This is a genomic window from Oceanicella sp., assembly GCF_056449545.1.
On sequence record NZ_JBWOMN010000016.1, the window covers coordinates 57,672 to 113,535 of the forward strand.

Sequence of the window (55,864 nt, forward strand, 5' to 3'; positions counted from 1 at the left end):
GATCCCGATCCGCCATTGGCGGCGGCGATGACGGCGCGGCGCTGTTTTCCCGACCCGACCTGCAGGCTGGCCGGGGCGAACTGGGGGGCGATCGTGGCGGGGCGCCGGGAAAGGTCCCAAAAGGCGCCCCGCCGGTCGTCAGGTCAGGGCGATCATATGCCCAGCGAGGCCCGGTAGAGCTTCACCTGGGTTTCGCGCCCGATCTGGTCGGTGATCTTCTCCCACGCCGCGGCGATGCGGTCGGCGCCGTCCTGGGCCGAATACTGGCCGGCGTAGATCTTCGCCAGTTCGTCCTCGGCCACGGAATAGTACTGGAAGATGCCCGGGATGCGGGGCTCGATCGCCGCGTTGGGGTGGTTGTAGCTGTCCGCCTCCGACCCGAGGTAATCGGTGATGAAGGCCTCGTCATAGCCGGCCGCAACCCATTCCGCGATGTTGAAATGCGACTGGCGATAGGGCTGGAAGCCCGACGGATAGGCCGCGCACCACAGCGAGATGTCCTTGCCGCCCAGATGCGCCGCCGCGGACCACGCCGCCTTGTGCCGCTTCTCGTCCGCATCGACCCGCGCCATGACGTAGACGCCCCAGCCCAGATAGGCCATGTTCGGCGCGAAATTGGGGCCCGAGGGCAGGGTTTCCCATTTGCCGGCCTTGTGGTTCCACACGTCGTCGGACCCCGGCAGGATCGAGAACCCGATGCTGTCGCCCACCACGGAACTGTCGGACGTCTTGGCGTTCGACCCGATATCGCCCCACCAGCTGAGCATCGACCCGGTGCCGGCGAGGAACTGCTGGAACCCGGTGGTGCCCGGATCGGCGTTCAGCTGATCCGGCGGCTGCGCGTCGAGCACGTCGAGCACGTCCTGGATGGCGCGCACCCAGGCGGGGTTGTTGACCCGGGGCTTCATGTCCTCGGGATCGAACAGGAACGCCGGATCGTCGGGATGCTTGGCGTAGGCGGTGGCGCGGGATCCGAGGAAATAGAACCCGAATCCGCCCCAGCCCTTCAGCGGGTCGAGATAGCCGTTGGCGTCGAAGCCGTCGATCTTCTTGCCCTTGAGGAACTTCGTCACCTCCTGGACCTTCTGCCAGGTGGTCGGGACCTCCCATTCGCCGTCATGGCCCTCGGCCTTCCAGGCCGCGGCGAAATCGGCGTTGGTGAAATAGTCGGTGCGGTAGTTGAAGTTGTGGCAGTCGCCGTCGATGGAGATCCGGTAGGTCTTGCCCTCCCAGGTGCCGACCGGGGCCTGCAGGTAGCCGACATAGTCGTCCATCTCGATCTGGTCGCGCACCCAGTCGGGCATCTCCGAGGCCATGCCGCGCCCGCAGACGTCGCCCTCGAAGGGCGCGCCCATCTCGATCAGGTCGAAATCGACGGTGCCCGTGGCGATGCTTTGCTGGAGCCGCGCGTTGTAATCGGCCTGGGCGAGATCGATCCAGTTGATCTTGGCGCCGGTGTAGGCCTCCCACGGTTTCAGGAATCCGCGAAACAGCAGGTTGTGCAGATTCTGGTTGTTGAGCCCCATGAAGGTCAGCTCGACCCCGGCGAATTCGCCTTCCTTGACGTTGGCCCTGGTGGCGCCGAGCGTCAGCGCGCCGACCTTCTGCCAGTCGCCGTCGGTGGGCGAGCCCATGCCGACGCCGGGGATCTTCAGCATCTCGGCGCGCAGGTCCGAAGCCGCGCGGGACATGCCCGGAATGCCGGCAAGCGCCGTGGTCGCGCCAAGCGCGGCGGCGCCTTTCAGCACGTCGCGGCGGCTTGCCTGCGCGCGCATCACGTAATTGAAAATCTCTGTTCTCATGTTCTGTATCCTCCCTTTGGGCCGTCATGAATCGCGTCGGCCCGCGCCCCCGTCGTTGATTTGGATCGTCTTTTGACGACGGCGCCGCGCCTGCGTCGGCTGTTCCCCGCGCGGCGCGGCGCCGGTGGGCGGACCCCCCGGCGCCGAGGCCTGACGCGAAAACAGGTTTCACTATGGGCGCCCCTGATTTCATGTCAACGAATCCGGGCGGCGCGCATCGGCGTCCGCGAAAAATGGACACTTGGCGGAAGCTTCGCTACCACTGTGTTCATCAAAACGATCCGCGCCCCTGGCGCCGCCCTGGGGAGGGGATTGCATGGCCAAGGTCACCATCCGGGATTTGCGAAAATCCTATGGCGAGACCGAAATCATCCACGGCATGGACGTGGATATCGACGACGGCGAATTCGTGGTGCTGGTGGGGCCTTCGGGCTGCGGGAAATCAACCTTGCTGCGCATGATCGCGGGGTTGGAATCGGTCACCGCCGGGACCATCGCCATCGGCGATCGGGTGGTGAACAACGTGCCGCCCAAGGATCGCGACATCGCCATGGTGTTCCAGAATTACGCGCTGTATCCGCATATGAGCGTCGCGGACAACATGGGTTTCGCGCTGAGCCTGCGCAAGGCAGACAAGGCCGAAATCAAGCGCCGGGTGGACGAGGCGGCGGACATTCTCGGCCTGAAGGACTACCTGAAACGCTATCCGCGCCAGCTGTCGGGCGGCCAGCGCCAGCGCGTCGCCATGGGGCGCGCCATCGTGCGCAAACCGCAGGTGTTCCTGTTCGACGAACCGCTCAGCAATCTTGACGCCAAGCTGCGGGTGCGCATGCGCGCCGAGATCAAGGAACTGCACCAGCGGCTGAAAGCCACCATCGTGTTCGTCACCCATGATCAGGTCGAGGCGATGACCATGGCCGACAAGATCGTGGTGCTTCAGGACGGCCGGGTGGAGCAGGTCGGCGCGCCGCTGAAATTGTATGACGCCCCCGAAAACCTGTTCGTGGCAAGCTTCATCGGCTCGCCGGCGATGAACCTGATTTCCGGCGTCGCGCGGCTGCGCGACGCGAGGCTGATCGTCGAGGCCGGCGACATGCGCCTGCCGGTGACCCCGGCCACGGTCGCGACCGACGGGCAGGCGGTGGTGTACGGCGTGCGCCCCGAACATCTGCAGCCGGCCGACGACGATGACGGCGAGGGCTGCATCGAGGCGCGCATCGCGGTGATCGAGCCCACCGGTTCGGAAACCCTGCTGCTGCTGCGTCTGGGCGATCAGGAACTGACCGCGGTGATCCGCGAACGCCGCCCGTTTTCCCCCGGCGACATGGTGCGCCTGCGCCCCGACGCCGCGCAGGCGCATCTGTTCGACGCAAGGACCGGCGCGCGGCTGTAGGCGCGCCGCGCCGCGGCGTCAGGTCTCGATGAGCGGCTGCGCCGCGAATCGACCGCCCTGGCGGGTGGCCTCGACCGATAGCGGGTCCTCGGGGCGGATGCCGCCGACCTTGGCGCGGAAGGCCTCCGCATTGTCCTTCGGGCGCCAGCCAAGCCAGGCCACCGAGGAATTGTCCCACCAGCTCGCATCGTTGTCCGAGGCGCCGTAGATGATCGGGCAGCCCAGCCGCGGGGCCCGGAACACGCAGTCGATCAGCGCAATGAAATCATCGGGGCTGAGCCAGGTGGACAGCATCCGCAGATCCACCGGTTCGGGCAGGCATGACCCGATCCGCAGGATCGCGGTTTCCACGCCGAATTTGTCATGATACATAGAAGCCATTGATTCAGCGAAGCATTTTGACAGGCCATACAGCCCGTCCGGGCGCGTCGGCGCGCTGGCGTCAAGCCGCTTGTCCTGTCGGTGAAAGCCGATGGCGTGATTCGAGCTGGCCAGCAGGATGCGCGGCTTGCCGGTCTTGCGCGCGGCTTCGTAGAGGTTGCGCACGCCCTCGATATTGGCGCGCAGGATGGTGTCCCAGTCCGCCTCCACCGCCATGCCGCCCAGATGCAGCACCCCGTCGCAGCCATCGACCAGCGCATGCACCGCCGCCGCGTCGCCGAGATCGCAGATCACGGTTTCCTCGTCGGGCCCGGCGGGCGCCGGGGCGACGATGTCCGACAGGCGCAGCGTCTTTGCCACATGCGCGAGCCGGGGGCGAACCATGCGCCCGAGCCCGCCCGCGGCGCCGGTGATCAACAGTCGTTTCAGCATTTTGCGTTCCTGGTTGCGCGGGTCGGTCGCGGGCACCCTAGCGCAAGCCTCGCGACGAATGAAGCGGGGCCGCGCCGCCCCGCGTTCATCCCCGGTTTCTGGCGCGTCGCCGCGGTTTCATGTTTAATGCCTCCGCTGCCGCGAATTGCGCGCGCAGCGCCAAAACAACAAAACCATGGGAGGACTATCCGAGATGCACAAGCAAGCGATTGCCGCTGCGGCGGCGTTGATCATGGGATCGGCCCTGGGCGGCGCGGCCCTGGCGCAAAAGGCGGTCAACGACGCGCCGCTGACCGAAAACTGGGCCCCCGGCGAATGGGGCGCGGACGACATGGCCGGATCCGTCAACCGCACCACGCCGGCGATGGTGCTCGCCGCCGTCGGTCTGGTGAAGCAGGGCAAGACCGCGACGCTCGGCAAGATCTACCAGCAGGACGCCCCGGCCTTCGGGTCGCGCGGCTGGCGCATGACCATCCCCGGCCTGCCCACCGGCGGCCCCTTCGGCCCGGCGCAGCTGGTCTACAACGACGAATACCTGGCCACCGAGATCGGCCAGATCGGCACCCAGTTCGACGGGCCAGGCCATATCGGCGTCACCACCTCGAAAGGCGATTTCTTCTATAACGGGCGCTTTCTGGAAGATGCGGACGTGACCACCTACGGCATGGGGCCGCTGGGGGTCGAACATGTCGCGCAGAAAGGCTTCGTCTGCCGCGGCGTGCTGCTCGACGCGGTGGCGCTGCGCGGCGGGCAACTGCCGATCCCGGTCGAAAACGACAAGTCCGACCCGGGCATCATCACCCCCGCGGATATCGACGCGATGATCGAGGCGCAGGGCATCGCCCCCATCGGCGAGGGCGACTGCGTGTTCCTCTACACCGGGCATGGCGATATCTGGAGCCCCTCGGGCTGGGATGATTTCGACGCCGCCGAAAAGCAGCGCCGCATCGCGCTGTTCAATTCCGGCGAGCCGGGGTTCGGGCTGTCGGCCTGCGATTATCTGGCCGAGAAGAAGATCATCCTCTGGGGCGCCGACACCTGGGCTTCGGAGGCCGTGGGCAAGGGCTCGGGCGGCGAGAACGCGCAGCCCTTCGAGTGCCATATCATGATGATGACCAAGCGCGGAATCTGGAACCTCGAAAACCTCGACCTGTCGCAGCTGGTGGCGGACAAGGCCTATGAATTCCTGTTCGCCTGGTCGCCGCTGAAGATGAAGGGCGCGACGGGATCCCCGGGCAACCCGATCGCCGTCTACTGATCGCCGTCTACTGATCGCGCCTGCCGATCGCCATTCATGCGCATCGGGGCCCGCAGGCGCGGGCCCCGACATCAGGCATTCAGAATTCGACGCCGATCTGGGCCTTCACGCCGGCGCGGAACGGGTGCTTCACCAGTTCCATCTCGGTCACCAGATCCGCCGCCTCGATCAGCGACGGCTTGGCGTTGCGCCCGGTCAGCACCACATGGGTCATCGGCGGCTTTTCGGTTCGAAGGAATGCGACGACCTCGTCCGCATCCACGTAATCGTAGCGCAGCGCGATGTTGATTTCGTCAAGCAGCACCATGCGGTTCTTCGGGTCGCGGATCAGGTCCCTGGCCTTCGTCCACGCCGCCTGCGCCATCTCGATGTCGCGGGACTTGTCCTGGGTTTCCCAGGTGAACCCTTCGCCCATGGCGTGGAATTCGCACAGATCGGCGAATCTGTCGGCGATCAGGTCGCGTTCGCCCGTGGACATGCCGCCCTTGATGAACTGCACCACGGCTGAAGGCATCCCATGGGCGATGCAGCGGAAGATCATGCCGAACGCGGCGGTGGACTTGCCCTTGCCCTTGCCGGTGTGGACGATGATCAGGCCTTTTTCCTCGGTCTTGCCGGCCATGATCTTGTCGCGCGCGGCCTTCTTCTTGGCCATCTTCATGGCGTGGCGTGCGTGGTCCTCGACAGCGGGGGCGGCGGGCGGGGCGGCGGGCTCGTCGGTCATTCGGGTCTCCGGGTGTTGGGGCGGTTGGGCGGCGTCAGGCGAGCGGCTTGCGCATGACGATGATAGCAGGGCGTTGCGCGGTTGCGGAGACGATCTTGCCGTGACGCGCGAAGCCGAGCCGCGCGAAAACGGCGATGTTGTCGCCGAGCGCGGCGCCGGTCTCCAGCGTCAGCGCCCGAAACCCGCGGCGGCGGGCCTCGGCCTCCGCCGCCGCGACCAGCAGCCGCGCCAGCCCCCGGCCGCGATGCGATCCAGCGACCGCCAGCCGGCCCAGATACCAGGCGTCGGGCATGTCCCGCGAGCGGCGCGAAAACGCGCAGGCCACCGGCGCGCCGCGATCCTCGATCAAGAAGGCCGCGCCCGCCGCCGCGCTTGCGGCCAGCGCCGCGGCGTCAAGGCGGCGCACCGCCGAGGGGCGCCCGAGAAGCGCCTCCATATAGGCGAATTCGGTGTGCAGCAGCGCCAGCACGGCCTGCCAGTCCGCGTAATCCGGGGCGGCGCGAAACGGGGTCATGGATCCTCCGCGATCTGGGCGCCCGCGCGGGGGCGCGCCTCGGTCTCGCCCCTGCCTAACCCAGCGCGCCGCCGACGCCAAGCGCCACGCCAGGCGCCGCGCCCGCGTCAGGCGTCGCGGATGAAGGCGCCCGAGCGCAGGTCGCGCATGGCCTGCATCAGTTCGGCGCGAGTGTTCATCACGATGGGGCCGTGCCAGGCCACCGGTTCGCGGATCGGCTTGCCCGAGATCAGCAGGAACCGCATGCCATGCTCGCCCGCCTGCACGGAGATTTCGTCGCCCCGGTCGAACACCACCAGCGACCGGTCCCCGGCATTGTCGCGCATCAGCAGTTCACGGCCCTGATATTCCTTTTCGGTGAGCGCGCCGACAGGGCGCGAGGCGTCGCGGAATGTCCCCGACCCGGCGAAGACATAGGCGAAGGCGTGGCGTTCAAGCTCCACCTTCAGGGTCTTGCGCACCCCCGGCGGGATCGACACGTCAAGATAGCGCGGATCGGCGGCGATGCCGTCGACGGGGCCGCGTCGGCCGCGAAATTCGCCGCAGACCACGCGCACCACCGTGGCGTCATCGTCGACGGTCTCGGGGATCTCGGCGCTGGGCACGTCCTGATACTTGGGCGCGGTCATCTTCAGCGATGACGGCAGGTTGGCCCAAAGCTGGAACCCGTGCATGCGCCCCGCCGAATCGCCCTTGGGCATTTCCTGATGCATGATCCCCGACCCGGCGGTCATCCACTGCACGTCGCCGGCGCCGAGCGTGCCTTCGTTGCCGAGGCTGTCGCCATGATCCACCGATCCGGCGAGCACGTAGGTGATGGTCTCGATGCCGCGATGGGGATGCCAGGGAAACCCCTTGAGGAAATCCTCGGGGCGATCGTTGCGGAAATCGTCGAACAGCAGGAACGGGTCCAGTTCGGGGCTGTCGCCCAAGCCGAAGGCGCGGTGCAGTCTGACGCCCGCGCCTTCCAGCGTCGGGGCGGCGGGGGCGATGCGCGACACGGGGCGGATTGACATGGCGGGCTCCGGGAATTGCTGCGGCGTCTCCGGAAGATGGCGATGGCCCGGGTCGGGGAACAGAGCTTGTCACAGGATAAATTGTCGTCATTGCGGCGACAATGCCCGTGGCCGCCGGTCAGTCGGGCCAGGGGATGACGCGCAGCTCCGGCCAGTGGCGCAGCGCCCGCGCCGCCTTGCGTTCGTGGGTGGCGCGGTTGTCGAGCGCCGGATTGGGGATCAGTCGAAACGCGAATATGGGGTCGAGCCCGAACGGCGCATAAAGGTCGAGCGACCCGTCGGCCCGCAGCCGCAGGCCGACGCAATGGGTGGTGCTGGCGAAGCAGTCAATGGCCTGATCGGTGCTTTGCAACGGCGCGATGGGGCTGGTGAAATGCGCCTCGCGCCACAGGTGCACGCGGGCCTGATTGCGCAGCTCGACGGGCGGGTCGCAATCGCCAAACGCGCTTGCGGCGCGACGGATCTGCACATCCTCGGCCGCCCATGTCAGGTCGGCGGCGTCGAAATGGAAAACGTCGATATCCTTGATCCCGTGCCCCGAGGGGCGTTTGGTCAGATGGTTCCACACGCTGTTGCAAAGCGCGCCGGACACGATGCGCCAGTCGGGCAGGTCCAGGCCGCGCGCGACCGCCAGCGCCTGCGCGATCAGCGGATCGGCGCGCAGGATCGACAGGAAGGCGGCGCTCTGGGTCGCGGGGGCGGCGCCGGCGAAACGCAGATGGTCGCTCACGCCAGCCGCGCCAGCAGGTCGCGGGCGGAGTTGGATTTCGGGCGCCAGAGCCCGCGCTCCACCGCCTCGGCGAGCCGTTCGGCGATCTCGCGCAAGGCCGCGGGGTTGGCCTCGGCGATGAAGGCGCGGGTGTCCTCGTCCTCCAGAAACGCCGCGTGCACCAGATCGAAATGGTGGTTCTTCACCGCCCTGGTGGTGGCGGCGAAGGCGAACAGGTAATCGACGGTGGCGGCGATCTCGAAGGCGCCCTTGTAGCCGTGGCGCTTCATCCCGGCGATCCATTTTGGGTTGACCACGCGGGCGCGCACCACGCGGCCGATCTCCTCGTCGAGCGTGCGGATCACCGGGCGTTCGGGGCGGGAATGGTCATTGTGCCAGATGCGCGGCTCGCGCCCCGACAGATGCGCCACGGCGGCGGCGGCCCCGCCCTCGAACTGGTAATAATCGTCGCTGTCGAGCAGGTCGTGTTCGCGGTTGTCCTGATTCTGCACCACCGCTTCGGTGCGCGCCAGCCGGGTTTCCAGCAGGTCGCGGGCGCGGGTTCCCTCGGCCTGGGCGCCGTAGGCGTAGCCGCCCCATTCCAGGTAGCTGTCGGCGAGGTCCTTGCGATCCGACCACAGCCGTTCGTCGATCATCGCCTGCAATCCCGCGCCATAGGCGCCCGGCTTGGCGCCGAACACGCGAAAGCCGGCCCGAAGGGCGGCTTGAGCCGGGTCGTCGCCGCAGGCGAGGAAATCTTTCGTTTCGGCGCGAAAGCGCGCCGCGGCGGGGTTTGAATCCTCGGGCTCGTCAAGCGCCATCACCGCCCGCGCGGCGCTGTCGATGAGGTCGATCTGCGCCGGGAAGGCGTCGCGAAAGAACCCCGACACCCGCAGGGTCACGTCGACGCGCGGGCGGTCGAGCTGGCTCAGGGGCAGGATCTCGAATCCGGTCACCCGGCGGCTGGCCCGGTCCCAGGTCGGGCGCACGCCCATCAGCGCCAGCGCCTGGGCCAGATCGTCGCCGCCGGTGCGCATGTTGGAGGTGCCCCAGGCGGTGATCAGCATGGCGCGGGGCCAGTCGCCTTCCTCCTGCAGGTGGCGCTCGACCAGCGCGCAGGCCGAACGCCAGCCCAGCGTCCAGGCGGCGGGGGTGGGCACGGCGCGGCTGTCCACGGAATAGAAATTGCGCCCGGTGGGCAGCACGTCGGGGCGCCCGCGCGTCGGCGCGCCCGAGGGGCCGGGGGCGATGAATTTCCCGTCGAGCGCGGCGAGCAGCGCCGCGGTTTCGGCGGGGCCGGAGGCGCGCAATGCCGGGCGCATGTCGCTTTCCAGCCAGTCGAGGACGGCTTTCGTGCGGGGCATTTCGTTGGAGTCCGGGAGCGCCGCGCTTTTGCCTTCGGCAAAAGCTGCGGCGAGGGCCTCCAGCCTTTCCACCGTGTCGCCGTTGGAGCGCCACGGAGCGTCGAGCATGGCGGCGAGCGGCGCCGGGCGGGGGCCGGTCCAGCGCCCCGCCTGCTTGCAGTCGAGCGGGTCGAATGTTTCGGGATCCATGCCGAGATCCTGCGCGATGGCGCGGATCAGCGAGGCGCCCTGGCCGGCGTCGCCCATGGCGCGGGGCACGCGGGCCAGCGCCACCAGCAGGTCGCGCTCCTGCGCGCCTTCGGGCGAGGCGCCGAATATGTGCAGCCCGTCGCGGATCTGGGATTCCTTCAGGTCGCAGAGATACTCGTCGAGCCTTGTCAGCGCCGCATCCTCGTCCATGTCCGGCGCGACGCCCGCGTCCTCGTCGAGCCCCGAGGCGGCGGTGAGGGCGGTGATTTCGCGCTTCAGATGCGCCACGCGGCGGGGATCGACGCCTGCGGCTTCGTAATATTCGTCGACGAGGGCTTCGAGATCGCGCAGCGGGCCGTAGGTCTCGGCGCGGGTCATGGGCGGGGTGAGGTGATCGAGGATCACCGCGCTGGCGCGGCGCTTGGCCTGGGCGCCTTCGCCGGGGTCGTTGACGATGAAGGGGTAGAGATGGGGCGTCGGGCCGAGGATGGCCTCGGGGAAGCAGGTTTCGCTGAGCGCCAGCGCCTTGCCGGGCAGCCATTCCAGATTGCCGTGCTTGCCCATGTGGATGATGGCGTGGGCGCCGAATTCGAAGCGCAGCCAGAAGTGGAAGGCGAGGTAGTTGTGCGGCGGGACCAGGTCGGGGGAGTGGTAGGTTTCCTTGGGCGCGATATTGTAGCCGCGCGCCGGCTGCACGCCGACCACGACATTGCCGAATTCGAGGATCGAGAGGGTGAAGGCGCCTTCGGCGCCGGCGAGGGGGGCCTCGCTTCGCTCGGCTTCGCCTGCGGCGGGAAGGGGAGCCTCGCTTCGCTCGGCCTCGCCTGCGGCGGAGATGAAGAAGGGGTCGGATTCGGGGGCGCCCCAGCGGTCCTCGATGCGGCGGCGGGTGTCCCAGGGCAGGGCGTCATAGGCCTTGCGATAGGCCGAGAGCGGCAGGCGGACGCCGCCTTTGCGACGCACCCGGTCGGTGAGCCAGTTGGTGGGGCCGGCGAGGATGCGGGCCATGAGGTCGGCGCTGTCGGCGGGGGCGTCATCGACCCGGTATCCGGCGCCGGCCAGCGCGCCGAGCGCGGCGGTGGTGGAGGCGGGGGCGTCGAGCCCGACGCCGTTGGCAAGCCGCCCGTCGCGGTTGGGGTAGTTGGCCAGCACCAGCGCCACGCGCTTTTGCGCCGCCTCGACCCGCCCCAGCCGGGCCCAGTTGGCGGCGAGCTTCGCGGTGAAGGCCACCCTGTCGCCCTGCGCGCGATAGGCGGCGATGCGGCATTGCGCGGCCTCGTCGAAATAGGCCTCGCCCTTGAAGCTGACCGCGCGGGCGAGGATGCGCCCGTCGACCTCGGGCAGCGCCACGTTCATGGCGATGTCGCGCGCCGACAGCCCGTTGAGCCCCTCGGCCCAGGCCGATTCGGAGCCGCCCGAGAAAACCATCTGGAACACCGGGACGCCGGGGCGATCCAGGGGCGTGCCCCTGTGGGCGCCCGCTTGCGGGGAGGACACCGCGAAGCTGGTGGCGTTCAGCACCACCGCAGGCGGCGCTTCGTCAAACAGGGTCGCCAGCGTCGCCGCGCTCACTTCGTCCTTCAGCGAGGCGACGAAGACCGGCAGCGGGTTCAGGCCCTCGGCCAGCAGCGCGCGGGTCATGCGGTTGACCGGGTGCAGCCCCGCGCCCTGCACCAGCGCCCGGTAGAACACCAGCGCCGCCACCGGGGCGCCCGGCCGCCAGTTGGCGCGGGCGGTTTCCAGATCCGCGACCCCGGCGCCCGGCCAGTAGACCCCGGCGCGCAGCAGCGGGCGCGGGGCGGGCGGGGCCTCGGCCTCGCCCAGCATATGCGCGGCGTGGCGCAGCAGCAGCGCCATGTTGGCGACCCCGCCCTCGGCGAAGCAGGCCCATAGCCGTTCCCAGTCGGGGCGCGCGATGGTGGAGACCCGCCAGAGGTCGTCGTCGGGCTGGTCGTCGCCGGGCAGGGCGGCGAAGGCGACCCCCGCCTGCGCGAGCCGAATGGCGAATTGCTCCAGCCCGTAAGGCCAGTAGCCCTTGCCGCCGAGCGCGCGCACCACCACCAGCCGGGATTTCGCCGCCGTCCGGTCCAGATACAGATCAACCGACATGGGGTGCTGGAGATGCAGCAGCGACGCCAGCCGCAGGCTGAGACGATCGCCGAGCGCGTCCTCGCGGGCCTCGGACAGCCCCGCCAGTTCGGTGTCGGCGGCGGAGATGACGACGATGTCGGCGGGATCCTGCCCCAGGTCAACCGCCTCGGCGCCGTCGGAGATCTCGCCCGGCTGAGCCAGCAGCAGATGCATGGTCTTGTCCTTGGCTGTGGGGCGGGCCGGCGCGCCGGCGCCTAATCCGCGCCGATCGCGTGTTCTATGGCGGCGCGGTCCAGCCCGGCGAGGCCGATCACCACCAGCCGCGTCTGGCGCGGGTCGCCGCCGAAGGGGCGGTCGAAATAGCTTTCGATCCGCGGTCCCACCGCCTGGATCACCTGCCGCATGGGCTTGCCGGCGATGGCGGCGAAACCCTTGAGCCGCAGGATGTCATGTTCGGCGATCGCCGTCGCGAGGCGGGCGCGAAACGCCGCCGGATCGGCGATTTCGCCCATGGCGATCACGAAGCTTTCGAACGCGTCATGACCGTGGTCGTGATGATGGTCGCGGCGGTCGCCATCCTCGCCACGGTCGTCATGGTCGCCACGGTCGTCATCCTCGCCATGGTCGTCATGGCGATGGTGATGGATCTCGTGTCGCGCCTCCATGTCCGCCTCCGCGCCGATGCCGAGGCCGAGCAGCAGATCGGCGCCCAGCCCGTCAGGCCCCGAGCGCACCAGATGCACGCCCCGGCGCGCCCGCGCCGCGAGCCCGTCGAGCAGCGCCGTCGCGCCCGCCTCGTCCAGCAGATCGGATTTCGCCACCACGATCATGTCGGCGCAGGCGAGCTGATCCTCGAACAGCTCCGACAGCGGGGTTTCATGGCCGAGGCTGTCATCGGCGGCGCGCTGCGCGGCCACCGCCGCCTCGTCATGGGCGAAGCGGCCCGCGGCGGTCGCGGGGCCGTCGATCACGGCGACGACCCCGTCAACGGTGACGCGGTTGCGGATCTCGGGCCAGTTGAAGGCGCGCACCAGCGGTTGCGGCAGGGCGAGGCCCGAGGTCTCGATGACGATGTGCTCGGGCGGGTCGGCGCGCCCCAGCAGCGCCTCGATGGTGGGCACGAATTCATCGGCGACGGTGCAGCAGATGCAGCCGTTGGACAGTTCCACGATGTCGCCGTCGGCGCAGGCCTCGTCGCCGCAGCCCTTCAGCAAATCGCCGTCGACGCCCTCATCGCCGAATTCGTTGATGATCAGCGCGATGCGCCGCCCGCCGGCCCGGGCCAGCAGGTTGCGGATCAACGTGGTCTTGCCGGCGCCCAGAAACCCGGTGATCACCGTCGCCGGGATTTTTTGCGCCGGGCGTTTCGCTGACTTGGCGGTCGCTGACCTGGCGGTCGGGGCCTTGGCGGTCGGGGCCTTGGCGGTTGGGGCCTTGGCGGTTGGGGCCTTGGCGGTTGGGGCGGCGGCGCGCGGCGCGCCGTCGCCCCGGGCGGGCTTCAGGTCATCCATGGGCGGGTTGCGCCGCTGTCAGATTGCCGCGCCGCGCCCAGATCCAGCCTGCCGTCGCGCCCAGCGCCAGCCAGGCGACGGCGGCGACGCCCAGCGCGCGGGCGGCGAACAGCCCGGCCAGCTCCGGCGGCGCGACCCCCGTGAATTCGGCCGGGTGCGGCGCGCCGATGACATGGGGGAGCGCGATCAGCAGCACGCCGCCGAAGCGCCAGAATCCGCCGCCATAGGCCAGCGCCGCGATGCCGGCGACGCTCAGCGCCACCGTGCTCAGCCACCAGACCTGGCGCGTTTCCAGCGCCGCGGCCGAGGCTCCGGGGACCTCCGGCGCCAGCCCCATGGCCGGAAACAGCTGCACCGCGAGGAACCCCGCCATGCCCCAGAGCAGCCCCTGCGCCGCGTCGACGGATCGGGCGCCCATGCGCTCGGCAATGGCGAAGCCCGCGGTCATCAGCAGCGCGAAGCCGCTCATGCTGAGCACCGCGACCAGCGCCGAATAGCCAAGCCGGGTCACGTCGAAGCCCTCGCCGGCGGGCGCCGGGCCGTGGGAATGGGCGTGGCCGTCCTCGGCGATCTGCGCCGCGCCGCCGGCGGTTTCGGCGCCGGCGAAATGGGTTTTCACGCCGGTCTCGTAAAGCTCCGCCTCGAGTATCAGCGGCACGGTCATGGTCTGGTGCAGGAATGCCATGAGCACGCCCGCAGCCACGCCGGCGAACAAGGCGCTGGCGAACAGGGTTTTCAACATGTGACTACCTTTTCAGGCCGGATCGGGGCGTCGGGCGCCGCGCGACCGGCTGTTTGCGCATGACCAGCCCCGCGGCCCGGCGCGCGTGGCGACCGCCCCCCCCTGGCGCGGCGGTCCCGCCGGATTCCCGCGCAGAAGCTGAGGGCAGGGGCTGGCGGCAGGGGCTGGCGACGGGGCTGGCGGCAGGGGCTGGCGGCGGGGCTAGTGGCAGGGGAACGCCACCGAGTGGCGCGTGTCATGGGCGGCGTCATGCACGGTGTCCGAAGCGGCGAAGCCCGCGCCGAAAATCAGGATCCCGCCGACCAGAAGCGCGGAAACGATGGCCGTGAGGCTGGTTTCCGCGTGGGTCGGGGCGGCAATGCTGGCAGTGGTCATGTCGTTCTCCTGTCCCGTCACACCCGACGGGGTTTGGGTTGCGCGCGACATGGCAGGTCTCCTGGCTGATGGATCGGCGGCGCCCCCTTGCGGGGGGCGTCCCGGCGGCCTCGCCTTCCCGCCCCGGGGGGCAGTGGCTTTGCTGAGGCGCGCCATCCACATACAGTCGCGGGGGCGGCTGCGGCTGGGGGCCCCCGGCTTGGGTCGGCCCGTTCCGCATTCCCGTTTTAATCCGGCGGGCGTTTCAGAACGTCCGCGCGGGAACCATGTCAGTCCCTCCACATGCCCGGCTGGCGCGTCGCCTGTCAAGTTCGGAACGCGGCGTTTCAGGGCGTGTTCGCGCCTATTGCGCCGGGCGGCCCGGCGCGCGGTCGCCGGCATGGCGCAGGGCCCAGTCCAGCGCCTCGGCCACGGTCTCGACGCCGCCCCCGGGCGGCGGCGGCGGGCGGGCGATCATGTGCACGCGGATGGCGAGCGTGCGCGCCGCGTCGAGCCGGGCGCGCGCCGGGCCGCCGGAATCGCGGGTCAGCAGATGGGTTATGGCTTCGGCGCGCATCAGCGCGATCTCCGCCGCCTCGTCAAAGGGCGGGCGGGCGTGGATCAGGCGCAGGCCGGCGGGCGGGGGCGGCCCGGCGACCGGGCCGATGACGCGGGCGAGGATCGCCGCATTCGCCGCCATGTCCGCGCCGCCAAGGGCGCGTTCGATCGCCGGCAGCGACCGCCCGCCGGTGGCGGCCAGCGCCCGCGCGCCCGGCGGCAGCCCCGTCACCGCCGCCTCCAGCGTCGGGAACCGGCGCCAGGGCGGCGCGGTGTCCGGCGGTTCGCGCCAGGGCGGCCGGCGCAGGGTCAGGCGCGGCAGGTCGAGCGCCGCGCAGACCCGCGCGGCGCGGGCGCTGATGCGTTCGGCGAAGGGGTGGGTGGCGTCGATCACCGCAGTGATCCCGGCGTCTCGCAGCCGCGCCGTCATCGCCGCCTCGCCGCCAAAGCCGCCGCGCCACGTCTCGACGGCCAGCGGGCGCGGGGCGGCGGTGACCCCGGCCAGCGAGGCGACGCATGGCGCGCGCGCGGCGGCCAGCGCGGCAACCAGGTCGCGCGCCTCCGCCGTGCCCGCCAGCACCAGCAGCGTCATGGCCTGCGCGCGGGCGGGGCGGCGCCGGGGGCGACATCGGCGCCGGGGGCGGGGGCCGCGACGCGGGCGAAAACCTTGCCCTCGCGGTCGATCACCACCGCCTCCAGCGCCACCGGCGCGTCGCGCAGCACGCCGCGCGCGGCGGCGATCACGCCTTCGGCCACCGCGCGCGCCAGATCGGGGCCGGCGTGGCCCAGCGCCTCCAGCGCGGTGTTGGCGGCGCGCACCGGCGCCGGGTCGGCGCCCGCGGCCCGCGCCATCGCCGCCAGCCGTTCGAAATCCACCTGGCTGCGGGCGGAATGCAGGTCCATCGCCCCCTGCGCCAGTTTCGTGAGCTTGCCAATGCCCCCGGCCAGCGTCAGCCGCGCCACCGGGTTGGCGCGCAGGTATTTCAGCAACCCCCCGGCGAAATCCCCCATGTCGAGAAACGCCGATCGCGGCAGATCGGGATAGAGCCGCGCCGCCGCCGCCTCGGACGTCGCGCCGGTGGCCCCCACCACATGCGTCGCGCCCATGGCCCGCGCCACATCGACGCCGCGATGGATCGAGGCGATCCACGCGGCGCAGGAAAACGGCCGCACGATGCCGGTGGTGCCGAGAATCGACAGCCCCCCGACGATGCCGAGCCGCGGGTTCCAGGTTTTCAGCGCCAGCGCCGCGCCGCCGGGCACCGATACGGTGACGTCGAAATCCGCCGGCGCGCCCCGCGCCGCCGCCAGATCGCGCAGCGCGCCTTTCATCATCAGGCGCGGAACCGGGTTGATGGCGGGCTCGCCCGGGGCGATGGGCAGGCCGGGCAGGGTGGCCGTGCCGACGCCCTCGCCGGCGTGAAAGCGGATGCCGGCGCCGGGCGGGGCCAGCGCCACCCGGGCGCGGATCGTCGCCAGATGGGTCACGTCCGGGTCGTCGCCCGCGTCCTTGATCACCGCCGCCTCGGCCCAGCCGCGCCCCTGCGCCGATTCAGCGATGGCAAAGCGCGGGGTCTGGCCGCGGGGCAGGGTGATGGCGACGGCCTCCGGCGGCGCCTCGCCCAGCAACGCGCGCCCCGCCGCCAGCGCCGCCGCGGTGGCGCAGGCCCCGGTGGTCCAGCCGGTGCGCAGTTTCGGAATTGGCTCGGTCATCTGTGCGGATTTGCCTTATCGGGGCGGGGGCTTGCCATGACGGGGCGTCGCGGCGGGCATGCGGGGGCGAGTATAGAAGCAGCCCCGCCTCGCGCAAGCGCGGGCGGGCGTCGGGGCCTGCCCGGGGCCCGCCCGCGCTGACGGGGTTTCAGCGGGGGCGCGCAGGCGCTAGAGGGGGAGACATGACCCGCGCGCTCCTCATCTCCGCCCCGGCCTCGGGGTCCGGCAAGACCGTCCTGACGCTGGGGATCCTGCGCGCGCTTCGCGCGCGCTTCGCGCCGCTGAGCGGCAAATCCGGTCCCGACTACATCGACCCGGCGTTCCACGCCGCCGCCACGGGGCGCGCCTGCCTGACGCTCGACGCCTGGGCAGAGCCGCCCGAGGCGCTGCGCGCCCGGGCGGCGGCGGGCGGCGGCGCATTGCTGGTGATCGAGGGCGCGATGGGGCTGTTCGACGGGGCCGATTTGGGCGACGGCGGCGGGACGGGCGGCGGGGCGGGCGGCGCCGGGTCCAGCGCCGACCTCGCGGCGGCGCTCGGCGCGCCGGTGCTGCTGGTGCTGGACGCGGCGCGCATGGCGCAGACGGCGGGGGCGCTGGTCGCCGGGCTGGCGGCGCATCGCCGCGACGTGAACATCGCCGGGGTGATCCTCAACCGGGTCGGCAGCGCCCGTCACGCCGCCATGCTGACCCGCGCCGTGACGCCGGTGGCGCCGGTGCTGGGCGCGGTCCCGCGCGACGCGGCGCTGGACCAGCCCTCGCGGCATCTGGGGCTGGTGCAGGCGGGCGAGCGCGCGGATCTGGAGCGGTTCCTGCAGGGCGCCGCCCGGGTCGTCGCCGCGCATTGCGACCTTGAGGCCATCGCCGCGCTGGCCCGCCCGCTTCGCGGCGAGGCCCGCCCCCCAGGACCGCTGGCGCCGCTGGGGCAGCGCATCGCGGTGGCGCGCGACGTGGCCTTCGCCTTCGCCTACGGGCACATGCTGGAGGGCTGGCGCGATCAGGGCGCCGAGATCCTGCCGTTTTCGCCGCTGGCCGACGAGGCCCCGGCGCCCGACGCCGACGCGGTGTTCCTGCCCGGCGGCTATCCCGAACTGCACGCCCCGGCGCTGGCCGCGGCCGAAGGGTTCAAGGCGGGCCTGCGCGCCCTGGCGACGCGCGGCGCGCGGATCTACGGCGAGTGCGGCGGCTACATGGCGCTGGGCGCGGGGCTGGAGGACGCCGGCGGCGCCCGTCACGCCATGCTCGGGCTGCTCCGGCTGGAAACAAGTTTCGCCAATCCGCGCCGCCAGCTTGGCTACCGCCGCCTGACCCCGCGCCCCGGCGCGCCGTGGTCCGCGCCGCTGGCGGGTCACGAACATCATCAGGCGGTGACGCTCGGCGCCGCAGGCGCGCCGCTGTTCGACATGGCGGACGCGTCGGGCGCGCCGCTCGGCCCCGTGGGGCTGATCGCGGGCAATGTCAGCGGATCCTTCGCCCATGTCATCGCGCCGGGCCCCTGGGCGCCCCTCGATCGCAGTTGCAGGTAGGGCGGATCCCGATCCGCCATTGGCGCGAGGGTCGCCCGCCGGGCCGCTACGCGCCGCTCCCCCGCAGCCGCGGGTCGGTGATGTCGCGCAGCCCGTCGCCGAGCAGGTTGAAGCCCAGCACCGCCGCGACGATGCACAGGCCGGGCAGCACCGCCAGCTGCGGCTCCATGAAAATCAGCGTCTGCGCGTCGGCCAGCATCCGCCCCCAGGACGGCATCGGCGGCTGCACCCCGAGCCCCAGATAGCTCAGCGCCGCCTCGGCCAGAATGGCGATGGCGAATTCGATGGTCGCCTGCACCACCAGCACCGCCGCGATGTTGGGCAGCACATGGGCGAAGGTGATCTGGACCCGCCCGCGCCCGGACACCTTCGCCGCCAGCACGTAGTCGGTTGACCAGACCTGATTGGCGGCGCCCCGCGTCACCCGGGCGAAGATCGGCACGTTGATGAAGGCGATGGCGAGGATGGCGTTGGTCAGCGACGGCCCGAAGATGGTCGCCAGCATGATCGCGAACAGCAGCGCCGGGAAGGCGAAGCCGAAATCCGCGAGCCGCATCAGGCCCTCCTCGATCCAGCCGCCGAGGGCGCTGGCGCTCAGCCCCAGCGCCACGCCGATCCCGCCCCCCAGCCCCACCGCCAGAAACGCCACCAGCACCGAGTTCTGCGCCCCGGCCATGAGCTGCGAGAACAGATCCCGCCCCATCTGATCGGCGCCGAGCCAGTTTCGCGCCCCCGGCCCCGCGAAGCGGTTCGCGATGTCGATGAAGGCCGGATCGTGAGGGGTCCAGAACGCCGAGACCAGCGCCGCCAGCGCCACCAGCCCCACCAGACCCCCGCCGATCACGAGGCTCACCCGCCCGGAAATCCGCCGCAGGCGCGGATCCGGGTCCGGGTGCCGCGCGGCGAAGGTCTCGGGGATCGCGTCGGCGCCGTCGCCGGGAAGCGGCGCAAGACCCGGGGCAAGCGGCGGCGGGGTCATCGTCGCGCCCTCAGGCGCGGGTCGGCGAAGGCGTAGATCACGTCGACCACGAAATTCGCCAGCACCACGACGACCGCGAAGAACAGCACCAGCGCCTGCACGGTGAACAGGTCGCGATTGGTGATCGACTGGAACACCAGCCGCCCCAGCCCGGGCAGGTAGAACACGTTCTCGATGACGATGGCGCCGGTGATCAGGTTGGCGAACTGCATGCCGATGATGGTGACGATGGGGATCAGCGCGTTGGGCAGCACGTGGCGGCGCAGGGTGGCGCCGGCGCTCAGCCCCTTGGCCCGCGCCGTGCGCGCGTAGTCGAGCCGCAGCACCTCCAGCACCGATGATCGCGTCACCCGCGCCAGGATCGCCGATTGCACCAGGGTCAGCGCCACCGTCGGCAGGATCAGCGACATCAGCGCGGCGCCGGGGTCGTCCCATCCCGCGAAGCCGCCCGGCGGCAGCCAGCGCAGCTTCACCGCGAACAGCATCACCAGCAGGATCGCCAGCCAGAAGGCGGGCACCGCGATGCCGAGCTGGCTGAGCGTCATCACCGCCCAATCCCCCGGCTTGCCGTGATTGGCGGCGGCGAACACCCCCAGCGACAGCGCCGCGATCACCGTCAGCACCGTGGCCCCCAGCGCCAGCGGCAGGGTCACGGGCAGGCGTTCGACGATCAGTTCGGACACCGGCACGTCATAGGTGTAGCTGGTCCCGAAATCGCCGCTCAGCGCGCCGAGGATCCACGCGCCGTAGCGGGACCACATGGGCTCGTCGAGGCCAAGCTGCAGGCGCAGCGCCGCCTGCGCCTCGGGGGTGGACTCCATGCCGAGGATCACCAGCGACGGATCGCCGGGCAGGACATTCATCACCGCGAACACCGCCAGCGAGACCACGAACAGCGTGGCGAACAGCGTGACGAGACGGCGGGCGAGAAAACGAAGCATGGGGATCGCGATTCACCTGAGGAGGATTGCGACGGCGGGGCGGGCGTTGCGCCCGCCCCGCCGGATCGGCGCCGCGCTCAGTTCCAGCGCAGGTCCTTGAGCGGCGTGAACAGCACCGGCGACGAGGCCCAGTAGCCCGACATCTCCTTGCGATACACGCCAAGCTTGGGCAGCTGGAACAGGAATCCGTGCACCGCCTGTTCGGCGATGAAGCGCTGATCCTGCTTGAGCAGCGCGTCAAGCTTCACCGGATCGGATTCCGCCCGGGTGCGCGCCCACAGGTCGTTGAACTCGGCGTTGTCGAAGCCGTAGAAATATTTCGGCCCGCGCGCGAAATTGCCCATGTCGTTGGGCGAGGTGTGGGCGATCACCGTGGCGTCGTAGGATTGCTTCTTGTAGACCTCGCTGATCCAGAATCCCCATTCCACGTTTTCGATCTTGGCGTCGATGCCCACGGCGGCCAGCTGCTGCTGGATGATCTCCCCGGACCGCTTGGCGTAGGGGAACGGCGGCAGGCGCAGGGTCATGGACATGCCCGACTGCCCGGCCTCGGCCAGCAGCGCCTTGGCCTTGGCCGGGTCGTGGGGATACATGCCGGTCAGGTCGACATAGGATTTGTGATGCGGCGGGAACAGGCTGCCGATCGGCGTGCCGTAGCCGTAATAGGCGCCGTCGATGATCGCCTGCCGGTCCAGCGCGTGGCTGATGGCGCGGCGCACCCGGATGTCGTCGAAGGGCGGGCGGGAATTGTTGAGCGCCAGGATCACCTCGCCCTCGGTGGTGCCGACCACCACGTCAAAGCGCGGATCGGCCTTGAACTGGGCCAGCGATTCCGGGGCCGGCATGCCGGGGAAGGCGTCGATGTCCCCCGCCAGCAGCGCCGCCACCGAGGCCGCGGCGTCGGCGATGAAGCGGAACTGGATCTTTTGGGGCGCGTCGGGCGACGCGTCGCGGTGATCGGGGTTCTTCACCAGCGACAGCTGCGATCCGCGGGTCCATTTGTCGAACCTGTAGGCGCCGGTGCCCACCGGGTTGGTCTTGTTGGTCTCGACGCTTTCGGGGGCCACGATCGAGGCGTCGCCCTTGGCGATGTTGAACAGGAAGAACGCGTCGGGTCTGGAAAGCGTGATCACCACCGTGGCCGCGTCCGGCGCCGCCACCGAGGCGATCGGCTTGAAGATGCCCTTGGAGGGATTGACGCTGTCCTCGGCCATGGCCCGGTCATAGGAAAACTTCACGTCGGCGCTGTCGAAATCCGTGCCGTCATGGAACTTCACGCCTTGCGCGAGGCTGAACCTGTAGGTCAGCCCGTCGTCGGAGACCGTCCAGCTTGCCGCCAGATCGGGGATGATCTCGCCGCTTTCGGTGACCGAGGTCAGGGATTCGTAGACGTTGTGGGTCAGCATCCCGTCGATCGAGGCGGTGGCGTCCGCCGTGGGGTCGAGCACCGTGGGTTCCTGTTGCAGGCCGATGGTGATCGTGGATTTCGCCAGCGCCGGGGTCGCGAGGCCGAGGCCGGCGGCCAGCGCGCCGCTCAGGATCGCGGCGGGCAGGCGTGATGCGGCAAGTCGCATTGGGGGCTCCTGTGGTCAATTGCACCGAATCTTTGCACCGAATCAATGCTAGCACGTGGTTAAGATGCATGAATGACGAAATGGCCCGCACCAATCCATCTGCACGGAGTCCCGCATGTTCCGAATCGCCCAGATCACCGATTCCCACCTGGTCGCGGAGGGGGAGCTGTGGAAAGGCTGGCTCGACAGCGCGGCGCGGCTGGAGGCGACGGTGGCCGCGCTGAACGCGCTGGGGCCCGATCTGGTGCTGATGACCGGCGATCTGGTCGATGGCGGCGACGGCCCGGAGGGCGCGGCCCAATACGCCAATGCGGCGCGCATCCTCGCCGATCTGGTCCCGCCGCTGCGCATGATCCCCGGCAATCACGACGATCGCGACAAGATGCGCGCCGCCTTCCCCGACCAGCGGGCGGCGTGGCGCGATCCGGGGTTCCTGCATTTCGCCGAATACGCCGGGCCGCTGCGGCTGCTCGGGCTCGACACCATGGATCCGGGACTGGTGAGCGGGCGGTTCTGCACGGCGCGGCTCGACTGGCTGTGCGCGGCGCTGGAGATCGGCGACGGCCGCCCGACGCTGATCGCCATGCACCACCCGCCCTGCGTCATGGGGCTGGAGATGATGGACCGCTGGGCCTTTGTCGGCGGCGAGGCGCTGGGCGACCTGCTGACCGGGCGCGACGAGGTGCTGCGCATCCTTTGCGGCCATGTGCATTGCCAGGCCGACGCCCATTGGCGCGGGATGCTGGTCTCGGCCAGCCCGGCGGTGTCCGTGCAGCTGTCGCCGACCCTGCCGCGGGCCGCCGGGCCGGTCTATTCCGAAGGCCCGCCGGCGATCCGCCTGCATGACTGGCAGCCCGGCGCGGGACCGGGCGCCGGGCTGACGGTGAAGATCCTGCCGGTGGGCGCGCAGGTGATGGGCGACGGATCCGCCGCCTAGGTTTTCCTTGTCTGGCGCTGCGCGTTCGGTCCGCCCGGATCGGGGGCCGCGCGACCGGTCGCCTCAATGCGGAGCGATCCATGAGCAACCCCAGGAGTCCGGCGCTGGCGGGCCTTGATCATTTCGTGCTGACCGTCGCCTCGATCGAAGCCACGGCGGCGTTTTACAAGCGGGGTCTGGGCATGGAGGCGGAGGTTTTTCATCCCGCCGACGGATCGACCCGCGTGGCGCTGCGGTTCGGCGCCCAGAAGATCAACCTGCACGAGGCGGGGCGCGAATTCGATCCCAAGGCGCGGGCGCCGCGCCCGGGGGCGGCGGATTTTTGCTTGCTGACGGAGGCGCCGCTCGCCGACTGGACGGCGCATCTGGCGGCCGTGGGCGTGGCGCTGGAGCTGGGCCCGGTCGCGCGCACCGGCGCCCGCGGGCCGATCATGTCGATCTACCTGCGCGACCCGGACGGCAATCTGGTCGAAATCGCCCGCCATGACTGATCGCGCCGCCGGCGCGGCGTCTTGCGCATCGGCGCGGCGATGATCGTCGCGGGGCTGGAATGGCTGGGCGCGCGGGCGCGCTTCGCGCTGGCGCTGTCCTGCGCGGTGGCGCTGGCGGCGCCGGGGCTGGCGGCGGCGCTGCGCCCGTTTCTGGCGCCGCTGGTGGTGATGGTCTACGCGCTGTCCATGACCCGGCTCGACCTGCCGGCGCTGGCGCGGAGGCTGGCGCGCCCGCGCCGCGCGGCGCTGGTGCTGGGCCTGTCGCTGGCGCTGCTGGCCGGGGCGACGCCGATCGGCTGGGGCGTCATGCGCGCGCTCGATCTCGGGCCGGACTTCGAGGCGGCGGCGGTCTATGCGCTGGCGGCGCCGCCGATCGCCTCGGCGGCCGGGTTCGCGTTCATCATGGGGCTGGACGCGGCGCTGACGCTGGAGGTCACGGTGGTGTCCTCGATGCTGATGCCGCTGATCGGCCCGGCGCTGATCCACCTGCTGCTGGGCGCCGCGGCGCCGATCCCGGCGCAGGAGATGGCGCTGCGCACCGCGGCGATGATCCTCGGCGGCGTCGCCGTCGCGATGATCGCGCGCCGCGCGCTGGGCGCGGCGCGGATCAATCGCCGCGCCCGGGTGTTCGACGGGCTGGTGGCGCTGGCGATGACGGTGTTCATCATCCCGCTGTTCGACGGCGTCGGGCCGATGCTGCTGGCCCGCCCCGGCCTGTCGCTGGCGTTTCTGGCCATGGGCTGCGCGATCATCCTGATCCCGCATCTGCTGGCGGCGCCGCTGCCGGCGCCGCGCGCGCAGACCGGCGCGGCGGCGTTGGTCTTTGGCACGCGATCCGTGGCGATCTATCTTGCCGCGCTGCCGCCGGACCCGGTGTTCACGTTGTTCGTGGCGCTCTACCAGCTGCCCATGGCGCTGTCGCCGCTGCTGCTCAGGCGGCTATACGGCGCGCATTGATCGCGGCGCCCCCGCGCTGGCGCCAAATAATTTGCGAACTGGCCTGTCGCGCCGGGTTCAGACGCGCTACCAATTTCGCGACGGCGCGCGCCTCGCGCCGCCGTCAGCGTGAAAAATGCGCCGCAAACGGCGCGATTGCGAAAGACCGCGCCGGCATCGGCGCGGCGGGAGGCGTCTTTGAGCGGAAACCGCGCGCATAAGCTCGATCTGTCGCGAAAGGTCTCGGACGAGATCCGCAAGACGACCTGTTACATGTGCGCCTGCCGCTGCGGCATCGATGTGCATCTGAAGGCCGACAAGGCGGGCAGGCCGCAGATCCGCTACATCGAGGGCAATCGCGATCATCCGGTGAACCGGGGCGTGCTTTGCGCCAAGGGCTCGGCCGGGATCATGCAGCATTATTCGCCCGCCCGGCTGAACGCGCCGCTCAAGCGGGTCGGGCCGCGCGGGTCGGGACAGTTCGAGGAAATCAGCTGGGACGAGGCGCTCGACCTCGCCGCCGGGTGGCTGAAGCCGCTGCGCGAAACTCACCCGGAAAAACTGGCGTTTTTCACCGGGCGCGACCAGTCGCAGAGCTTTACCAGTTGGTGGGCGCAGCAGTTCGGCACCCCGAATTACGCCGCCCATGGCGGGTTCTGTTCGGTGAACATGGCGGCGGCCGGGATCTACACCATGGGCGGCGCGTTCTGGGAATTCGGTCAGCCGGATTGGGAGCACACCAAGTATTTCATGATCTTCGGGGTGGCCGAAGACCATGACAGCAACCCCATCAAGGCCGGACTCGGCCGCCTGAAGGCGCGCGGCGCGCGGGTGGTGGCGGTCAACCCGGTGCGCAGCGGCTACAACGCCGTGGCCGACGAATGGCTCGGGGTGACGCCGGGGACCGACGGGCTGTTCATCCTGGCGCTGGTGCATGAACTGATGCGCTCGGGCAATGTCGATCTGGACTACCTGATCCGCTACACCAACGCGCCCTGGCTGGTGATCGACGCGCCGGGCGATCCGGATCACGGGCTGTTCCTGCGCGACGACGAAGGCCGCGCCATGGTCGCGGATCGCGAGACCGAGGCGCTGCACCCCTGGGACGCGCCCTGCAAGCCGGCGCTGAAAGGCCGCTTCGAGGTCAGGGACCGCATCTGCCGCCCGGTGTTCGACCTGATGGCCGAACAGTATGTCGACCCGGTCCACGCGCCCGATGCGGTGGCCGAAAGATGCGGCATCCCGGCGGCGACCATCCGGCGCATCGCCGCCGAACTGGCCCATGTGGCCTTCGCGCAGGAAATCACCATCCACCAGCCCTGGACCGACTGGAAGGGCGAGCGCCACGCGACCATGACCGGGCGCCCGGTCAGCTTCCATGCCATGCGCGGGATCTCGGCGCATTCCAACGGCTTTCAGACCTGCCGGGCGCTGCATCTGCTGCAGATCATCCTCGGGTCGGTCGAACGCCCCGGCGGCTATCGGTTCAAGCCGCCCTATCCCAAGCCGGTGGAGGCGCATCCGACGCCAAGCGCCGCCTCGCGCCCCGGGCAGCCGCTGCGCGGTCCGCATCTGGGATTTCCGCGCGGCCCCGAGGATCTGCTGATCGACGGCGCGGGCAATGCGCAGCGCATCGACAAGGCGTTCACATGGGATGCGCCCATGTCCGCGCACGGGCTGATGCATATGGTGATCTCCAACGCCCATGCCGGGGATCCCTACAAGATCGACACCCTGTTCATGTATATGGCGAACATGTCGTGGAATTCCTCCATGAACACCGGGCGGGTGATGGAGATGCTGGAGGACAAGGACGCGAACGGCGATTACGTGATCCCGCGGATCATCTATTCGGACGCCTATTCCTCGGAAATGGTGGCCTATGCGGACCTGGTGCTGCCTGACACCACCTATCTCGAACGCCATGACTGCATTTCGATGCTGGATCGCCCGATCAGCGAGCCCGACGCCGCCGCCGACGCCATCCGCTGGCCGGTGGTCGAACCCGAGCGCCCCGGCCATGAAGGCGTGCGCGGGTTCCAGAGCGCGCTGCTGGATCTGGGCGTGCGGCTGGGCCTGCCGGGGATGACCGACGAGACCGGCGCGGCGGTCTATGCCGATTACGCCGATTACATGGTGCGGCATGAACGCCGCCCCGGCATCGGCCCGCTGGCGGGCTGGCGCGGGATCGGCGCGGATCACGGGCGCGGCCCCCCCAACCCGGAGCAACTGGAGACATACATCGCCAATGGCGGCTTCTGGAAAGCCGAGATCCCCGAGGAGGCGCGGTATTTCAAGCCCTGGAACGCCGCCTATCAGGACTGGGCGGTGAAGATCGGGCTGTTCGACGCGCCCCAGCCCTATGTGTTCCAGTTGTATGTGGAGCCGCTGGCCCGCTTTCAGCGGGCGGCGGAGGGGCATGGGGCGAATGTGCCGCCCGAGACCCACCGGGCGCGGATACTGGAGACTTTCGCGCCGCTGCCGATCTGGTATCCGCCGTTCGAGGGCGAGAGTCCGACCGACGAGGAGTTCCCGCTGCACGCGCTGACCCAGCGCCCGGCGGCGATGTATCATTCATGGGGGTCGCAGAACGCCTGGCTGCGCCAGATCCACGGGCGCAATCCGCTGTATGTGTCCGGTGATCTGTGGGCGGCCCATGGCTTGCGTGAGGGCGACTGGGTGTATCTGACCTCGCGCCACGGGCGCATCCACGCGCCGGCGGCGCGCATGGACGCGCTGAACCCGAAAACCGTGTGGACCTGGAACGCCATCGGCAAGCGGCGCGGAGCCTGGGCGCTGCGCCCGGACGCGCCCGAGGCGAGCGAGGGCTTTCTGCTGAACCATCTGATCGATGAATTGCTGCCCGAGCGCGGCGACGGGCTGCGCTGGTCGAATTCCGATCCCATCACCGGGCAGGCGGCGTGGTTCGACCTGCGGGTGCGGCTGGAAAAGGCCCCGCGCGCCGCGGCGAGCGCGCCGGACATGGGGCGGCAGGTCTCGCCGGTGGGGATCGGCCCGCGCGAGCGGCGCTATGGGGAGGCGTGGTCATGAGGCGCGTCGCGGGCGCCAGCCACGCCGCTCCCCACCCGCCCGCCCTCGCGTCGCGTCTGACGCCCGCGACGCGCCTTGGCGCGGAGAGGGGGGGCGCATGACCAGTTTGCCCGGCAAGAGCAACCGCAAGCTTGGGCTGGTGATCGATCTCGACACCTGCGTGGGCTGTCATGCCTGCGTGATCTCCTGCAAGGAATGGAACACCGGCGGGCAGGGCGCGCCGCTGTCGGATCAGGATGCGGCGGGGACCGCCTCGGGGACCTTCCTGAACCGGGTGCACAGTTTCGAGACGACCCCCGACAGCGGCGCCGCGACGGTGGTGCATTTCCCCAAATCCTGCCTGCATTGCGAGGACGCGCCCTGCGTCACCGTCTGCCCCACCGGGGCCAGCTACAAGCGGGTCGAGGACGGCATCGTGCTGGTCAACGAGGATCATTGCATGGGCTGCGGGCTGTGCGCCTGGGCCTGTCCCTACGGCGCGCGCGAGATGGACGCGGCGGCCGGGGTGATGAAGAAATGCACGCTCTGCGTCGATCGCATCTACAACGAGACCCTGGCCGAGGAGGATCGCATTCCGGCCTGCGTGCGCAGCTGCCCCGCCGGGGCGCGGCATTTCGGCGATCTGGGCGATCCCGACAGCGATGTGAGCAAGCTGGTCGCGCTGCGCGGCGGATTTGATCTGATGCCGGAAATGGAAACCAGGCCGGTGAACAAGTATCTGCCGCCGCGCCCCCGCGACGAGGCGCCGTTCAACCTCGCCGATCTGGCCGCGCCGGAGGCGACGGGCGCGCTGGGCTGGCTCGACCGCGCGCTGGAAAGGCTGGGCTGATGCATCCGGCGCCGTCGATCATCGTTTTCACGACGCTGTCGGGGCTCGGCTTCGGGCTGATGGCGTTTCTAGGGTTGGGCGTGCCTGGCGTTTCAGGTTGGGTCGCGAGCGTCTATTGCCTGCTGGCGCTGGTCATCGCCGGGGCCGGGCTGGCGGCCTCGACCTTCCACCTGGGTCAGCCGATGCGGGCCTGGCGGGCGTTCAGCCAGTGGCGGTCGTCCTGGCTGTCGCGCGAGGGCGTGGCGGCGGTGGCGACCATGGCCGTGTTCGCGCTTTACGGCGGGCTGTGGGGGGGGGCGGATCTGCGCCTGCCCTGGCTCGGGGCGCTGGCGGCGGCGCTGGCGCTGGCCACCGTGCATTGCACGGCGATGATCTACGCGCAGATGCGCAGCGTGCCGCGCTGGCGCCACTGGTCCACGCCGGCGCTGTTTCTGCTTTACGCGCTGGCCGGCGGCGCGGTTCTGGCGGGGGCGAGCCAGGCGGCGCCGGCGCTGCTGGCGCTGCTCTGGGGGCTGCAGGTCTGGGCCTGGCGGCGCGGCGACGGCGCCCTGGCGGGGTCGGGCGCCAGCATGGAGACCGCCACCGGACTTGGCGGCATGGGCCGGGCGCGGCTGTTGGAGGCGCCCCATACCGGGCCGAACTACCTGACGCGGGAAATGATCTTCGTGGTCGGACGGCGGCGCGCCCGGGCCCTGCGCATGCTGGCGTTGCTGCTGGGCGGGGCCGTGCCGATCGTGCTGCTGGCGCTGATCGGCGGGCTGCCCGCCAAGCACGCCATGGGCCTGCTGGCGGTGATCAGCCACGTCACCGGCGTGCTCTGCGCGCGCTGGCTGTTCTTCGCCGAGGCCGAACACGTGGTGGGGCTTTATTACGGCCGCAAGTAGGGTTTTGCGCTGCGGCCCTCGCGGCTTCGCCGCATCGGGGTCGGTCTGGCGGGGCGGCTCCGCATGTCAGGTCCGGCGGGGCCCGGTTTCGCGCGCGAGCCGGCGGCGCGCCACCTGTTCCAGCGCGCCGCGCCGCCCGACTTCGCGCATCTGCGCGGCCACGTAGTCCAGATGCGCCTCGACGGCCGCGCGCGCCGCATCCGCGCGCCCCGCGATCACCGCGTCGCGAATGGCCCGGTGCTGATCCAGCAGCGATTCGCGCGTGGCGCCCAGCGCGAACAGGGTTTCCCGGTTGTAGAACACCCCGCGCCTGAGCAGCGCGAACATCGAGCGCATCATGTGCAGCATCACCACGTTATGCGCCGCCTCGACGATGGCCATGTGGAAATCGGCGTCGATGCGGGCCTCGTCCTCGGGGCCGGGCCGGGCGTGGGCGGCCTCCATGCGCGCGAACACCGCCTCGATGACGGCGCGGTCGGCGTCGGTGGACTGGGTGGCGGCGCGGGCGGCGGCAAGGCCTTCGAGGTCGCGCCTGAAGCTCAGATAATCGTAGAGCGCCGCGTCATGGGTGGCGAAAAGCCGCACCAGCGGCGGCGCGAAGGCCTCGCCCAGCACATCCGCCACGAACACGCCCGCGCCGCGCCGCGCCGTCAGCAGCCCGCGGGTTTCCAGATCGGCGAGCGCTGCGCGCAGCGTCGGGCGGGACACGTCGAGCCGCTGCGCCAGTTCGCGTTCGGCGGGCAGGCGTTCGCCGGGGCGCAGCACGCCGTGCAGGATCAGCGCCTCGATCTGGCGCGTGACGGCGGCGGAGATCTTTTCGGCCTCGATCCTGCGAAACGGCATGACGCTCACGATTGGTTCGGATTTCTGACCAATATCAAGGCCGGGCTGCGGTGGCCAGCCGCGACAGCCGGTTAACCGTTGCGCAGCTTTCATCGGGCAGGATCCGGCGGTCGAATCAAGAGGATCCGCCCGTGTTCGCCATGCCGTTGACGCTGCGAAGATCCGCGCCGGAGGCCGCGCCGCGCCCGGCGCCCTCGCGCGCTGATCCGGCGGCGGCGGCGGCGGCGATTTTCGCGGACCGGGGCGCGGCGGCGGCGCCCGACCTGCGGGGGCCGAACGGGGCGCTGCCCTCGGGCGCGACGCTGGGCCCGGATCTGACGCTGTTTCATGACGATCCGTCCGGCGGCGTCGCGGTTGCGGCGGTGGCGGACGGGCTGTGGCTGGGGCTCGACGGCGGCGGCGAGTACGTGTCGCTGTCCTTCGCGCCCGACCCGGCGGCGCTGGCGTTGACGCCGGCGCATTTCCTCCGGCTCAGGGCGCGGGTGGCCGGCGCGATCGGGCCGCTATGGCTGCGGCTGTCCATGCGCTGCGACGGGCGCGAGGCGCAGTCCAGCCGCGAGGCCGCGCCGCAGGGGGATCACGTGGAGGCGGCGTTCGATCTGCAGGCGCTCGGCTATCGCGGCGCGCCGCCCGAAGCGCTGTGGGCGGACCTGATCATGACCCCGGGATCGGGGCGCGCCGCCACGGTCAGCGATTTTCAGATTCTTCGCGTGCCGCTGGGCGGTTTTTGACTTCCGGTTTTGGGGAGCGGGGGGGGCTGGAGGCGACGCCGGCGGCGATGTCGCTTGGCGCGGGCGCGCCGGGCGCTTGATGCGCCCGGCGCGACCTTCCAGTTTCGCCGGAGGCCCGGCGGGAAACTCAGCCGCCGGTGGCGCGGACGCCGATGGCTTCGAAAATCGAATCAAGCTCGGCGGCGATGTCGCGCAGTTCGTCGCCGCCTTCCCGCATGTAGGGCGCGAAGACGAAGCTCGGGGTTTTCCATGACAGGGTGGCGGAACCGTCCTCGTCCTCGGTGACGTAAAAGCGGATCGGGGCCTCGATCATCGCCGCGACGCTGGCATTGATCGCGCGCACCGCGAAATCGTTGCGGAACACGCCGATCACCCGGTTGCCGGGGATGTCGAAGCCGCGCTTTCTGGCCATGCCGGTGGGGCCGGCCATGGTCACGAGCCCCATCTTTTCGGCCCGCACCGCGGCGCGCAGCTTGTCGATCAGCGCCGCATGGGGAATGTCGGTGTCAATCACCCGCCAGCCGTCGCGCGGGGCGACGGATCCGGCCTGCGCCGTGGCGGCGACGGCCAGCGCCAGCGCGGCGAGCGCCGCGAGAAGATGTTTCATGGTGGTGTCCTCATGTGATCGGGTTGCGGTGACGGGGTGAAATCGCGGCCAGATCGCGATCAGATCGGAGCGGGTTTCAGCGGCGGGTCCATGCCGATGCGCCCGCGCATCCAGGTGCCCAGCATCGACCCGGCAAAGCCCCAGAGCATCCACCACCAGCCATGCAGCGAGCCCGAGACCAGCCCGCCCAGAAATGCGCCGATATTGCAGCCATAGGCGAGCCGCGCGCCGTAGCCCATGGCCAGGCCGCCGATGATCGCGGTGATCAGGTCGCGGGCCGACAGGTTGAAGACCGGGGCGAATTTTCCGGCCCAGCCGGCGGCGGCGAAAGCCCCGACGACGATGCCGAAATTCATCACCGAGGTGGCGTTGGCGAACACCGAGGCGGCGAGCTGGTTCTTGCGCCAGCCCGACCAGTAGGTCCAGTCGACCACGTCGGCCCCCAGCGCATCGACGATCTTGGCGCCCCAGAGCGCGAAGCCCGCGGTGACCCCCCAGGGCCGCCCGAGCACCAGGAAATTGGCGATCCCCACCAGCGCCAGCGCCGCCGCCCCGACCCAGAGCGGCCACGGTCCGCGCAGGACCGATCCCATGGGGCGCGCGGGTTCCAGCGATCCGTGCGCGCGCCGCTCGATCCAGGCCGAGGCGACCCAGATCGCGCCCAGCGCCATGAGCATCAGCGCCAGCGCCGGCAGCGCCCCGAATTCCTTCAGCAGCGATGTGCCGGCGCGGGTGCGCGGCAGCGCCGCCCAGAAATCCCAGTGCCAGGTGGCCAGCACCGATCCGGCGACGAAAAACGCCAGCGTCACCGCCATGCGCGTCGATCCCCCGCCCACGGTGAACAGGGTGCCCGAGGCGCAGCTGCCGCCCAGCTGCATCCCGGCGCCGAACATGAAGGCCCCGATGGCCGAGGCCAGCCCCATGGGCAGGATCACGCCGCGCGCCGGCAGGCCGATCTCGCGCCCCCATTGCATCAGCGGAAACGACACGATGATGGTGAGCGCGATCAGCAGCATCTGCGCGCGCAGCCCGGCGCCGCGGCGTTCGCGCGACATGCGCCGCCAGCCGGCGGTGAAGCCGAAGCTGGCGTGATACAGCGCGAACCCGGCGAAGCCGCCGATCAGCGCGGCGCCGGCCTGGGGCCAGCCTTTCTGGGCGAAACCAAGCGCCGCCAGCAGCGTCAGCGCAGCGGCGGCGGCGATCAGAACCCGGCGGTTGGGTTCCGCGAGCGTGGCGTTGGTCATTGTGCTATCAGTCTTTCTGCCGGGGGCCGCCTGAGCGGTCGGGCGTGTCGGGGGCTCGTTCCCCGATTCCGCAGGAGGCAGAATGCGCGCAGATCCGCTCGCATGCTCTCACAACTGAGTGAAGCGACAGGACGCCTGCCTCTCAAGGGCCGATTTAGCTTGTATGGCTGACTAGAACGCAATCAACGGACAATCTCAATGCTTACAGACGCAGTCGGACACCAGGTTTCGATGACCAATCCCGGAGCCCTGGAGGCCTGGAACGACACGGTCGCGGCGTTCCTCGCCCATGGCGCGTCAACGCCCGATCATCTTGACGCGACGCTGGAGGCCGAGCCGGGCTTTGCTTTGGGGCATGCGGCGAAGGGATTGTTGCATCTGCTGCTGTCGCGGCGCGAATTGCTGCCGGTGGCGGATCGGGCGCTGGACGCGGCGCGCAAGGCGGTCGCCGGGGGCGGCGCAGACATGCGAGAACGCGAATATGTCGCAGCCCTGGAAACGCTGCGCGCCGGGCGCATGTGGCGGGCGGCGGACCGGATGGACGCGATCGCGGCGCGCTGGCCGGGCGATTCGCTGGCCACGAAGCTGGCGCAGGCGATCCGCTTTCAGCTTGGCGACGCCCGGGGCATGCGGGTTTCCATCGCCGCCGCGGCGCCCGGCTTCGGGATGGATCACCCGCATCTTGGCTACGTGATGGGCTGCCGCGCTTTCGCGCTCGAGGAAAACGGCCTTTATGACGAGGCCGAGAAATCCGGCCGCGCCGGGCTGGAGCTGGCGCAGAACGACGCCTGGGGCCTGCATGCCGTCGCTCATGTGATGGACATGACCGGGCGGCCGGGCGACGGGATCGGGCTGCTGGCCGGCAATCCCGCGCGCTGGGCGCATTGCAGCAATTTCGGCTATCACGTGTGGTGGCATCTGGCGCTGTTTCACATCGAACGCGGCGATTTCCCGCCGGCGCTGGATCTGTATGACCGCCGGGTGAGATGCGACAAGACCGACGATTACCGCGACATCTCCAACGGCGCGGCGCTGCTCACCCGGCTGGAGATCGAGGGCGTGGACGTGGGCGACCGCTGGGAGGAACTGGCCGATCTCAGCGCCAATCGCGTCGATGACGGGCAGCTGATCTTCGCCGATCTGCATTACATCCTCAGCCTGGTGCGCGGCGGGCGGCAGGCGGAGGCGGACGCCCTGTCGGCGCGCATCGCCGCCGACGCCCAGAACATGGACCATGACCAGCACGAGATCGGCGCCGTCGCCGGGGCGCCCGCGGCGCGGGGGCTGGCGGCGTTTCGCGCCGGACATTACGCGCAGGCCCATGCCGGGCTGGCGGCGGCCATGCCCGAGCTGAACCGCATCGGCGGCAGCCACGCGCAGCGCGACGTGTTCGAACGGCTTTGCGTCGAGGCCGCCATGCGCGCCGGGCTGCTGGACGCGGCGGAGCGGGCGCTCGCCGACCGGGCGCGCCGCCGGGGCGCGCATGACGGCTACGAAGACCGGCGCCGCGCGGCGATCGCCGCGCGGCGGGCGGGCGACCTGAACCTCGCCGTCGGGTCGGCGGTCCACTAGCGCATCGGAGCGGAGTTCTGACATGACGCGACGCAGCGCATTTTCCCCAGAGGACGGGATTGGGGCCGGGATTGGGGCCGGCCACGCGCCGACCGATCCGCATGGCCACGCGCAAACCCACGGGCATGGCCATGCGCACGGGCCGGCGCGGCGCCCGCGCGACCCGCGCCTGGATTTCTTTCGCGGGCTGGCGATGTTCATCATCCTGATCGCCCACACGCCGGGCAACACCTGGACCCTGTGGATCCCGGCCCGGTTCGGGTTTTCCGACGCCACCGAGATCTTCGTGTTCTGCTCGGGCATGGCCTCGGCCATGGCCTTCGGCGCGGTGTTCGCGCAGCGCAGCTGGTTCCTGGGCGCGGCGCGCATCGCCTACCGGGTCTGGCAGGTCTACTGGGCGCATGTGGGCATGGTGATCGTGGTCATCGCCTTTCTCTACCTGATCGACCGCAACGGCTGGGGGCTGGAAGGCGTGCGCTACGTGGCGACGGTGCCGGTGGTGCCGCTGTTCGACAACACCGGAGAGGCGCTGCTGGGCCTGCTGACCCTGCGCTGGGTGCCGAATTATTTCGACATCCTGCCCATGTATCTGGTGATCCTCGCCATGGTGCCGCTGATCATGCTGGCGCATCGCGTCGGCGGGGTCTCCGGGGCGGCGGCGCTGGTGCTGGGGTTGTGGCTGGCGGCGCAGTTCGGCTATCTCGACCTGCCCTCGCGGCCCTGGCGCACGGATGTCACCTGGTTCTTCAACCCCTTCGGCTGGCAACTGGTGTTTTTCACCGGCTTCGCCTTCGCCATGCGCTGGCTGCCGGCGCCGCCTGTGACCCGCGGGCTGGTGATCGCCGCGATCGTCGTGGTGGTCACGGCGCTGCCCTTCGCCTGGTTCAAGATCCATCAGGGGATCTACCTGCCCTATGACTGGGCGGTGACGCGCTGGATCGCCGACGCCCGCGCCGCCACCGATTTCCTGTGGTGGAAAAGCTGGGTCGGGGCGTGGCGCTACCTGCATTTCATGGCGGTGGCGTATCTGGCCTGGGTCTCGGTGGGGCCCGGCGGGGTGCGGCTGGCCAGGGGCTGGGGCGGGCTCGGCCCGCTGTCACGGCGCGGGATGTGGGTGGCGGGCGCGGTGGCGCTGGCGACCGTCCCTTACGCCTATATCGAACAGATCGCCGAATACGCGCCGCTGCTGAACGCCGGCATCGTGCTGATCTACGGCGACGCGGCGCGGGCGGTGCTGGGGTTCGATTTCCTCGTCGACGAGCAGCGCATCGGGCTGTTCCAGTTCATCCACCTGATCGCGCTGGTCCCGCTGCTCTGGTCGCTGATCGGCATGCGGGCGCGGGCCTGGATCGGCGGCGTCGGCTGGGTGGCGCTGGTGCCGGTGATCCGCAAGGTCGGCCAGCAGTCGCTGGCGGTGTTCCTGGTGTCGATGCTGCTGGGGCGGTTCAACGGCTGGTGGCTTGACATGATCGGGCGCGACGTCTGGACCCGGGCGCTGGTCAACGGGACCGGCATTCTGGCGCTGATCGCCACCGCGTATCTGGTCGGCTGGTTCAAGTCGCAGCCATGGCGGGCGCCCCATGCTGCGAAAGCGCCGCGCCGCGCGAAACCCGGGGCGACGGCGGACGGCGCGCGCGGCGTTCGCCATCGCCCCGCCGCCCTTGGAACCCCGGCGGAATGAGGCCATGATATTGTCGCGCATTGATGACAGATTGACCCGACGCGCTCAGACCCGTCGCCCGGCGGGTGACGCGGATGACCGCCGGACAGCCGCGCGCGGAGCGTATCGCAAAATGGGGCGGATTGCATGAAATACATTCCTTCCAAGGCCTTGATGCCGCTGCTGCCCTGCCCCGAGGCAGGCGGGTCGGTGGTGGTCGCCCAGCTTGGCCAGACGCTGGACGGGCGCATCGCCACCGTCACCGGCGCCTCCAAATACATCAACGGCGCCAGCGCGCTGGACCACCTGCACCGGCTGCGCGCCCATGTGGACGCGGTGATCGTCGGCATCGGCACGGTGGCCGCCGACGACCCGCAGCTGACCGTGCGCCGCGTCGACGGGCGGCATCCGGCGCGGGTGGTGATCGACCCCAACGGCCGCATGCAGCCGGACGCCAGATGCCTGCATGACGCCGCCGCGCCGGTCTGGGTCGTGACCCGCGCGGGCCTGACCCCGCCCGCCCCGGCGCGCGCCGTCCATCTTCAGGCGCGCGACGGCTGCTTCGCCCCGGTGGAGATCGTCGCGGCGCTGGCGGAACGCGGCATGCGGCGCATTCTGGTCGAGGGCGGCGCCGACACGCTGGCGCGCTTCATCGACGCGCGGGCGGTGGATCTGCTGCACATTCTCATGGCGCCGATGATTCTGGGATCGGGCAAGGCGGGGTTCCGGCTGTCGCCGATCCACGAACTCGACGAGGCCCTGCGACCGGAAACCAAGGTGCACATGTTCGATGACGGCGACGTGCTGTTCACCTGCGACATGCGCCGCAGCTGGGAAAGGGATTGACGCCCATGAGCTATCACTGGAGCCAGAAAACCCTGCATTGGCTGATCGCCCTGCTGGTGATCGCGCAGATCCCGGTCGGCGTGATCATCGCCGGCTATGAATCCGCCATGGTCAAGATGGTCGATTCGGCGCTGGGCAAGGGCGGGTTCAACCTGATCTACGACCTGCACAAATCGGTGGGGCTGACGATTCTGGGGCTGATGATCCTGCGCGTGGTGGCGCGCGCCACGTTGGGCGCGCCGGATTACCGCCCGCCGCTGGCGCTGTTGGAACGGCTGATGTCGCGGCTGGTGCACGGATTTCTGTATCTGCTTTTGCTGGTCACGCCGATCGTCGGCTGGCTGGGCGTCAGCCTGTATCCGGCGCCGGCGCCGTGGTTCTTCCTGTTCAACGCCCGGCTGCCGCTGGAAAAGAACCGCGCGGTGTCGGAATTCCTGCTGCAGGACGTGCACGGGCCGCTGGGGCTGCTGATCGCCATTCTGGCGCTGGCCCATGTCGCCGCGGCGTTCAAGCACTGGCTGGTCAATCGCGACGCGGTGATGCAGCGCATGACCCGCTAGGGTTTCGCTTCATTTCGCATGCCGTCGGGCGCGCGCGTTCAGGCGGGCAGGGCCAGAATGTCGACATGGCCGATGGTCACGGCGGCGGCGGCGCGGCGCGCGGCGCGCCAGTCGGCGAGGTCGGCGGGGGCGAGGGCGCCGGTCTCGGCCACCGCCTCGGCCGCGCCGTCGGCCAGCGCCCGGATCAGCGCCGTCTGCCCGGCCCCCAGCCGCCACGGCGACGCCGCCGTGAACACCCGGCGCCCGCCTGCGCGCAAGGCCCGGGCCAGCAGCGTCGCCGCCTCTGGACCGGCGGCGCATCCAAACCCCTTGTCGCCGCGCTGATGGGCGTGGAACGCGGCGAGCGCGCGGGGCTCCGCCGCATGCGCGGGGGTCCAGGTTTCGGCGCCGTCGTAATTCAGCGCCGCGTAGACCGCCGCCCCCTCGGGCAGCGCGGCGGCGAACGCCTCGATCCATGCCGGCGAGCACAGGTCGAACAGCGCCGAGGCGGTGATCAGATCGGCGCCCGCCAGCGCCGCCCCCGCCGCCCCCGCCGCCCCCGCCGCCCCCGTGGCCCCCGCCGCGTGCGCCAGGTCCGCGCGCAGGGTCCGGGCGCCGCAGCGCCGGGCGGCCTCGGCCAGCAGGGCCGGGTCGTGATCGGTCAGCAGCCAGTCGGCCCCGGGGAGGCGCGCGGCGAGGGCGCGATGGCTGGCGCCGGTTCCGCAGCCCAGATCAACCACCCGCAGCGTTTCCCGCCCCGCCGCCCATTCGCCGAGCCGCGCCAGCAGTCCGCCGTCGCGCGCCGCGCGGTCGGCGGGTTCGCGCAACGCCAGCCAGTCGCTGGAAAAGCCGCTCATGACGCCGCCCTGACGGCGTCGAGCACGATGCGCGCCGTGTCCGCCCAGCCGGGCAGATCATCCGCGCGTTTTCGGGCGCTGTCGCCCAGCCGCCGCCGCGCCGGGGGCGACCCGATCAGCAGCGCCAGCAGGTCGGCCAACGCGCCCGGGTCGTCGGGCGGGGCCAGCAGTCCGGCGCCGGGCGTCACCACCTCGGGGATCGCCCCGGCGCGGGTGGCGACGACAGGCAGGCCGCGCATCATCGCCTCGGCCAGCACCATGCCGTAGCCCTCGTAGCGCGAGGGCAGGCAGAAGATGTCGGCCTCCAGATACAGCGCATCGAGCTTTTCGGCGGCCACCGCGCCGGGCAGGGCGATGCGCCCGGACAACCCGGCGCGGGCGATCTGGCGCATGAGCCGGGCCGCGGTTTCGGGTTCGCGATCCAGCGGCCCGGCGATGACGCAGCGCCACGGCGCCTCGCGCAGGGCCTCCAGCGCCGTGACCAGCAGATCAAACCCCTTGCGGCGGCTGATCGTCCCGACCCCGAGGATCAGCGGCGGATTTCCCGCCAGCGCCGCGCGCGGGGCGGGGTCGAGCCCCGGTTGCGCCACGGCGATCTTTTCGGGGGCCACGCCCAGCCGGTCGCGCAGGGTGGCGGCGGTGACATGGCTGGTGACGATCACCCGGGCGCAGGCGGCGAGCGCCGCGGATTCCGACGCGATCAGCCGCGCGGCCTGCGCCGCGCCAAGCCCCGGCTCCATGCCCAGCGGATGATGGCACAGCGCGATCAGCGGCCCGGGCAGGGCGGCCAGGGCATCGGCGGGCAGCGCGCCAAGCGCCAGCCCATCGACCAGCAGTGCGCCGGGCGCGGCGCGCAGCGCGCCAAGCGCGCGCGCCAGCGTCGCGGCGTCCGGGCGGGGAAAGCCGTCGGGCAAGGGCAGATGCCGCAGCGCCCCGTCCGCGGCCCCGATCACCCGCCGGTCATAGACATAGCCGCCCGTGGGCGCGGCCAGATCGCCGGGAACGGCGAAATCGGCCAGCGGGGCGGCTGGGGTCACACCGCGCCCTCGTACCAGGCCCGCGCCACATGCGATTCGTTCAGCTTGACGCGGATCTTCTCGATGCCCTCCGACCCCGGGCCGAGGTCGCCGGCCTTCGCCGCCGCCGCCAGCGCGTCAAACACATGCTTGCACAGGTATTCGGTGGTGGTGAGGCGCCCGGGCAGGGTCTCGTCCAGATTGGCGAAATTCAGCGGTTCGAGCGCCGCTTTCAGCGCCTCATGGGCGCGGCCCATGTCCACCACGATGCCGAATGCGCCGAGGTCTTCGCGAAAGAACGCGACATCGACGACATAGGTGGCGCCGTGCATGTTCTGGGCGGGTCCGAAAACCTCGCCCTTGAGGGAATGGGCGATCATGATGTGATCGCGGACTTCGACGGCGTACATGGCGGCCCCAGTTCGTTTGGCGTTGCGGTTGGCGTTGCGGTTGGCGTTGGGCGCCCCGGTTTCAGGGCGCGGGATAGTCTATCACGGTGGCGATCCCCGGCGCGTCCGGGGCCAGCAGGTCGGGCAGGCGCGCGGGCAGGTCGGCAAACGCCACCGGCGGCGCGATCAGCGCGTCAAGGGCAGGGTCATCCAGCAGTTCGATCGCCTTGGCAAGCCTGCGCCGGCAGTCCCAGCGCGGCGCGCGGGCGGGCGGCACGCGCCCGACCTGCGAGGACGCGATGCTCAGGCGCCGGGCGTGGAAGGCGCCGCCGAGCGACAGGGTGACCGGGCGGTCGCCATGCCAGCTCATCTCCACCAGCCGCCCTTCGGTCCCGAGGCTGTCCAGCGCCGCCTGCAGCCCCGACGCGCTGGCCGAGCAGTTGAAGGCCACGTCGCAATCCCGGGGCAGATCGGTTTCATTGCAAGGAGTAACGCGAAGTTCACCCGCCGTGTCGGTGCGGGACGCTATCTTGTCTGTCAGGAACGCCTCGCAACCGGGGATGCGGGCGGCGAGGCGGGCGACGAGGCAGCCGATCAGCCCGGCGCCGACCACCAGCACCCGGTCGCCGGGGGCGAGCCCCGCGTCCCAGACCGCGTTCAGCGCCGTTTCCATGTTGGCGGCGAGCGTCGCGCGGCGGGACGGCAGGGCGTCGGGCAGGGGCAGACAGGCGGCGGCGGGCAGCCGCGCGCGGGTCTGGTGAGGGTGCAGCGCGAACACGCGCCGGCCAAGGAGGGAAGCGGGGCCATGCTCCACGACGCCGACAAGCGCGTAGCCGTAGCGCACCGGGAAGGGGAAATCCCCGCCCTGCATCGGCGCGCGCATGCGGGCGTATTCGCTTTCCGGCACGCGGCCCTCGAACACCAGCCGTTCGGTGCCCCGCGACAGGCAGGACGCGATGGCGCGGATTTCGACCTCACCCGCCCCGGGGTCGCCCGGCAGCGCGATGGGTCGCAGTTCGGCCAGTCGCGGTTTGGCGTAGCAAAGCGCCTCGGCGTCCATGTCGGGCGAATCCTTCGATTTTTTCCAGGCGGCGTCGCATGCAGATTAGAAATCTGCGCGCCCGCGTCCAGACGGCAGGCCATCACATGACCGACACCGCGCTTGTTTCCCTGTCCGCCGAGACCCGCGACGCGCTTACCCCGGCGGGGTTGCAGGACCGCCGGGACCTGACCCGGCGGCGCATGATCGTCGCCGCGCTGAACGGGGTCACGCTGCTGACCATCGGCTGGGGGGTGGCGCAGGTGTTCGGGACCGGCGGCTGGTCGGTCGCCGACGTGATCATCTTCGTCTGTTTCCTGATCGGCGCGCCCTGGACCGTCATGGGGTTCTGGAACGCGGTCATCGGGCTGTGGCTGCTGCATGGGCGGCGCGACGGCGCCGCCGCGGCCGCGCCGCATCTGCAGGACCAAACCGCCGCGCCGGTGCGCCTGAAAACCGCGGTGCTGATGACCCTGCGCAACGAAGCCCCCGACCGGGCGTTGGGGCGGCTGGCCGAGGTGCGCCGTTCGCTCGACGCCGCCGGCGAGGGCGAAAAGTTCGATTTCTTCGTGCTCTCGGACACCACCGACCCGCAGATCGCCGCCGAGGAGAAGGCCGCCATCGAACGCTGGCGCGCCCGCCTCGGCCCGCGGCTGATCTACCGCCGCCGCACCCGCAATGACGGCTTCAAGGCCGGCAACATCCGCGATTTCCTGCGCCGCTGGGGGCGGGAGTACGACCTGTTCCTGCCGCTCGACAGCGACAGCCTCATGGCGGGCGAGGCGATCCTGCGCATGGCGCGGGTGATGCAGGCGCATCCCCGGCTCGGCATTCTGCAGAGCCTGGTGGTGGGCACGCCGGCGCGATCGGGTTTCGCGCGCATCTTCCAGTTCGGCATGCGCCACGGCATGCGCAGCTTCACCATGGGCGCCGCGTGGTGGCATGGCGATTGCGGGCCGTTCTGGGGGCATAACGCGCTGGTGCGCGTGGCCCCGTTCCGCGCCCGCTGCGCCCTGCCGGTGCTGCCGGGCAGGCCGCCGCTGGGGGGGCATATCCTCAGCCATGATCAGGTCGAGGCGGCGCTGATGCGCCGCGCCGGCTACGAGGTGCGGGTGATCCCCGTCGAGGGCGCGAGCTGGGAAGACAACCCGCCGACGCTGCTGGATTTCACCCGCCGCGACCTGCGCTGGTGTCAGGGCAACATGCAGTATTTCCGACTGCTCGGGATTCGCGGCCTGCCGCCCATGAGCCGCTTTCAGCTGTTCGCCGCCATCGCCATGTATTTCGGGGCGCCGGCCTGGATGCTGATGATCTCCGCCGCCGCGCTGAAGCTGGTGGAGCGGGATTTCGCCAATGTCGATTTCGCCTTCGGGCTGGCGATGTTCATGATCATGTTCGCGGTGTCGCTGTTTCCCAAGATCGCCGGCTGGATCGACATCGCGCTGCAGGACGGCGGCGCGGCGCGCTATGGCGGGCGCGGACGCTTCGCCGCCGGGGCGCTGGTCGAAACCGTGTTTTCGATGCTGCTGGCGCCGGTGGTGGCGTTCCGGGTGACGCTGTTCCTGATCGGGCTGGGTTTCGGGCGCTCGGTGATCTGGGGCGCGCAGCATCGCGACGCCTACGCGCTGGGCTGGGCCGAGGCGGCCCGGGGGCTGTGGATGCAGACCGTGTTCGGGCTGTCGCTGGGCGCGGCGATCTGGGTTTCGGCCCCGCAGGCGCTGATCTGGGCGGCGCCGGCGCTGACCGGGCTGGTGCTGGCGATCCCCTTCGCGGTGCTGACGGCGGCGCCCGGTTTCGGGCGGTTCTGCCTGCGGCGTCGGCTGTGCGCCGTGCCCGAGGAATTCATGGACATCGAAAGCCTGCGGGCCGTCGCGCGGCTCGACGCCGGGCCCGGGTCGGCCCCCGCCGCCGCCGCCGCCGGACCGGATCGCGTCGCCGCCTGAAACCGCTTCGGGGCGCGCAACCCTTCCGCTGGGCTGCGAAAAATTAGCGGTTCATTGCGCCATCGCCATGAAACACGGGCGAATCTTCGATTCAGCCCGCAAATCCTTCGAAAAATTCGCACGGGGTTGCGAATGTCCCTGCGGCGCGCGCGGGGCATTGACGGAATCGCCAATCGAACGTCAGGATTCGCGCCGGAAAACGCGAGGAGCCGGACATGCTTGAACACCCCTATCTGCTGTTTCTGGGCGATGCGCCCGACGCCCTCGCCGCCAAGGTGGCGCAGGGGATTCACGACTGGCGCCCCGACGCCTCGGTGGGCCAGTTCCGCATGCCCGGCTGCAACGCCGACATGGGTCTGCGCGACATGACCATCGACGAGGCGGTGGCCGCCGGCGCCCGCACGCTGGTGATCGGGGTGGCCAATCGCGGCGGCATGATCTCGCCGGCCTGGATCGCGGTGCTCAAGGAGGCGCTGAACGCCGGCATGGACGTCGCCTCGGGCCTGCACAACCTGCTGCGCGACGAACCGCTGCTGGTGGAGGCCGCCGAACACGCCGGCCGGGCGCTGCACGACGTGCGCGTGCCCGAGGTCGAGTTCCCCATCGCCAACGGCAAGCGGCGCAGCGGCAAGCGCTGTCTTGCCGTGGGCACCGATTGTTCAGTGGGCAAGATGTACACCGGCATCGCCATGGAGCGCGAGATGCGCGCGCGCGACATGAACGCGACGTTCCGCGCCACCGGGCAGACCGGCATCCTGATCACCGGCGACGGCATCCCGCTTGACGCAGTGGTCGCCGATTTCATGGCCGGGGCGGTGGAATGGCTGACCCCGGACAACGATCCCGGGCATTGGGACCTGATCGAGGGGCAGGGCAGCCTGTTCCATGCCTCTTTTTCCGGCGTCACCATGGCGTTGATCCATGGCGGCCAGCCTGACGCGCTGGTGCTGTGCCACGAACCGACCCGCGCCCATATGCGCGGCCTGCCCGATTATCAGCCGCCCTCGCTGGAGGATCTGCGCGACGTGGCGCTGCGGCTGGCGCAGGTGGTGAACCCGGATTGCAAGGTGGTGGGGATCTCGGTCAACACCGCGGCGCTGTCCGAAGAAGAGGCGCTGGATTACCTCGCCGCCGTGGAAAGGCAGATGGGCCTGCCCACGGTGGACCCGTTCCGGCAGGGCGCCGCGCGGCTGGTGGATGCGCTGGGATGACCGGCCCGGGCCCGGGCGGCGCACGTCTGAGCGTCAGGCGCGACGTGTTCGCCATGCGCGAGGCGTTCACCATTTCGCGCGGGTCGCGCACCGAGCAGGCGGTGGTGACGGTCCGGCTTGACGACGGCGCCCATCGCGGCCGGGGCGAATGCACCCCCTATCCGCGCTACGGCGAAAGCGTCGAGGGGGTGATCGCCGAAATCGAATCGCTGGCCCCGGAGCTTGCCGCCGGGATGGACCGCGCGGCGCTGCAGGCCCGCCTGCCCGCCGGGGCGGCGCGCAACGCGCTTGACTGCGCGCTGTGGGATCTGGAGGCCAAGCGCAGCGGCCGCCGGGTCTGGGAACTGGCCGGATCGCCCGCTCCGAAACCGGTGATCACCGCCTTCACCCTGTCGCTCGCCGATCCCGCGACCATGCGCGCCAAGGCCGCCGAGAACGCGCATCGCCCGCTGCTGAAGGTGAAGCTCGGCGGAGAGGGCGATCTGGCGCGGCTGGAGGCGGTGCGCGCCGGCGCGCCCGACGCGACGATCATCGTCGACGCCAACGAGGGCTGGAGCATCGAAAGCTACGCCGCACTGGCCCCGGTCATGCTGCGGCTGGGCGTCGCCATGGTCGAACAGCCGCTGCCCGCCGATGACGACGCGGCGCTGCTGGGCGCGGCCCGGCCGCTGCCGGTCTGCGCCGACGAAAGCTGCCATGATCGCGCCTCGCTGCCGTCACTGGCCGGCAAGTATGATTTCATCAACATCAAGCTCGACAAGACCGGCGGACTGACCGAGGCGCTGGCGCTGCGCGACGCGGCGCGCGCGGCGGGCTATCGGGTGATGGTGGGCTGCATGATGGGCTCGTCGCTGGGCATGGCCCCGGCGGGGCTTGTCGCGCAGGGGGCCGAGATCGTCGATCTCGACGGCCCGCTGCTGCTGGGCGAGGATCGCGACACGCCGATCTTCTATGATGCGTCGGGGATGCACCCGGCGGATCCGGCGCTTTGGGGCTGAGGGCCCGGAAACGAAAACGAGGGGTTGGGGCATGAGCCGCATTGTCTACGTGAATGGAGATTATCTTCCCGAGGAAGACGCGAAGATCTCGATCTTCGACCGCAGCTTCCTGATGGCGGACGGGGTCTACGAGGTCACCACGGTGCTCGACGGCAAGCTGCTGGATTTCGCCGGTCATGCGCGCCGGCTGGCGCGCTCGATGGCGGAGCTGTCGATGACCCCGCCCTGCGACGAGGATGAATTGCTGGCCATCCACCGCGAATTGCTGGCGCGCAACGACCTGACGGAAGGGCTGATCTATCTTCAGGTGTCGCGGGGCAGCGCGGACCGGGATTTCGGCTGGTCCGAGGACATCGCGCCGACGCTGGTGCTGTTCACCCAGGTCAAATCGCTGATCGACAGCCCCGTGGCCGCGGCCGGGCTGAAGGTGATCTCGATCCCCGATCAGCGCTGGGCGCGGCGCGACATCAAGACCGTGCAGCTGCTGTTCCCGGCGCTGTGCAAGATGGAGGCGAAGGCCCGGGGCAAGGATGACGCGTGGCTGGTCGAGGACGGTCAGGTCACCGAGGGCACCTCCAACAACGCCTATATCGTCAAGCCCGACGGCACGCTGGTGACGCGCGAGTTGTCCAATTCGATCCTGCACGGCATCACCCGCGCCGCGGTCCTGCGTTTCGCGCGGGAAGCCCAGATCAGGGTCGAGGAGCGCCCCTTCACCATCGAGGAGGCGAAATCGGCGGCGGAGGCCTTCATCACCTCGGCCTCGACCTTCATCACCCCGGTGGTGGAGATCGACGACGTCGAGATCGGCGCCGGGGCGCCGGGGCCGACCGCGCGGCGGCTGCGCGAAATCTATATCGAGGAAAGCCGCAAGACCGCGATCTGAACGGGTCGGCCTTTCCCCCATTTCCGGCGTTGGCGCGCCGCGCGTCGCGGTGCTAGGGTCTGGCCGGGGCCGGCGCCGGTCGCGGCGGCTGGCCAGGGGGGCGCAGGGGGCGAGCGGAGATGACGCAGGTGACTGGCCAACGGTTCGGCGGCGACGGCATCGCGGGTTTCGCCGCGCGGGGGGGCTGAGGCGATGCGCGAGCGGCTCGCCGGTCTCAGTCAGGCGCTGATGCTGATCCCCGGTCTCAGCGGCCATGAAACCCGCGTGCGCCTGCGCCTGGCGCGCGAATTGGAGGCGCTGGGGCTGGCGCATCGCACGGACCGGCTCGGCAATCTGATCGCCACCATCGAAGGCGACGCGGACGCGCCCTCGGTGATGCTGTTCGCGCATATGGACCAGCTTGGTTTCGTCATCCGCCGCATCGAGCCCGACGGGTTCCTGCGCGTCGAACGCCTTGGCGGCGTGCCCGAAAAAACCCTGCTGGCGCAGGAAATGGTCATCAGCGTCGAAGGCGCGGACCTGCCCGCGATCTTCGCCAGCAAGAACCACCACGCCACCGCGCCGCAGGAAAAGCACCGGGTCACGCCCTATCCCGAACTGTATCTCGACGCCGGGTTCGAATCGGCGGCCGAGGCCCGCGCCGCGGGGGTCGAGATCGGCGCCCCGGTGGTCTACGCGCCGCGCGCGCTGCGCATCGGCGCCCATCGGCTGGCGGGCACGGCGATCGACGATCGGGCCGCCTGCGCGGTGGTGATCGAGGCGGCGCGCGGGCTGCTGGAGGCCCCGCGCGGTCCCCGGGTGCACGTGGTGTTTTCGGTGCAGGAGGAATTCAACCTGCGCGGCGCGCTGCCCGCCGCCCGCGCGCTGGCCCCCGACATCGCCATCCAGATCGACCTGACCATGGCCAGCGACACCCCCGACATGCAAGGCGTCGGCGAGGTCGGGCTTGGCGCCGGCGCCGCCATGTCGCTGTATTCCTTTCACGGGCGCGGCACGCTCAACGGGCTGATCCCGCATCCCGCCCTGCCGCGCCTGTTCGCCGAGACCGCCGCCGCCGAGGGCCTGGCGCTGCAGCGCGCCGCCAATGCCGGCGTGCTGACCGAAACCTCCTATGTGCAGCTTCTGCACGCGGGCGTGGCGGCGATCGACATGGGCTTTCCCATCCGGGCCAGCCATTCGGCGCGCGAAATCTGCGACCTGCGCGATCTGGAGGGCCTGACCCGGCTGCTGATCGCCGCCATCGGCCGGATCGGGCCGGATTTCAGCCTCGATCGCGACGATTTCATCACCTGAGGAGTTCCGCCCCATGACCTGTTTTCTGGGCGTCGACATCGGCACGTTCGAAACCAAGGCGGTGCTGAGCGACGCCTCGGGCAAGGTGCTGGCGCAGGCCGCGCATCGCCACGAGATGCGCGTGCCCCGCCCCGGCTGGGCCGAGCATGACGCCGAAAACGACTGGTGGGGCGATTTCGTGCATGTCACCCGCGCCGTGCTGGCGCAAAGCGGCGTCGCGCCCGAAAGCGTCGCCGCGATCGGCTGCAGCGCCATCGGCCCCTGCATGCTGCCGGTGGATGGCGACGGGCGGGCGCTTGACACGGCGGTGCTCTACGGGGTCGACACCCGCGCGCAGGCCGAGATCGCCGAACTGACCGATCGCATCGGCGAGGCGGCGCTGCTGACCCATTGCGGCAACGCCCTGACCACGCAATCGGTGGGGCCCAAGATCCTGTGGCTGGCGCGCAACCGGCCCGAGATCTTCGCCAAGGCCGCGAAGATCGTGTCGGCGACGACGTTTCTGGTCCAGAGGCTCACCGGCGAATGCGTGATCGACCATTACACGGCGGCCGGGTTCAGCCCGCTTTACGACGCCGGGGCGCAGGCCTGGAGCGACGCGCTCGCCGGGGACGTCATCGGGCTGGATCGACTGCCCCGGCTGGTCTGGTCCAACGAGATCGTCGGCGGCGTCACCGCCCAAGCGGCCGCCGCCACCGGGCTCGCCCCCGGCACGAAGGTGATCGCGGGCACCATCGACGCTGCGGCCGAGGCGATCAGCGTCGGGGTCGAGGCCCCGGGCGACATGATGATGATGTATGGCTCCACCATCTTCATCATCCAGATCACCGCCGCGCGCAGCCGCGACGCGCGGCTGTGGTATGCGCCCTGGCTGTTTCCCGGCGCGCACGCGGCGATGGCGGGGCTGGCGACCAGCGGCACCCTCACCCACTGGTTTCGCGACCAGATGGCGCGCGATCTGGACCCGGCGCGCGCCTTCGCGACGCTGGCCGAGGAGGCGGCGGCATCCCCGCCCGGCGCCAATGGATTGCTGCTGCTGCCGTATTTTTCCGGCGAACGCACGCCGATCCACGACCCGAACGCGCGCGGCGTGTTCTTCGGGCTGGATCTGACCCATACCCGGGGCGACATGTATCGCGCCCTGCTCGAAGGGGTGGCGTTCGCCGCCGGCCATGTGATCGAGACGTTTCGCGAAACCGGGCAGCCGCCTTCAAGAGTGTTCGCGGTGGGCGGCGGCACCAGGAATCGCATCTGGACGCAGGCGACCTCGGATGTCACCGGATTGCCGCAGATCCTGCGCGAACGCACCTTCGGCGCGTCCTATGGCGACGCCTATCTGGCGGCGCTGGCGGTGGGCGCGGCCCGCCCGGGCGACATATCCGCATGGAACCCGGTGGCCGCGACCATGGCGCCTGACCCGGATCTGGACTATGCCGCGCAATACGCGATCTGGCGCCAGGTCTATGAGCGCACCAGGGACCTGATGGCGGCGCTGCCGGGCGCCTCGCCGGCTACTTGACCGCGCCCGCCGTCATGCCCTTGATGATGTAGCGTTCCAGAAAGATCCCGATCAGCACCAGCGGCAGGATCGCCGCCGTCGACAGCGCCGCCATGGACCACCAGTTGATGCCCTGCGATCCGGTCTGGCTCGCCACCATCACCGGCAGGGTCTTGGCGTCGCTCGAGGTCAACAGCGCGGCGAAGAAGTATTCGTTCCAGGTGAGGATCAGGCTGAGGATGAAGGACGCCGCCATGCCCGGCAGGGCGATGGGCATGACGATGCGCGCGAAGGCCCCCCAGGCGGACAGCCCGTCCACCAGCGCCGCTTCCTCCAGTTCGACCGGGATGCCGTTGAACTGGTCATGCATGATCCAGATGACGATCGGCAGCACCATCAGCGTGTAAAGCAGGATCAGCCCGATGCGGGTGTCCAGCAGCCCGAGTTCGCGATAGAGCACCAGGAAGGGCAGCGCCAGCACCACCGGCGGCAGGATCAGCTGGCTGAGGAAGAAGAACGAGATGTCCTTGTTCCTCATCGGCCCGAACTTGTAGGAAAATCGGCTGAGCCCGTAGGCGGCCAGCGAGCCCAGCGTCACCGCCAGAAAGGACGCGCCCACCGACACGATCACCGAATTGGAGAAGCGCTTGAGGAATTCCTCGCGCACGGTCGAGGTCTCGAATATGCGGTCCGGCGACAGGCCGAGCGAGCGCAGCCCCAGCCAGCTGGGCTGGAAATCCCAGAACGGCACCATGTGGCCGCGCATCACGTCGGGGGCGATCTTGAACGAGGTGGTCACCGCCCAGTAGATCGGGAACAGCGCGATGAAGGCCCAGAAGATCAGCGCCGCGTAGATCATGGTCTTGCCGAGATAGCGCCCGAGGCGGCCGCTTTCGGCCTCGACGGCTTGCAGGTCGCTCATGTGGCGGTCTCCGCTGCGAGGTCACGCATGGCGTTTCATCAGGCGGCTGACGAGGTTCAGCAGCAGGGTGATGAACACGATGATGATGATCAGGTATATGAAGGCGAGCATGGTGCCGTAGCCCACGTTCGAGCGGTCGCGGTATTCGCGATAGATGAAGCTGGTGACGCTGTCGGTGGCCCCGCCCGGCCCGCCGGAGGTGACGTTGATGATGACGTCGGCGAGCTTGAGCTTGAAGATCACCCGCAGCACGATGGCGGTCATGGACACCGGCAGCAGCAACGGAAAGGTGATCTTCCAGAAATTCTGCCAGGCGTTGGCGCCGTCCACCTTGGCCGCCTCGATGACCTCGCGCGGCAGGCCCTGAAGCCCGGCCAGCATCAGGATCATCATGAAGGGGATGAAGGTCCAGGCGTCCATGATCATGATCGAGGCGCGCGCGACCTCCGGCGATCCGAAGAAGGACGGCGAGTCCCAACCCAGCCAGCGCGCCAGCGCGGCCACGGGGCCGAAGCGGATCTCCATCATCGACTTGCCGATCATCCAGCTCACCGCCACCGGACTGAGCATCAGCGGCAGCAGGAACACCACGCGGAAGAATTTCCGCGCCCGGATCTGGGCGTTGAGCAGCAGCGCGAGGCCAAAGGCGATGGCGTATTCGATCACCACGGCGGCGACGTAATACCCCATGTTCTTCATGGCGTTCCAGTAGAACGGATCTTCGAGCATGGCGTGGAAATTGTCGAGCCCGGAGAATTTTCGCCCGTCGAAGCTGGCGAGATTCCAGTCCGACAGGGCGATGGTGACGCCGAAGATCATCGGGAAGATCACCATGGCGACGGTGAACAGCGCCGCGGGCAGCACGAACAGCGTGCGCTGGCCCAGTTCGCCCCGCGCCAGCGCCTGCCACAGGCACAGCGCCCCCGCCCAAAGCAGGAACGCGTAAAGCGTCGGGCGCCAGGATTCGAACCCGAGCCCCAGCCCGCCGTCCCGGTCCAGCCATTGCAGGCCCGCCGTGACCGCGAGGATCAGCGTCGCGCCAAGCAGCGCCAGCCGCCCGGCCATGCGCCGCCCCGGGGACACATGCCCCGAATCGACGGTGTGGAGAAGATCGCCGTATTGCTCTGTCATGGCGGCACACTAGCCGAGACCCGCCGCCGCGTTAAACATGTTTGTGCGCTGCGCGGGATCGGCGCGGCGGGGCCGGGGTTCAGGGGGCGCGGCCGGTCTGCGCCGCGCGTTCCAGCCGCCCGTCGCGCAGCGAGATCAGCCGGTCGAAGCGGTCGTAGATCTTTTCGTCATGGGTGACGGCGATCACCGTGGCGTCCTGTTCCCGCGCCACCTTGCGCAGCAGGTCCATGACGATGCCCGCGCGCACCGAATCCAGCGCCGCGGTGGGTTCGTCGGCAAGTATGATGCGTGGGTGATTGGCCAGCGCGCGGGCGATCGCCACGCGCTGCGCCTCGCCCCCGGACAGCAGCGCCGGCATGGCGTTCGCGCGGTTGCCGACCTCGAGATATTCCAGCAGCTCCAGCGCCCGGGCCCGGGCCGCCCGGGGCGAATAGCCGGCCAGATCCAGCACCACCATGATATTGTCGATGCTGTTGAGGAACGGCAGCAGGTTGTGGAACTGGAAGATGAAGCCGATCTTTTCCAGCCGGAGCGCGCGCAGGTCCGAACGCAGCCACTTGCCGTCATAGACGGTTTCTCCGTCGAGCCGCACCAGCCCGCTGGAGGGTTCGACGATGCAGCCGATGACGTTGAGCAGCGTGGTCTTGCCCGACCCGCTGGGGCCGAGCAGCCCGATGACCTCGCGCGGGTGCAGGTCGAGATCGACATGGCGCAGGGCGTCGACGCGGGTTTCGCCCTTGCCGAAATGCTTTGATGCGTCGCGCAGTTCGACCAGCGGTCCGCTCGCGTCGCGCGCCGGGGCGGGGGCGTTTGCGGCCATGGCTCAGGACCCCAGCGCGGTGGCGGGATCGACCTTCAGCGCCAGCCGCACCCCGAGCCCGCTGGCCAGCACGCAGACCGCGAGCACCGCGAGCGCCAGCACCAGCCCGTCCTCCGGGACCAGCACCACGCGGCGCGGGAAATTGTCCTTCGCCAGAACGATCAGCATGGCGCCGATGCCAAAGCCGATCACGCCCATGGCCAGCGCCTGCTGCACGATCAGCGCCACGATGACGCGGTCCGGCGCGCCGATCAGCTTCAGCGTGGCGATCTCCTTCAGCTTGTCCATGGTCATGGTGTAGATGATCAGCGCGATGATCACCGCCGACACGCTCAGCAGGATGCCGGTGAACAGGCCGATCTGCTTGCGGGCGCGATCGACGACGGATTTGGTGAGGATGTCTTCCTGTTCCGCCTGGGTCATGGCCGCCAGATGCTTCCAGCGGCGGATCACCCCGGCCACGTCCTCGGGGCGGGCGTTGGGCGACAGGCGGGCGATCACCGCGTTGACGGTGTAGGTGTCCGAGGGCGCGGCGCCGGCGTCCGGCGGGGCGGCGGAATCGGGCCCGGCCCGGCGCGCGGATTCACGCCGCGCCGCGGGCGGCGCCAGTTCGAATTGCAGCACCTGGGAATCGCCCAGCGTCAGATACACCGCCGGATCGCCGCCCGAGGACACCTGGTTCTCGGTCAGCCCCACAACGGTGAATTCGTTGCGCCCGAGGCGCACGCGTTCGCCCAGCGCCAGCCCGGCGCGCCTGTCGGCGATCATCTCGTAATGGCTGCGGGCGATGGGGCGGCCGGCGACGATGCGCGCCGGTCCGCCGGGGCGGTCGAGTTCGTAGCCGATCACGTAGAGCCGCAGGCTGGCGCCGTTGCGTTTGGTCTCCACCGACTGGAAGGTCATGGCGCCGGCGCTCGCGACCCCGGCGATGCGCGCCGTCGCGGCCCGGGTGTCGCCGGGAATGCGCGAGGCCTCGGCGAAGGGGCCGCGGGCGCCCGCTTCCACCACCCAGACCTCGGCGCCCGGGGCGCGCACCAGGGTCAGCGCGTCGGCCACCAGGCCGCGATAGATGCCGATCATCGACAGCACCACGCCCAGCAGCAGGCTGAGCCCGAGGCAGGTCAGCAGGAACCGGCCCAGATTGTGCCGGATGTCGCGCCAGGCGAGGTTCATGAGCCCGCCCCCCCCTTGCCGGTGTCGCCGTCGTCGACGATGCGCGCCGCGCGCCCTTCGCGCAGGCCGTCGGGCAGCGCCGCCAGCACCTGCGCGCCGTCGGGCAGGCCGGCGACCAGTTCCAGCCGCGCGTCCAGCGTGCGCCGTCCGAATTCCACCTTGCGGCGATGCAATGCGCCGTCCATGACGATCCACACCTGGCCATGGGCGCCGTCGAAGCCCTCGACCGCGTTCTGGGGGACCAGCAGCGCGGCTTCCAGCACTGTCGTGGTGATGAAGGCCTCGGCCTGTTCGCCCAGATGAAAACCGGCGGGGCAGGCGTCGCAGGCGATGTAGACCCGGCGTTCCTCGGACACCCGGTCGCTTTCGATGTCGATGCGGGTGACATGGCCGGCGAACAGGGCGCGCGGGGCCGAACGCAGGCGGATTTCGGCCTTCTGGCCCAGCCGGATGTCCCCGGCGCGGGCCTCGTCCACATAGGCGCGGGCCCAGACCGTGTCGGGCGCCACCAGCGTGAACAGCGGCGCGCCGGGGCCGAGCACCACGCCCAGTTCCTTGTGGCGCGCCACCACCAGCGCGTCATAAGGCGCGCGCAGCACGTGATGGTCGAGCAGCACCCGTTCGTAGTCCCGCGCGGCTTTCGCGTCGGCCAGCGCGGCGCGGGCCACGTCGACCTCGCTGCGCGCCAGCGCCAGGTCGGCGACGGCCACGTCCTCCTCCATCTGCGATTCCTCGGCGAATTCGACCGAGACCGCGTTGCGCGCCAGCAGCGCATGCTTGCGGGCGTTGACGGCGCGTTTCTGGACCAGCACCGCGCGGGCGCGGGAAATCGCCGCCTCGGCCTTGGTCGCCGCGGCCTGGGCGGTGGCGATGCCGGCCTCGGCGCGGGCCAGCCTGGCTTTCTGTTCGCCGCTTTGCAGGCGGGCGAGCACCTGGCCCTTTTCCACCATGTCGCCCTGATCGGCGTCCAGCTCCGCCAGCGCGGCGCCGGTTTCAAAGCCGATGTCGGACAGGATGCGCGCCTCGATGGTGCCAAGGCCGAATACGGTGATCGGCACGTCGCGTTCGACCTGCGCCACGCTGACCGACAGCGGCCGCGCCCTGGCGAAGGCCAGCGCGCCGCCGACGAGCCCGGCGAGGATCGCGATCGCGATCGCGGTGCGAATGGCGCGGCGTTTCATGACGGCGTCTCCGGCGTGGCGCGCGGCGGCGCGAACAGGGTCAGTTGCAGTTCCAGCAGTCTTTCGCCCTCGGCGCTCAGATCGAAGGCGCGCCCGGACAGCGACCAGCGCAGCGCCAGCCCCTGGATCAGCCCGAGCACCAGCGCGGCGGCGTCGCCGGGGATCAGGTCGTCGCGCAGCTCCCCGGCGGCGCGCGCGTCGTCGAGCAGCCGCGCGAGCCGGTCGTGAAACCGGGTCATGCAGCCGAACAGGGCGCCGCGCAGGGCGTCGTTTTCCACATGCAGCTCGCGCGAAAACAGGATCGCCGGGATCGCCGGCGTTCCGGCGATCAGGCGCAGCTGCGCGCCCGCCAGCGCGCGCAGGCGGGCCAGGGGCGCGGCGTCGTCGGGGACGCGATCCCAGCAGGCCTCGATCATCGCCGCGACCCGCGCGCCCACCGCCTGCCACAGATCCTGCTTTCTGGGGAAATGCCGGAACACGCCGGGCTGCGAGAGCCCCACGGCGCGCGCCACGGCGGCGGTGGTCATGCGGTCGGGCCCGACATCGTCGGACAGCTGCAGGGCGGCGTCGATGATCTCTGTCTTGCGGTCGTCGGCGGCTTTACGGTTGCGCATGGGATCGCCCTAAAGTTAGTGATTGATCACTAACTAAGCGCCCGCCAAGGCGCCGTCAAGGCGCCGCCATGCCGTCGTGATGCGGGGGCGCGAGGATCTCAGCGCGGCGATGGCGACCCGATCCTGGAAATCGGCGCCGGGGGCGGCCCCCGGCGTCGGCGCCGGGCCGCCGCCCCCGGGTCGGCGTCAGTGCGCGGTCAGCACCGCCGTCGGCAGATCCAGCAGGATTTCCCGGGTCACCCCGCCCAGCACGTATTCGCGGAATCGCGAATGCCCGTAGGCGCCCGTCACCAGCAGGTTGGCCCCGACGTCGCGCACATGGCCGCGCAGCACGTCGCTGATGCGCGCGCCCGCGCTGGGCAGCCGGGTGACCGTGACCTCGAGCCCGTAGCGCGCCAGCATCAGGGCGATGTCGGCGCCGGGCTCCTCGCCGTCGCGTTCGGCGCCGATCTCCGGGTCGATCAGGGTGACGTCGATGGATCTGGCCTCGCAGAGAAACGGCATGGCCTTGCGCACCGCGCGCAGGGCCTCGCGGCTGGCGTTCCAGGCGATGACCACCGAATCGCCGATGACCTCCGGGACCTGCTCGGCATAGCTGTCGGGGCACAGCAGCACCGCCGCGTCGCCCTCGAACAGCGCGCCTTCGAAGATGCTGGACGGGGAATCGGCGACGTCGTCGCCATAGGGCGGGCTCAGCACCGCCAGGTCGGCGTAGCGCGCGCGCAGCCCGAAATCCCGGGCCAGCCCGTCATGGGTGCCGATCACCGCCGCCGCGTCGCAGCGCAGCCCGGTCCTGGCGAGATAGGCGTCGGCCTCTTCGCGCAGTTCGGCGGCGCGCGCGCGGGCCTGGTCGCCAAGCTCGGCGATCAGCGCGGTGGGCGCGCCCAGGTAGCCGTAGGATTCCAGCGACGGTTCGAACCCGAAGCTGACCGAGGTCAGATGCGCGTCGAAACGTCGCGCCAGATTGACCGCCGCCGCCATGCGCGGGGCGGATGGCTTGGCGCCGTCCCAATGGGTGAGGATGGACTTGCAGGGCATGCGCGTCTCCTTTTGATGGCTTGCGCGGCGCTTTGCGTCGCGTCGCGGTTTCGATCCGGCCCCCGCGCGGATCGCGGCGCGGCGGTCAGGGCGGGGCGCGATGTCTCCGATGGGGCGCGGATCGATTGCGACTCGCAAGGTCGCGCCTTGCCTGCGCCGGCGCATTGACTTGCGTCAAGGGCGCATCCGGCGCCGCGCCCGATTGACGCTGGCGCCGGCAGGTTGCGCTGCATCAATTTCAACCACAGATTATCGGCGTAGGTTCGCTCCCATGCCCATGAAGGAGGCTCCGATGAAACCCGAGCAGATTGAAACGCCCAAGGCCCCCAGGGCCGATGCGCGCCCGTCGCCGCCGATTCCGTTTCCTGCCCGCGCCCCCGCGCCGAAGGAAGGATCCGCCCCCCCCGCGCCCGACATCCAGGATCCCCCCGACGCGGCCGAGGGCGTGGCCGAGGTGATGGACCACGCCGCGCGGGCGATGATGGCGCGCCTGACCGGCGGGCTGTCGCCCTCGGCGATGGGCGCCATATGGGCCGATTGGGCGGTGCATCTGGCCGGTTCGCCGGGCAAGCAGGCGCTGCTGCTGGAAAAGGCGCTGAAAAAGACGCTGCGCTTCCAGCAATACGCCGCCAGCTGCGCCAGCTTCGGCGGCTGCGCCCCGGATTGCATCGAACCCCTGGCGCAGGATCGCCGGTTTCGCGACCCGGCCTGGCGCAAGCCGCCCTTCAATCTGCTGCATCAGGGGTTCCTGCTCAATCAGCAATGGTGGTGGAACGCCACCACGGGCGTGCGCGGGGTCTCCGCCGCCCATGAACGGGCGGTCGAATTCGCCGCCCGCCAGGCGCTCGACGTGTTTTCGCCCTCGAACTACCTGCTGACCAACCCCGAGGCGCTGGAGAAGACCCGCGCCGAGATGG

50 protein-coding genes and 1 riboswitch (1 of these 51 running past the window's edge) are annotated in these 55,864 nt (G+C 70.4%); of the genes, 21 read left to right on the top strand and 29 right to left on the bottom strand.

What is annotated here, in order from left to right; genetic code table 11:
- Positions 1-152: 152 nt before the first annotated feature.
- On the bottom strand, positions 153-1,802 hold the full coding sequence (locus AC1HC7_RS02680) for a twin-arginine translocation signal domain-containing protein (RefSeq protein WP_479495405.1): 1,650 nt from the start codon (positions 1,800-1,802) through the stop codon (positions 153-155).
- A gap of 316 nt (positions 1,803-2,118) precedes the next feature.
- Between AC1HC7_RS02680 and AC1HC7_RS02685 the strand changes: the two genes are divergently transcribed.
- The gene (locus AC1HC7_RS02685; protein ID WP_479495406.1) at positions 2,119-3,195 is read left to right on the top strand and encodes an ABC transporter ATP-binding protein; all 1,077 of its coding nucleotides are present in this window, start codon (positions 2,119-2,121) and stop codon (positions 3,193-3,195) included.
- Positions 3,196-3,213: 18 nt separating this feature from the next.
- Here the strand turns inward: AC1HC7_RS02685 and AC1HC7_RS02690 are convergent, their stop codons facing one another.
- Entirely contained in the window at positions 3,214-4,008 is a 795-nt protein-coding gene (locus tag AC1HC7_RS02690; RefSeq protein WP_479495407.1) for an NAD-dependent epimerase/dehydratase family protein, read from the bottom strand.
- Positions 4,009-4,201: 193 nt separating this feature from the next.
- On the opposite strand from AC1HC7_RS02690, the gene AC1HC7_RS02695 reads away from it, so the two are divergent.
- Positions 4,202-5,266 carry a cyclase family protein gene (locus tag AC1HC7_RS02695; protein WP_479495408.1) on the top strand — a complete coding sequence of 355 codons (1,065 nt, stop codon included), beginning with the start codon at positions 4,202-4,204 and terminating at the stop codon, positions 5,264-5,266.
- Positions 5,267-5,345: 79 nt separating this feature from the next.
- On the opposite strand, the gene cobO is transcribed toward AC1HC7_RS02695, so the two are convergent.
- The 10 genes from cobO to AC1HC7_RS02745 all read right to left on the bottom strand — a co-directional run bounded on the left by cobO (position 5,346) and on the right by AC1HC7_RS02745 (position 16,751).
- On the bottom strand, positions 5,346-5,990 hold the full coding sequence (gene cobO / locus AC1HC7_RS02700) for a cob(I)yrinic acid a,c-diamide adenosyltransferase (protein WP_479495409.1): 645 nt from the start codon (positions 5,988-5,990) through the stop codon (positions 5,346-5,348).
- A 34-nt stretch (positions 5,991-6,024) separates the two neighbouring features.
- Positions 6,025-6,504, bottom strand: a complete 480-nt coding sequence (locus AC1HC7_RS02705; protein WP_479495410.1) for a GNAT family N-acetyltransferase — start codon at positions 6,502-6,504, stop codon at positions 6,025-6,027.
- 107 nt (positions 6,505-6,611) lie between these two features.
- Positions 6,612-7,520 (bottom strand): pirin family protein, encoded by a 909-nt coding sequence (locus AC1HC7_RS02710; protein WP_479495411.1) that lies wholly within the window; start codon positions 7,518-7,520, stop codon positions 6,612-6,614.
- A gap of 118 nt (positions 7,521-7,638) precedes the next feature.
- Positions 7,639-8,250 (bottom strand): nucleotidyltransferase family protein, encoded by a 612-nt coding sequence (locus AC1HC7_RS02715; protein WP_479495412.1) that lies wholly within the window; start codon positions 8,248-8,250, stop codon positions 7,639-7,641.
- Positions 8,247-12,086 carry a cobaltochelatase subunit CobN gene (cobN, locus tag AC1HC7_RS02720; protein WP_479495413.1) on the bottom strand — a complete coding sequence of 1,280 codons (3,840 nt, stop codon included), beginning with the start codon at positions 12,084-12,086 and terminating at the stop codon, positions 8,247-8,249. The genes AC1HC7_RS02715 and cobN overlap by 4 nt, the downstream gene beginning before the upstream one ends.
- A 41-nt stretch (positions 12,087-12,127) precedes the next feature.
- Complete coding sequence (cobW, locus tag AC1HC7_RS02725) at positions 12,128-13,384, bottom strand: cobalamin biosynthesis protein CobW (RefSeq protein WP_479498617.1); 1,257 nt, start codon at positions 13,382-13,384, stop codon at positions 12,128-12,130.
- Positions 13,377-14,126 carry a CbtA family protein gene (locus tag AC1HC7_RS02730; protein ID WP_479498618.1) on the bottom strand — a complete coding sequence of 250 codons (750 nt, stop codon included), beginning with the start codon at positions 14,124-14,126 and terminating at the stop codon, positions 13,377-13,379. The genes cobW and AC1HC7_RS02730 overlap by 8 nt, the downstream gene beginning before the upstream one ends.
- Positions 14,127-14,327: 201 nt before the next feature.
- Positions 14,328-14,501, bottom strand: a complete 174-nt coding sequence (locus AC1HC7_RS02735) for a CbtB domain-containing protein (protein ID WP_479495416.1) — start codon at positions 14,499-14,501, stop codon at positions 14,328-14,330.
- A gap of 34 nt (positions 14,502-14,535) precedes the next feature.
- Positions 14,536-14,785: riboswitch (cobalamin riboswitch) on the bottom strand.
- 59 nt (positions 14,786-14,844) lie between these two features.
- Positions 14,845-15,630, bottom strand: coding sequence for a precorrin-6A/cobalt-precorrin-6A reductase (locus AC1HC7_RS02740; protein WP_479495417.1), 786 nt, complete (start codon positions 15,628-15,630; stop codon positions 14,845-14,847).
- Positions 15,627-16,751: a cobalt-precorrin-5B (C(1))-methyltransferase gene (locus AC1HC7_RS02745; protein ID WP_479495418.1), complete on the bottom strand. Its 1,125-nt coding sequence runs from the start codon at positions 16,749-16,751 to the stop codon at positions 15,627-15,629. Before AC1HC7_RS02745 ends, AC1HC7_RS02740 begins: the two co-directional genes overlap by 4 nt.
- Positions 16,752-16,933: 182 nt before the next feature.
- Here AC1HC7_RS02745 and AC1HC7_RS02750 point away from each other — a divergent pair, with 182 nt between their 5' ends.
- The gene (locus AC1HC7_RS02750; protein WP_479495419.1) at positions 16,934-18,274 is read left to right on the top strand and encodes a cobyrinate a,c-diamide synthase; all 1,341 of its coding nucleotides are present in this window, start codon (positions 16,934-16,936) and stop codon (positions 18,272-18,274) included.
- 46 nt (positions 18,275-18,320) lie between these two features.
- Here the strand turns inward: AC1HC7_RS02750 and AC1HC7_RS02755 are convergent, their stop codons facing one another.
- The 3 genes from AC1HC7_RS02755 to AC1HC7_RS02765 all read right to left on the bottom strand — a co-directional run bounded on the left by AC1HC7_RS02755 (position 18,321) and on the right by AC1HC7_RS02765 (position 21,768).
- Positions 18,321-19,253, bottom strand: coding sequence for an ABC transporter permease (locus tag AC1HC7_RS02755; RefSeq protein WP_479495420.1), 933 nt, complete (start codon positions 19,251-19,253; stop codon positions 18,321-18,323).
- Entirely contained in the window at positions 19,250-20,194 is a 945-nt protein-coding gene (locus AC1HC7_RS02760) for an ABC transporter permease (RefSeq protein WP_479495421.1), read from the bottom strand. Before AC1HC7_RS02760 ends, AC1HC7_RS02755 begins: the two co-directional genes overlap by 4 nt.
- Before the next feature lie 77 nt (positions 20,195-20,271).
- Positions 20,272-21,768: an ABC transporter substrate-binding protein gene (locus AC1HC7_RS02765; protein WP_479495422.1), complete on the bottom strand. Its 1,497-nt coding sequence runs from the start codon at positions 21,766-21,768 to the stop codon at positions 20,272-20,274.
- Between the two features lie 115 nt (positions 21,769-21,883).
- On the opposite strand from AC1HC7_RS02765, the gene AC1HC7_RS02770 reads away from it, so the two are divergent.
- The 6 genes from AC1HC7_RS02770 (at position 21,884) to AC1HC7_RS02795 (ending at position 28,896) form a co-directional block, all read left to right on the top strand.
- Entirely contained in the window at positions 21,884-22,705 is an 822-nt protein-coding gene (locus tag AC1HC7_RS02770; RefSeq protein WP_479495423.1) for a phosphodiesterase, read from the top strand.
- A gap of 80 nt (positions 22,706-22,785) precedes the next feature.
- The gene (locus AC1HC7_RS02775; RefSeq protein WP_479495424.1) at positions 22,786-23,196 is read left to right on the top strand and encodes a VOC family protein; all 411 of its coding nucleotides are present in this window, start codon (positions 22,786-22,788) and stop codon (positions 23,194-23,196) included.
- A 21-nt stretch (positions 23,197-23,217) separates the two neighbouring features.
- Complete coding sequence (locus AC1HC7_RS02780) at positions 23,218-24,153, top strand: hypothetical protein (RefSeq protein ID WP_479495425.1); 936 nt, start codon at positions 23,218-23,220, stop codon at positions 24,151-24,153.
- A 252-nt stretch (positions 24,154-24,405) separates the two neighbouring features.
- A complete protein-coding gene (locus tag AC1HC7_RS02785) occupies positions 24,406-27,183 on the top strand; it encodes a molybdopterin oxidoreductase family protein (protein ID WP_479495491.1) in 2,778 nt (925 codons plus the stop codon).
- Positions 27,184-27,280: 97 nt separating this feature from the next.
- Positions 27,281-28,012: a 4Fe-4S dicluster domain-containing protein gene (locus AC1HC7_RS02790; protein ID WP_479495426.1), complete on the top strand. Its 732-nt coding sequence runs from the start codon at positions 27,281-27,283 to the stop codon at positions 28,010-28,012.
- Entirely contained in the window at positions 28,012-28,896 is an 885-nt protein-coding gene (locus tag AC1HC7_RS02795) for a dimethyl sulfoxide reductase anchor subunit family protein (RefSeq protein WP_479495427.1), read from the top strand. The genes AC1HC7_RS02790 and AC1HC7_RS02795 overlap by 1 nt, the downstream gene beginning before the upstream one ends.
- A gap of 66 nt (positions 28,897-28,962) precedes the next feature.
- On the opposite strand, the gene AC1HC7_RS02800 is transcribed toward AC1HC7_RS02795, so the two are convergent.
- Positions 28,963-29,739 (bottom strand): FCD domain-containing protein, encoded by a 777-nt coding sequence (locus AC1HC7_RS02800; protein ID WP_479495492.1) that lies wholly within the window; start codon positions 29,737-29,739, stop codon positions 28,963-28,965.
- A 131-nt stretch (positions 29,740-29,870) separates the two neighbouring features.
- Between AC1HC7_RS02800 and AC1HC7_RS02805 the strand changes: the two genes are divergently transcribed.
- The gene (locus AC1HC7_RS02805; RefSeq protein WP_479498619.1) at positions 29,871-30,470 is read left to right on the top strand and encodes a hypothetical protein; all 600 of its coding nucleotides are present in this window, start codon (positions 29,871-29,873) and stop codon (positions 30,468-30,470) included.
- Positions 30,471-30,597: 127 nt separating this feature from the next.
- Here the strand turns inward: AC1HC7_RS02805 and AC1HC7_RS02810 are convergent, their stop codons facing one another.
- The gene (locus AC1HC7_RS02810; RefSeq protein ID WP_479498620.1) at positions 30,598-31,077 is read right to left on the bottom strand and encodes a DUF302 domain-containing protein; all 480 of its coding nucleotides are present in this window, start codon (positions 31,075-31,077) and stop codon (positions 30,598-30,600) included.
- Between the two features lie 59 nt (positions 31,078-31,136).
- A complete protein-coding gene (locus tag AC1HC7_RS02815) occupies positions 31,137-32,321 on the bottom strand; it encodes a YeeE/YedE family protein (RefSeq protein ID WP_479495430.1) in 1,185 nt (394 codons plus the stop codon).
- 231 nt (positions 32,322-32,552) lie between these two features.
- On the opposite strand from AC1HC7_RS02815, the gene AC1HC7_RS02820 reads away from it, so the two are divergent.
- The 4 genes from AC1HC7_RS02820 to AC1HC7_RS02835 all read left to right on the top strand — a co-directional run bounded on the left by AC1HC7_RS02820 (position 32,553) and on the right by AC1HC7_RS02835 (position 36,959).
- Positions 32,553-33,893, top strand: coding sequence for a tetratricopeptide repeat protein (locus tag AC1HC7_RS02820; RefSeq protein WP_479495431.1), 1,341 nt, complete (start codon positions 32,553-32,555; stop codon positions 33,891-33,893).
- Between the two features lie 22 nt (positions 33,894-33,915).
- Positions 33,916-35,574: an OpgC family protein gene (locus AC1HC7_RS02825; RefSeq protein WP_479495432.1), complete on the top strand. Its 1,659-nt coding sequence runs from the start codon at positions 33,916-33,918 to the stop codon at positions 35,572-35,574.
- 126 nt (positions 35,575-35,700) lie between these two features.
- A complete protein-coding gene (locus tag AC1HC7_RS02830) occupies positions 35,701-36,399 on the top strand; it encodes a RibD family protein (RefSeq protein WP_479495433.1) in 699 nt (232 codons plus the stop codon).
- A gap of 5 nt (positions 36,400-36,404) precedes the next feature.
- Entirely contained in the window at positions 36,405-36,959 is a 555-nt protein-coding gene (locus AC1HC7_RS02835) for a cytochrome b (protein WP_479495434.1), read from the top strand.
- Positions 36,960-36,997: 38 nt separating this feature from the next.
- On the opposite strand, the gene AC1HC7_RS02840 is transcribed toward AC1HC7_RS02835, so the two are convergent.
- From AC1HC7_RS02840 to AC1HC7_RS02855, 4 genes are all read right to left on the bottom strand, one after another.
- On the bottom strand, positions 36,998-37,795 hold the full coding sequence (locus AC1HC7_RS02840; protein WP_479498621.1) for a class I SAM-dependent methyltransferase: 798 nt from the start codon (positions 37,793-37,795) through the stop codon (positions 36,998-37,000).
- Positions 37,792-38,832, bottom strand: a complete 1,041-nt coding sequence (locus AC1HC7_RS02845) for a glycosyltransferase family 4 protein (RefSeq protein WP_479495436.1) — start codon at positions 38,830-38,832, stop codon at positions 37,792-37,794. Before AC1HC7_RS02845 ends, AC1HC7_RS02840 begins: the two co-directional genes overlap by 4 nt.
- Complete coding sequence (locus tag AC1HC7_RS02850) at positions 38,829-39,221, bottom strand: 6-pyruvoyl trahydropterin synthase family protein (RefSeq protein ID WP_479495437.1); 393 nt, start codon at positions 39,219-39,221, stop codon at positions 38,829-38,831. The genes AC1HC7_RS02845 and AC1HC7_RS02850 overlap by 4 nt, the downstream gene beginning before the upstream one ends.
- Positions 39,222-39,282: 61 nt before the next feature.
- Complete coding sequence (locus tag AC1HC7_RS02855; RefSeq protein ID WP_479495438.1) at positions 39,283-40,260, bottom strand: zinc-dependent alcohol dehydrogenase; 978 nt, start codon at positions 40,258-40,260, stop codon at positions 39,283-39,285.
- A gap of 86 nt (positions 40,261-40,346) precedes the next feature.
- Here AC1HC7_RS02855 and mdoH point away from each other — a divergent pair, with 86 nt between their 5' ends.
- The 6 genes from mdoH to AC1HC7_RS02885 all read left to right on the top strand — a co-directional run bounded on the left by mdoH (position 40,347) and on the right by AC1HC7_RS02885 (position 48,089).
- Entirely contained in the window at positions 40,347-42,182 is a 1,836-nt protein-coding gene (mdoH, locus tag AC1HC7_RS02860) for a glucans biosynthesis glucosyltransferase MdoH (protein WP_479495439.1), read from the top strand.
- Positions 42,183-42,397: 215 nt separating this feature from the next.
- Positions 42,398-43,393: an N-acetyltransferase DgcN gene (gene dgcN / locus AC1HC7_RS02865; protein WP_479495440.1), complete on the top strand. Its 996-nt coding sequence runs from the start codon at positions 42,398-42,400 to the stop codon at positions 43,391-43,393.
- Positions 43,390-44,391 (top strand): N-acetyl-D-Glu racemase DgcA, encoded by a 1,002-nt coding sequence (gene dgcA, locus AC1HC7_RS02870; RefSeq protein ID WP_479495441.1) that lies wholly within the window; start codon positions 43,390-43,392, stop codon positions 44,389-44,391. The genes dgcN and dgcA overlap by 4 nt, the downstream gene beginning before the upstream one ends.
- A gap of 31 nt (positions 44,392-44,422) precedes the next feature.
- Positions 44,423-45,277, top strand: coding sequence for a D-amino-acid transaminase (locus AC1HC7_RS02875; protein ID WP_479495442.1), 855 nt, complete (start codon positions 44,423-44,425; stop codon positions 45,275-45,277).
- A gap of 192 nt (positions 45,278-45,469) precedes the next feature.
- A complete protein-coding gene (locus AC1HC7_RS02880; protein ID WP_479495443.1) occupies positions 45,470-46,570 on the top strand; it encodes a M20/M25/M40 family metallo-hydrolase in 1,101 nt (366 codons plus the stop codon).
- A gap of 13 nt (positions 46,571-46,583) precedes the next feature.
- Complete coding sequence (locus tag AC1HC7_RS02885) at positions 46,584-48,089, top strand: FGGY-family carbohydrate kinase (RefSeq protein WP_479495444.1); 1,506 nt, start codon at positions 46,584-46,586, stop codon at positions 48,087-48,089.
- Here the strand turns inward: AC1HC7_RS02885 and AC1HC7_RS02890 are convergent.
- The 7 genes from AC1HC7_RS02890 to AC1HC7_RS02920 form a co-directional block, all read right to left on the bottom strand.
- On the bottom strand, positions 48,082-48,990 hold the full coding sequence (locus AC1HC7_RS02890; protein ID WP_479495445.1) for a carbohydrate ABC transporter permease: 909 nt from the start codon (positions 48,988-48,990) through the stop codon (positions 48,082-48,084). The two genes, AC1HC7_RS02885 and AC1HC7_RS02890, sit on opposite strands and share 8 nt — an antisense overlap.
- Positions 48,991-49,011: 21 nt before the next feature.
- Entirely contained in the window at positions 49,012-50,121 is a 1,110-nt protein-coding gene (locus AC1HC7_RS02895) for a carbohydrate ABC transporter permease (protein WP_479495446.1), read from the bottom strand.
- Positions 50,122-50,200: 79 nt separating this feature from the next.
- Positions 50,201-50,941: an ABC transporter ATP-binding protein gene (locus tag AC1HC7_RS02900; RefSeq protein WP_479495447.1), complete on the bottom strand. Its 741-nt coding sequence runs from the start codon at positions 50,939-50,941 to the stop codon at positions 50,201-50,203.
- 3 nt (positions 50,942-50,944) lie between these two features.
- Positions 50,945-52,114: an ABC transporter permease gene (locus AC1HC7_RS02905; protein ID WP_479495448.1), complete on the bottom strand. Its 1,170-nt coding sequence runs from the start codon at positions 52,112-52,114 to the stop codon at positions 50,945-50,947.
- On the bottom strand, positions 52,111-53,295 hold the full coding sequence (locus AC1HC7_RS02910) for an efflux RND transporter periplasmic adaptor subunit (RefSeq protein WP_479495449.1): 1,185 nt from the start codon (positions 53,293-53,295) through the stop codon (positions 52,111-52,113). The genes AC1HC7_RS02905 and AC1HC7_RS02910 overlap by 4 nt, the downstream gene beginning before the upstream one ends.
- On the bottom strand, positions 53,292-53,909 hold the full coding sequence (locus AC1HC7_RS02915; protein WP_479495450.1) for a TetR/AcrR family transcriptional regulator: 618 nt from the start codon (positions 53,907-53,909) through the stop codon (positions 53,292-53,294). The genes AC1HC7_RS02910 and AC1HC7_RS02915 overlap by 4 nt, the downstream gene beginning before the upstream one ends.
- 186 nt (positions 53,910-54,095) lie before the next feature.
- On the bottom strand, positions 54,096-54,947 hold the full coding sequence (locus tag AC1HC7_RS02920; protein ID WP_479495451.1) for a universal stress protein: 852 nt from the start codon (positions 54,945-54,947) through the stop codon (positions 54,096-54,098).
- Positions 54,948-55,239: 292 nt separating this feature from the next.
- On the opposite strand from AC1HC7_RS02920, the gene AC1HC7_RS02925 reads away from it, so the two are divergent.
- A protein-coding gene (locus AC1HC7_RS02925; protein ID WP_479495452.1) for a PHA/PHB synthase family protein crosses the window boundary here: on the top strand, positions 55,240-55,864 show its start. It continues 1,244 nt past the right edge of the window; the window shows 625 of its 1,869 coding nt (coding positions 1-625); it begins with the start codon at positions 55,240-55,242; its stop codon lies beyond the right edge, outside the window.

Excerpts from the sequence above, each read along its gene's own strand:
- AC1HC7_RS02820 (WP_479495431.1), top strand. The coding sequence starts at position 32,553 with ATGACCAATCCCGGAGCCCTGGAGGCCTGGAACGACACGGTCGCGGCG.
- AC1HC7_RS02900 (WP_479495447.1), bottom strand. The coding sequence starts at position 50,941 with ATGGCCGCAAACGCCCCCGCCCCGGCGCGCGACGCGAGCGGACCGCTG.
- AC1HC7_RS02710 (WP_479495411.1), bottom strand. The coding sequence starts at position 7,520 with ATGTCAATCCGCCCCGTGTCGCGCATCGCCCCCGCCGCCCCGACGCTG.
- AC1HC7_RS02785 (WP_479495491.1), top strand. The coding sequence starts at position 24,406 with ATGTGCGCCTGCCGCTGCGGCATCGATGTGCATCTGAAGGCCGACAAG.
- AC1HC7_RS02910 (WP_479495449.1), bottom strand. The coding sequence starts at position 53,295 with ATGAAACGCCGCGCCATTCGCACCGCGATCGCGATCGCGATCCTCGCC.
- AC1HC7_RS02920 (WP_479495451.1), bottom strand. The coding sequence starts at position 54,947 with ATGCCCTGCAAGTCCATCCTCACCCATTGGGACGGCGCCAAGCCATCC.
- AC1HC7_RS02680 (WP_479495405.1), bottom strand. The coding sequence starts at position 1,802 with ATGAGAACAGAGATTTTCAATTACGTGATGCGCGCGCAGGCAAGCCGC.
- cobW (WP_479498617.1), bottom strand. The coding sequence starts at position 13,384 with ATGGATGACCTGAAGCCCGCCCGGGGCGACGGCGCGCCGCGCGCCGCC.
- AC1HC7_RS02765 (WP_479495422.1), bottom strand. The coding sequence starts at position 21,768 with ATGCGACTTGCCGCATCACGCCTGCCCGCCGCGATCCTGAGCGGCGCG.
- AC1HC7_RS02795 (WP_479495427.1), top strand. The coding sequence starts at position 28,012 with ATGCATCCGGCGCCGTCGATCATCGTTTTCACGACGCTGTCGGGGCTC.
- AC1HC7_RS02770 (WP_479495423.1), top strand. The coding sequence starts at position 21,884 with ATGTTCCGAATCGCCCAGATCACCGATTCCCACCTGGTCGCGGAGGGG.
- AC1HC7_RS02830 (WP_479495433.1), top strand. The coding sequence starts at position 35,701 with ATGAAATACATTCCTTCCAAGGCCTTGATGCCGCTGCTGCCCTGCCCC.
- AC1HC7_RS02730 (WP_479498618.1), bottom strand. The coding sequence starts at position 14,126 with ATGTTGAAAACCCTGTTCGCCAGCGCCTTGTTCGCCGGCGTGGCTGCG.
- AC1HC7_RS02690 (WP_479495407.1), bottom strand. The coding sequence starts at position 4,008 with ATGCTGAAACGACTGTTGATCACCGGCGCCGCGGGCGGGCTCGGGCGC.
- AC1HC7_RS02915 (WP_479495450.1), bottom strand. The coding sequence starts at position 53,909 with ATGCGCAACCGTAAAGCCGCCGACGACCGCAAGACAGAGATCATCGAC.
- AC1HC7_RS02840 (WP_479498621.1), bottom strand. The coding sequence starts at position 37,795 with ATGAGCGGCTTTTCCAGCGACTGGCTGGCGTTGCGCGAACCCGCCGAC.
- mdoH (WP_479495439.1), top strand. The coding sequence starts at position 40,347 with ATGACCGACACCGCGCTTGTTTCCCTGTCCGCCGAGACCCGCGACGCG.
- AC1HC7_RS02740 (WP_479495417.1), bottom strand. The coding sequence starts at position 15,630 with ATGACGCTGCTGGTGCTGGCGGGCACGGCGGAGGCGCGCGACCTGGTT.
- dgcN (WP_479495440.1), top strand. The coding sequence starts at position 42,398 with ATGCTTGAACACCCCTATCTGCTGTTTCTGGGCGATGCGCCCGACGCC.
- AC1HC7_RS02855 (WP_479495438.1), bottom strand. The coding sequence starts at position 40,260 with ATGGACGCCGAGGCGCTTTGCTACGCCAAACCGCGACTGGCCGAACTG.
- AC1HC7_RS02775 (WP_479495424.1), top strand. The coding sequence starts at position 22,786 with ATGAGCAACCCCAGGAGTCCGGCGCTGGCGGGCCTTGATCATTTCGTG.
- cobO (WP_479495409.1), bottom strand. The coding sequence starts at position 5,990 with ATGACCGACGAGCCCGCCGCCCCGCCCGCCGCCCCCGCTGTCGAGGAC.
- AC1HC7_RS02685 (WP_479495406.1), top strand. The coding sequence starts at position 2,119 with ATGGCCAAGGTCACCATCCGGGATTTGCGAAAATCCTATGGCGAGACC.
- dgcA (WP_479495441.1), top strand. The coding sequence starts at position 43,390 with ATGACCGGCCCGGGCCCGGGCGGCGCACGTCTGAGCGTCAGGCGCGAC.
- AC1HC7_RS02850 (WP_479495437.1), bottom strand. The coding sequence starts at position 39,221 with ATGTACGCCGTCGAAGTCCGCGATCACATCATGATCGCCCATTCCCTC.
- AC1HC7_RS02800 (WP_479495492.1), bottom strand. The coding sequence starts at position 29,739 with ATGCCGTTTCGCAGGATCGAGGCCGAAAAGATCTCCGCCGCCGTCACG.
- AC1HC7_RS02890 (WP_479495445.1), bottom strand. The coding sequence starts at position 48,990 with ATGAGCGACCTGCAAGCCGTCGAGGCCGAAAGCGGCCGCCTCGGGCGC.
- AC1HC7_RS02745 (WP_479495418.1), bottom strand. The coding sequence starts at position 16,751 with ATGACCGAGCCAATTCCGAAACTGCGCACCGGCTGGACCACCGGGGCC.
- cobN (WP_479495413.1), bottom strand. The coding sequence starts at position 12,086 with ATGCATCTGCTGCTGGCTCAGCCGGGCGAGATCTCCGACGGCGCCGAG.
- AC1HC7_RS02895 (WP_479495446.1), bottom strand. The coding sequence starts at position 50,121 with ATGACAGAGCAATACGGCGATCTTCTCCACACCGTCGATTCGGGGCAT.
- AC1HC7_RS02790 (WP_479495426.1), top strand. The coding sequence starts at position 27,281 with ATGACCAGTTTGCCCGGCAAGAGCAACCGCAAGCTTGGGCTGGTGATC.
- AC1HC7_RS02695 (WP_479495408.1), top strand. The coding sequence starts at position 4,202 with ATGCACAAGCAAGCGATTGCCGCTGCGGCGGCGTTGATCATGGGATCG.
- AC1HC7_RS02810 (WP_479498620.1), bottom strand. The coding sequence starts at position 31,077 with ATGAAACATCTTCTCGCGGCGCTCGCCGCGCTGGCGCTGGCCGTCGCC.
- AC1HC7_RS02705 (WP_479495410.1), bottom strand. The coding sequence starts at position 6,504 with ATGACCCCGTTTCGCGCCGCCCCGGATTACGCGGACTGGCAGGCCGTG.
- AC1HC7_RS02885 (WP_479495444.1), top strand. The coding sequence starts at position 46,584 with ATGACCTGTTTTCTGGGCGTCGACATCGGCACGTTCGAAACCAAGGCG.
- AC1HC7_RS02880 (WP_479495443.1), top strand. The coding sequence starts at position 45,470 with ATGCGCGAGCGGCTCGCCGGTCTCAGTCAGGCGCTGATGCTGATCCCC.
- AC1HC7_RS02815 (WP_479495430.1), bottom strand. The coding sequence starts at position 32,321 with ATGACCAACGCCACGCTCGCGGAACCCAACCGCCGGGTTCTGATCGCC.
- AC1HC7_RS02835 (WP_479495434.1), top strand. The coding sequence starts at position 36,405 with ATGAGCTATCACTGGAGCCAGAAAACCCTGCATTGGCTGATCGCCCTG.
- AC1HC7_RS02875 (WP_479495442.1), top strand. The coding sequence starts at position 44,423 with ATGAGCCGCATTGTCTACGTGAATGGAGATTATCTTCCCGAGGAAGAC.
- AC1HC7_RS02825 (WP_479495432.1), top strand. The coding sequence starts at position 33,916 with ATGACGCGACGCAGCGCATTTTCCCCAGAGGACGGGATTGGGGCCGGG.
- AC1HC7_RS02750 (WP_479495419.1), top strand. The coding sequence starts at position 16,934 with ATGACCCGCGCGCTCCTCATCTCCGCCCCGGCCTCGGGGTCCGGCAAG.
- AC1HC7_RS02905 (WP_479495448.1), bottom strand. The coding sequence starts at position 52,114 with ATGAACCTCGCCTGGCGCGACATCCGGCACAATCTGGGCCGGTTCCTG.
- AC1HC7_RS02760 (WP_479495421.1), bottom strand. The coding sequence starts at position 20,194 with ATGCTTCGTTTTCTCGCCCGCCGTCTCGTCACGCTGTTCGCCACGCTG.
- AC1HC7_RS02735 (WP_479495416.1), bottom strand. The coding sequence starts at position 14,501 with ATGACCACTGCCAGCATTGCCGCCCCGACCCACGCGGAAACCAGCCTC.
- AC1HC7_RS02755 (WP_479495420.1), bottom strand. The coding sequence starts at position 19,253 with ATGACCCCGCCGCCGCTTGCCCCGGGTCTTGCGCCGCTTCCCGGCGAC.